This is a genomic window from Anaerotruncus sp. (assembly GCF_057433415.1).
Genome location: NZ_DBMDHH010000009.1, coordinates 1 through 55,231 on the forward strand (window position 1 = coordinate 1; position 55,231 = coordinate 55,231).

General features: G+C 64.0%; 59 protein-coding genes (1 of these 59 cut by a window edge). 49 read left to right on the forward strand and 10 right to left on the reverse strand.

The features are described from left to right. The first annotated feature begins 480 nt into the window (after positions 1 to 480). The 4 genes from serC (at position 481) to ACZO3G_RS04045 (ending at position 4,421) form a co-directional block, all read left to right on the forward strand. Positions 481 to 1,566 carry a 3-phosphoserine/phosphohydroxythreonine transaminase gene (gene serC, locus ACZO3G_RS04030; protein ID WP_276874196.1) on the forward strand — a complete coding sequence of 362 codons (1,086 nt, stop codon included), beginning with the start codon at positions 481 to 483 and terminating at the stop codon, positions 1,564 to 1,566. Next, positions 1,566 to 2,732: a phosphoglycerate dehydrogenase gene (locus ACZO3G_RS04035; RefSeq protein ID WP_121587075.1), complete on the forward strand. Its 1,167-nt coding sequence runs from the start codon at positions 1,566 to 1,568 to the stop codon at positions 2,730 to 2,732. Before serC ends, ACZO3G_RS04035 begins: the two co-directional genes overlap by 1 nt. Positions 2,733 to 3,009: 277 nt before the next feature. Continuing rightward, positions 3,010 to 3,483, forward strand: a complete 474-nt coding sequence (locus ACZO3G_RS04040) for an NfeD family protein (protein WP_172439109.1) — start codon at positions 3,010 to 3,012, stop codon at positions 3,481 to 3,483. A 14-nt stretch (positions 3,484 to 3,497) separates the two neighbouring features. Beyond that, positions 3,498 to 4,421, forward strand: coding sequence for an SPFH domain-containing protein (locus tag ACZO3G_RS04045; RefSeq protein WP_101548188.1), 924 nt, complete (start codon positions 3,498 to 3,500; stop codon positions 4,419 to 4,421). A gap of 67 nt (positions 4,422 to 4,488) precedes the next feature. Here ACZO3G_RS04045 and ACZO3G_RS04050 read toward each other — a convergent pair whose 3' ends face one another. After that, a complete protein-coding gene (locus ACZO3G_RS04050) occupies positions 4,489 to 5,091 on the reverse strand; it encodes a DUF1638 domain-containing protein (protein ID WP_101548191.1) in 603 nt (200 codons plus the stop codon). 143 nt (positions 5,092 to 5,234) lie between these two features. Here ACZO3G_RS04050 and hflX point away from each other — a divergent pair, with 143 nt between their 5' ends. After that, positions 5,235 to 6,485, forward strand: coding sequence for a GTPase HflX (gene hflX / locus ACZO3G_RS04055; protein WP_172439110.1), 1,251 nt, complete (start codon positions 5,235 to 5,237; stop codon positions 6,483 to 6,485). Between the two features lie 736 nt (positions 6,486 to 7,221). Here the strand turns inward: hflX and ACZO3G_RS04060 are convergent. After that, entirely contained in the window at positions 7,222 to 7,725 is a 504-nt protein-coding gene (locus ACZO3G_RS04060; RefSeq protein WP_101548195.1) for a flavin reductase family protein, read from the reverse strand. A 205-nt stretch (positions 7,726 to 7,930) separates the two neighbouring features. Here ACZO3G_RS04060 and ACZO3G_RS04065 point away from each other — a divergent pair, with 205 nt between their 5' ends. From ACZO3G_RS04065 to ACZO3G_RS04100, 8 genes are all read left to right on the forward strand, one after another. After that, entirely contained in the window at positions 7,931 to 9,151 is a 1,221-nt protein-coding gene (locus ACZO3G_RS04065) for an argininosuccinate synthase (RefSeq protein ID WP_101548197.1), read from the forward strand. 90 nt (positions 9,152 to 9,241) lie between these two features. Further along, on the forward strand, positions 9,242 to 10,624 hold the full coding sequence (argH, locus tag ACZO3G_RS04070; RefSeq protein ID WP_276872932.1) for an argininosuccinate lyase: 1,383 nt from the start codon (positions 9,242 to 9,244) through the stop codon (positions 10,622 to 10,624). A gap of 144 nt (positions 10,625 to 10,768) precedes the next feature. Beyond that, on the forward strand, positions 10,769 to 11,809 hold the full coding sequence (gene argC / locus ACZO3G_RS04075) for an N-acetyl-gamma-glutamyl-phosphate reductase (protein ID WP_276872934.1): 1,041 nt from the start codon (positions 10,769 to 10,771) through the stop codon (positions 11,807 to 11,809). 20 nt (positions 11,810 to 11,829) lie between these two features. Further along, positions 11,830 to 13,050: a bifunctional glutamate N-acetyltransferase/amino-acid acetyltransferase ArgJ gene (gene argJ / locus ACZO3G_RS04080; protein ID WP_276872936.1), complete on the forward strand. Its 1,221-nt coding sequence runs from the start codon at positions 11,830 to 11,832 to the stop codon at positions 13,048 to 13,050. A 303-nt stretch (positions 13,051 to 13,353) separates the two neighbouring features. Next, a complete protein-coding gene (gene argB / locus ACZO3G_RS04085; protein WP_101548206.1) occupies positions 13,354 to 14,214 on the forward strand; it encodes an acetylglutamate kinase in 861 nt (286 codons plus the stop codon). Between the two features lie 311 nt (positions 14,215 to 14,525). Next, positions 14,526 to 15,710, forward strand: a complete 1,185-nt coding sequence (locus ACZO3G_RS04090; RefSeq protein WP_276872939.1) for an acetylornithine/succinylornithine family transaminase — start codon at positions 14,526 to 14,528, stop codon at positions 15,708 to 15,710. Then, positions 15,685 to 16,596 carry an ornithine carbamoyltransferase gene (argF, locus tag ACZO3G_RS04095; RefSeq protein ID WP_276872941.1) on the forward strand — a complete coding sequence of 304 codons (912 nt, stop codon included), beginning with the start codon at positions 15,685 to 15,687 and terminating at the stop codon, positions 16,594 to 16,596. Before ACZO3G_RS04090 ends, argF begins: the two co-directional genes overlap by 26 nt. Before the next feature lie 137 nt (positions 16,597 to 16,733). Continuing rightward, the gene (locus tag ACZO3G_RS04100) at positions 16,734 to 17,774 is read left to right on the forward strand and encodes an ABC transporter substrate-binding protein (RefSeq protein WP_276872942.1); all 1,041 of its coding nucleotides are present in this window, start codon (positions 16,734 to 16,736) and stop codon (positions 17,772 to 17,774) included. Between the two features lie 58 nt (positions 17,775 to 17,832). On the opposite strand, the gene ACZO3G_RS04105 is transcribed toward ACZO3G_RS04100, so the two are convergent. Next, positions 17,833 to 18,312, reverse strand: a complete 480-nt coding sequence (locus tag ACZO3G_RS04105) for an SAM-dependent methyltransferase (protein ID WP_276872943.1) — start codon at positions 18,310 to 18,312, stop codon at positions 17,833 to 17,835. Between the two features lie 176 nt (positions 18,313 to 18,488). Here ACZO3G_RS04105 and ilvB point away from each other — a divergent pair, with 176 nt between their 5' ends. After that, on the forward strand, positions 18,489 to 20,111 hold the full coding sequence (gene ilvB / locus ACZO3G_RS04110; RefSeq protein ID WP_276872945.1) for a biosynthetic-type acetolactate synthase large subunit: 1,623 nt from the start codon (positions 18,489 to 18,491) through the stop codon (positions 20,109 to 20,111). Positions 20,112 to 20,126: 15 nt separating this feature from the next. Then, positions 20,127 to 20,618 carry an acetolactate synthase small subunit gene (ilvN, locus tag ACZO3G_RS04115; RefSeq protein ID WP_101548215.1) on the forward strand — a complete coding sequence of 164 codons (492 nt, stop codon included), beginning with the start codon at positions 20,127 to 20,129 and terminating at the stop codon, positions 20,616 to 20,618. A gap of 1,089 nt (positions 20,619 to 21,707) precedes the next feature. On the opposite strand, the gene trmB is transcribed toward ilvN, so the two are convergent. Together trmB and dusB are read right to left on the reverse strand one after the other, a co-directional pair. Next, entirely contained in the window at positions 21,708 to 22,409 is a 702-nt protein-coding gene (trmB, locus tag ACZO3G_RS04120) for a tRNA (guanosine(46)-N7)-methyltransferase TrmB (RefSeq protein WP_101548219.1), read from the reverse strand. Beyond that, positions 22,406 to 23,392, reverse strand: coding sequence for a tRNA dihydrouridine synthase DusB (gene dusB / locus ACZO3G_RS04125; RefSeq protein ID WP_276872804.1), 987 nt, complete (start codon positions 23,390 to 23,392; stop codon positions 22,406 to 22,408). Before dusB ends, trmB begins: the two co-directional genes overlap by 4 nt. Before the next feature lie 120 nt (positions 23,393 to 23,512). Between dusB and ACZO3G_RS04130 the strand changes: the two genes are divergently transcribed. The 6 genes from ACZO3G_RS04130 (at position 23,513) to ACZO3G_RS04155 (ending at position 30,474) form a co-directional block, all read left to right on the forward strand. After that, entirely contained in the window at positions 23,513 to 23,974 is a 462-nt protein-coding gene (locus tag ACZO3G_RS04130; RefSeq protein WP_101548224.1) for a GNAT family N-acetyltransferase, read from the forward strand. 234 nt (positions 23,975 to 24,208) lie between these two features. Then, the gene (gene polA / locus ACZO3G_RS04135) at positions 24,209 to 26,809 is read left to right on the forward strand and encodes a DNA polymerase I (protein WP_276872805.1); all 2,601 of its coding nucleotides are present in this window, start codon (positions 24,209 to 24,211) and stop codon (positions 26,807 to 26,809) included. A 67-nt stretch (positions 26,810 to 26,876) separates the two neighbouring features. Next, complete coding sequence (gene rimI, locus ACZO3G_RS04140; RefSeq protein WP_101548231.1) at positions 26,877 to 27,326, forward strand: ribosomal protein S18-alanine N-acetyltransferase; 450 nt, start codon at positions 26,877 to 26,879, stop codon at positions 27,324 to 27,326. Beyond that, positions 27,323 to 28,348 carry a tRNA (adenosine(37)-N6)-threonylcarbamoyltransferase complex transferase subunit TsaD gene (gene tsaD / locus ACZO3G_RS04145; protein WP_276872807.1) on the forward strand — a complete coding sequence of 342 codons (1,026 nt, stop codon included), beginning with the start codon at positions 27,323 to 27,325 and terminating at the stop codon, positions 28,346 to 28,348. Before rimI ends, tsaD begins: the two co-directional genes overlap by 4 nt. Before the next feature lie 218 nt (positions 28,349 to 28,566). Continuing rightward, entirely contained in the window at positions 28,567 to 30,336 is a 1,770-nt protein-coding gene (locus ACZO3G_RS04150) for a phosphoenolpyruvate carboxykinase (GTP) (RefSeq protein ID WP_121587223.1), read from the forward strand. Positions 30,337 to 30,348: 12 nt separating this feature from the next. Beyond that, positions 30,349 to 30,474: a hypothetical protein gene (locus ACZO3G_RS04155; protein WP_256152454.1), complete on the forward strand. Its 126-nt coding sequence runs from the start codon at positions 30,349 to 30,351 to the stop codon at positions 30,472 to 30,474. Positions 30,475 to 30,601: 127 nt separating this feature from the next. Here ACZO3G_RS04155 and ACZO3G_RS04160 read toward each other — a convergent pair whose 3' ends face one another. Then, positions 30,602 to 31,195 carry a hypothetical protein gene (locus tag ACZO3G_RS04160; protein ID WP_276872809.1) on the reverse strand — a complete coding sequence of 198 codons (594 nt, stop codon included), beginning with the start codon at positions 31,193 to 31,195 and terminating at the stop codon, positions 30,602 to 30,604. 111 nt (positions 31,196 to 31,306) lie between these two features. Beyond that, positions 31,307 to 33,283, reverse strand: coding sequence for a LacI family DNA-binding transcriptional regulator (locus ACZO3G_RS04165; RefSeq protein WP_276872811.1), 1,977 nt, complete (start codon positions 33,281 to 33,283; stop codon positions 31,307 to 31,309). 507 nt (positions 33,284 to 33,790) lie between these two features. Between ACZO3G_RS04165 and ACZO3G_RS04170 the strand changes: the two genes are divergently transcribed. Genes ACZO3G_RS04170 through ACZO3G_RS04180 form a run of 3 tightly spaced genes read left to right on the forward strand, consistent with a single transcriptional unit; the run spans position 33,791 to position 37,002 of the window. Beyond that, complete coding sequence (locus ACZO3G_RS04170; RefSeq protein ID WP_172439112.1) at positions 33,791 to 35,074, forward strand: purine-cytosine permease family protein; 1,284 nt, start codon at positions 33,791 to 33,793, stop codon at positions 35,072 to 35,074. 12 nt (positions 35,075 to 35,086) lie between these two features. Continuing rightward, positions 35,087 to 36,370 (forward strand): cytosine deaminase, encoded by a 1,284-nt coding sequence (codA, locus tag ACZO3G_RS04175; protein ID WP_276872814.1) that lies wholly within the window; start codon positions 35,087 to 35,089, stop codon positions 36,368 to 36,370. A gap of 47 nt (positions 36,371 to 36,417) precedes the next feature. Beyond that, on the forward strand, positions 36,418 to 37,002 hold the full coding sequence (locus tag ACZO3G_RS04180; RefSeq protein WP_101548246.1) for a CD3072 family TudS-related putative desulfidase: 585 nt from the start codon (positions 36,418 to 36,420) through the stop codon (positions 37,000 to 37,002). A gap of 69 nt (positions 37,003 to 37,071) precedes the next feature. Here the strand turns inward: ACZO3G_RS04180 and ACZO3G_RS04185 are convergent, their stop codons facing one another. From ACZO3G_RS04185 to fabD, 3 genes are read right to left on the reverse strand one after another with little or no spacing between them, the layout of a single operon-like run. Continuing rightward, positions 37,072 to 37,584 (reverse strand): shikimate kinase, encoded by a 513-nt coding sequence (locus tag ACZO3G_RS04185; protein WP_276871511.1) that lies wholly within the window; start codon positions 37,582 to 37,584, stop codon positions 37,072 to 37,074. Continuing rightward, positions 37,581 to 38,423 carry a shikimate dehydrogenase gene (gene aroE, locus ACZO3G_RS04190; RefSeq protein ID WP_276871510.1) on the reverse strand — a complete coding sequence of 281 codons (843 nt, stop codon included), beginning with the start codon at positions 38,421 to 38,423 and terminating at the stop codon, positions 37,581 to 37,583. Before aroE ends, ACZO3G_RS04185 begins: the two co-directional genes overlap by 4 nt. 33 nt (positions 38,424 to 38,456) lie before the next feature. Continuing rightward, a complete protein-coding gene (fabD, locus tag ACZO3G_RS04195) occupies positions 38,457 to 39,374 on the reverse strand; it encodes an ACP S-malonyltransferase (RefSeq protein ID WP_101548252.1) in 918 nt (305 codons plus the stop codon). A 200-nt stretch (positions 39,375 to 39,574) separates the two neighbouring features. Between fabD and ACZO3G_RS04200 the strand changes: the two genes are divergently transcribed. From ACZO3G_RS04200 to rpsH, 25 genes are all read left to right on the forward strand, one after another. Beyond that, entirely contained in the window at positions 39,575 to 40,573 is a 999-nt protein-coding gene (locus ACZO3G_RS04200) for a 3-oxoacyl-ACP synthase III family protein (protein WP_276871509.1), read from the forward strand. Between the two features lie 125 nt (positions 40,574 to 40,698). After that, on the forward strand, positions 40,699 to 41,652 hold the full coding sequence (locus tag ACZO3G_RS04205; RefSeq protein ID WP_256152463.1) for a nitronate monooxygenase: 954 nt from the start codon (positions 40,699 to 40,701) through the stop codon (positions 41,650 to 41,652). Beyond that, a complete protein-coding gene (fabG, locus tag ACZO3G_RS04210) occupies positions 41,645 to 42,382 on the forward strand; it encodes a 3-oxoacyl-[acyl-carrier-protein] reductase (RefSeq protein WP_101548256.1) in 738 nt (245 codons plus the stop codon). The genes ACZO3G_RS04205 and fabG overlap by 8 nt, the downstream gene beginning before the upstream one ends. A 27-nt stretch (positions 42,383 to 42,409) precedes the next feature. Continuing rightward, positions 42,410 to 43,645, forward strand: coding sequence for a beta-ketoacyl-ACP synthase II (gene fabF, locus ACZO3G_RS04215; protein ID WP_276871507.1), 1,236 nt, complete (start codon positions 42,410 to 42,412; stop codon positions 43,643 to 43,645). 4 nt (positions 43,646 to 43,649) lie between these two features. Continuing rightward, a complete protein-coding gene (gene fabZ, locus ACZO3G_RS04220; protein ID WP_101548265.1) occupies positions 43,650 to 44,081 on the forward strand; it encodes a 3-hydroxyacyl-ACP dehydratase FabZ in 432 nt (143 codons plus the stop codon). A 228-nt stretch (positions 44,082 to 44,309) separates the two neighbouring features. Beyond that, a complete protein-coding gene (locus ACZO3G_RS04225) occupies positions 44,310 to 44,540 on the forward strand; it encodes an acyl carrier protein (RefSeq protein WP_101548267.1) in 231 nt (76 codons plus the stop codon). Between the two features lie 71 nt (positions 44,541 to 44,611). Then, the gene (locus tag ACZO3G_RS04230) at positions 44,612 to 45,337 is read left to right on the forward strand and encodes a Bax inhibitor-1/YccA family protein (protein WP_276871506.1); all 726 of its coding nucleotides are present in this window, start codon (positions 44,612 to 44,614) and stop codon (positions 45,335 to 45,337) included. A gap of 207 nt (positions 45,338 to 45,544) precedes the next feature. Then, the gene (gene proS / locus ACZO3G_RS04235) at positions 45,545 to 46,981 is read left to right on the forward strand and encodes a proline--tRNA ligase (RefSeq protein ID WP_276871505.1); all 1,437 of its coding nucleotides are present in this window, start codon (positions 45,545 to 45,547) and stop codon (positions 46,979 to 46,981) included. A 56-nt stretch (positions 46,982 to 47,037) separates the two neighbouring features. After that, positions 47,038 to 47,703, forward strand: coding sequence for a hypothetical protein (locus ACZO3G_RS04240; RefSeq protein ID WP_101548273.1), 666 nt, complete (start codon positions 47,038 to 47,040; stop codon positions 47,701 to 47,703). Positions 47,704 to 48,202: 499 nt separating this feature from the next. After that, positions 48,203 to 48,514, forward strand: coding sequence for a 30S ribosomal protein S10 (gene rpsJ, locus ACZO3G_RS04245; protein ID WP_006873286.1), 312 nt, complete (start codon positions 48,203 to 48,205; stop codon positions 48,512 to 48,514). Between the two features lie 83 nt (positions 48,515 to 48,597). Further along, complete coding sequence (rplC, locus tag ACZO3G_RS04250) at positions 48,598 to 49,230, forward strand: 50S ribosomal protein L3 (protein WP_101548275.1); 633 nt, start codon at positions 48,598 to 48,600, stop codon at positions 49,228 to 49,230. Between the two features lie 19 nt (positions 49,231 to 49,249). After that, positions 49,250 to 49,873: a 50S ribosomal protein L4 gene (gene rplD / locus ACZO3G_RS04255; RefSeq protein WP_101548277.1), complete on the forward strand. Its 624-nt coding sequence runs from the start codon at positions 49,250 to 49,252 to the stop codon at positions 49,871 to 49,873. Beyond that, positions 49,873 to 50,169 (forward strand): 50S ribosomal protein L23, encoded by a 297-nt coding sequence (gene rplW / locus ACZO3G_RS04260; protein WP_101548279.1) that lies wholly within the window; start codon positions 49,873 to 49,875, stop codon positions 50,167 to 50,169. Before rplD ends, rplW begins: the two co-directional genes overlap by 1 nt. Before the next feature lie 64 nt (positions 50,170 to 50,233). Further along, complete coding sequence (rplB, locus tag ACZO3G_RS04265; protein WP_101548284.1) at positions 50,234 to 51,067, forward strand: 50S ribosomal protein L2; 834 nt, start codon at positions 50,234 to 50,236, stop codon at positions 51,065 to 51,067. A 25-nt stretch (positions 51,068 to 51,092) separates the two neighbouring features. After that, positions 51,093 to 51,368 (forward strand): 30S ribosomal protein S19, encoded by a 276-nt coding sequence (gene rpsS, locus ACZO3G_RS04270; protein WP_101548286.1) that lies wholly within the window; start codon positions 51,093 to 51,095, stop codon positions 51,366 to 51,368. 27 nt (positions 51,369 to 51,395) lie between these two features. Further along, positions 51,396 to 51,731 (forward strand): 50S ribosomal protein L22, encoded by a 336-nt coding sequence (gene rplV, locus ACZO3G_RS04275; protein WP_101548289.1) that lies wholly within the window; start codon positions 51,396 to 51,398, stop codon positions 51,729 to 51,731. Between the two features lie 21 nt (positions 51,732 to 51,752). Beyond that, complete coding sequence (gene rpsC, locus ACZO3G_RS04280; protein ID WP_101548293.1) at positions 51,753 to 52,460, forward strand: 30S ribosomal protein S3; 708 nt, start codon at positions 51,753 to 51,755, stop codon at positions 52,458 to 52,460. Then, complete coding sequence (rplP, locus tag ACZO3G_RS04285) at positions 52,460 to 52,891, forward strand: 50S ribosomal protein L16 (RefSeq protein WP_101548295.1); 432 nt, start codon at positions 52,460 to 52,462, stop codon at positions 52,889 to 52,891. Before rpsC ends, rplP begins: the two co-directional genes overlap by 1 nt. Then, positions 52,891 to 53,091 (forward strand): 50S ribosomal protein L29, encoded by a 201-nt coding sequence (rpmC, locus tag ACZO3G_RS04290; RefSeq protein ID WP_101548296.1) that lies wholly within the window; start codon positions 52,891 to 52,893, stop codon positions 53,089 to 53,091. The genes rplP and rpmC overlap by 1 nt, the downstream gene beginning before the upstream one ends. A 22-nt stretch (positions 53,092 to 53,113) precedes the next feature. Then, a complete protein-coding gene (gene rpsQ / locus ACZO3G_RS04295) occupies positions 53,114 to 53,371 on the forward strand; it encodes a 30S ribosomal protein S17 (protein WP_101548297.1) in 258 nt (85 codons plus the stop codon). A 48-nt stretch (positions 53,372 to 53,419) separates the two neighbouring features. Beyond that, complete coding sequence (gene rplN, locus ACZO3G_RS04300; RefSeq protein ID WP_101548298.1) at positions 53,420 to 53,788, forward strand: 50S ribosomal protein L14; 369 nt, start codon at positions 53,420 to 53,422, stop codon at positions 53,786 to 53,788. A 15-nt stretch (positions 53,789 to 53,803) separates the two neighbouring features. Beyond that, positions 53,804 to 54,127, forward strand: a complete 324-nt coding sequence (gene rplX / locus ACZO3G_RS04305) for a 50S ribosomal protein L24 (protein WP_101548299.1) — start codon at positions 53,804 to 53,806, stop codon at positions 54,125 to 54,127. A gap of 16 nt (positions 54,128 to 54,143) precedes the next feature. After that, positions 54,144 to 54,683, forward strand: a complete 540-nt coding sequence (gene rplE / locus ACZO3G_RS04310; protein ID WP_101548301.1) for a 50S ribosomal protein L5 — start codon at positions 54,144 to 54,146, stop codon at positions 54,681 to 54,683. A gap of 12 nt (positions 54,684 to 54,695) precedes the next feature. Then, positions 54,696 to 54,881: a type Z 30S ribosomal protein S14 gene (locus tag ACZO3G_RS04315; RefSeq protein WP_101548303.1), complete on the forward strand. Its 186-nt coding sequence runs from the start codon at positions 54,696 to 54,698 to the stop codon at positions 54,879 to 54,881. A 33-nt stretch (positions 54,882 to 54,914) separates the two neighbouring features. Next, a protein-coding gene (rpsH, locus tag ACZO3G_RS04320; protein ID WP_101548305.1) for a 30S ribosomal protein S8 crosses the window boundary here: on the forward strand, positions 54,915 to 55,231 show its 5' portion. The gene runs 82 nt beyond the window's last position; the window shows 317 of its 399 coding nt (coding positions 1–317); the start codon lies at positions 54,915 to 54,917; its stop codon lies beyond the right edge, outside the window.

The following is a 55,231-nucleotide window of genomic DNA, read 5'->3' on the forward strand; positions in this document are numbered from 1 at the left end:
TCCCGGGGGTTTCTCAAGGGGACTGGCGGAAGTCCCCTTGAGCGCCCTTCTTCCGCCGACTTCTTGGGCGCGCAAGAAGTCGGCCCGCCCGCCGGGGCGGGTCCCGGCAATCTCCGCTGCCGAAGGCGGCACATCTGGAGCGCCCCGGAGGGGCGCGTAAAAAGGCACTCTGCCCGCAGGGCGGAAAATTGAAAACCGCCGTGCGATGAGCGGCAAATCCAAAACATGGCCCCGGGGCGGGACCCGGCAATCCCCGCCGCCGAAGGCGGCACAACCAGAGCACCCCGCCCGCAGGGCGGCAGATCCATTGGGAAGAACCACCGAAATCTGCATGTCCGGAAGGCTCATCCTGCAAAAAAACGGCGAATTTGCCTCCCAAAGGGAGAATAAGATTGACTGGGGCGGCGGTTTGAAATATAATGGTATCAATATTTTCATTACGCTGCCCAAGTAAATTGGGTGGAAGGGGAGGTTTTACAATTGGCAAGGGCATACAATTTTTCGGCGGGCCCGTCGATGCTGCCCGAGAGCGTGCTGGCGAAAGCGGCCTCGGAGATGCTCGACTACCAGGGCACCGGCGAATCGGTCATGGAGATGAGCCACCGCTCGAAGGAGTACCAGGCGATCATCGACGGCTGCGAGGCGCTGCTGCGCGAGGTCATGGGGATCCCGGACAACTATAAGGTGCTCTTTTTGCAGGGCGGCGCGTCCAGCCAGTTCGCGATGGTCCCGATGAACCTGATGACGGGTTCCGGCAAGGCCGACTTCGTGATCACCGGCCAATGGGCCACCAAGGCGTACAAGGAGGCGTCCCGGTACGGAGACTGCAAGGCGGTCGCCTCCTCCAAGGACAAGACGTTCTCCTACATCCCCAAGCTCGATCCGGCCGAGTTCCGGCCCGACGCGGATTATTTCCACATCTGCCTCAACAACACGATCTACGGCACCGTCTGGCATGAGCTGCCCGACACCGGCAGCGTCCCGCTCGTTGCGGACGTCTCCTCCTGCATCCTCTCCGAGCCGATCGACGTGAGCCGCTTCGGCCTGCTCTACGCGGGCGCGCAGAAAAACATGGGCCCCGCGGGGCTGACCGTCGTCATCGTGCGGGAGGACCTCGTCGGGAAGGCGATGGAGAGCACGCCGACCATGTTCAACTACCAGACCCATGTGGACAACGGCTCGATGTTCAACACCCCGCCGACCTATGCGATCTACATCTGCAAGCTCGTGCTCGAGTGGCTCAAAAACGAGATCGGCGGCCTTGCCGGGATGAAGAAGATCAACGAGAAGAAGGCGGGCCTCCTCTACGATTTCCTCGACCGGTCGAAGCTCTTCAAGGGCACCGTCGCCAAAGAGGACCGCTCCCTCATGAACATTCCCTTTGTCACCGGCAGCGACGAGCTCGACGCGAAGTTCGTGTCCGAGGCGAAGGCCGCCGGGTTCCTCAACCTCAAGGGCCACCGTTCGGTGGGCGGCATGCGCGCCTCGATCTACAACGCAATGCCGGTCGAAGGCGTGGAAAAACTGGTTGCGCTGATGGCGAAGTTTGAGGAGGCGAACGGCTGATGTACAACATTAAAACGCTCAATAAGATCAGCCCCAACGGGCTGGACGTCTTTGACCGCAACAAATACCGCATCGGCGACGACGTGGAGGACCCCAACGGCATCCTCGTGCGCTCGGCCGCGATGCATGAGATGGAGCTGCCCGAATCCCTGCTCGCGGTCGCGCGGGCAGGCGCGGGAGTCAACAACATCCCCATCGACCGGTGCAGCGAACAGGGCATCGTCGTCTTCAACACCCCGGGCGCGAACGCGAACGCGGTCAAGGAGCTGGTCGTCTGCGCGCTGCTCATGTCCGCGCGCAAGATCTACCCCTCGATGGTGTGGACGCAGTCCCTCAAGGGCCAGGGCGACGAGGTCGGCAAGCTCGTCGAAAAGGGCAAGAGCCAGTTCGTCGGCCCCGAGCTCGCCGGCAAGAGCCTCGGCGTGATCGGCCTGGGCGCGATCGGCACCCGCATCGCCAACTTCGCCCGCCACCTCGACATGGAGGTGTGGGGCTACGACCCCTACCTGTCGGTCGAAAACGCGTGGAACGTCTCCCGCAGCATTAAGCACGCCAACAGCCTCAAGGAGATCTATGAGAACTGCGACTTCATCACCCTGCACATCCCCTCCACGCCCGAGACCAAGGGGATGATCAACTCCGAGTCGATCCAGATGATGAAGCACGGCGTCAGGCTCTTAAACTTCGCGCGCGGTGATCTGGTGGTCAATGAGGACCTGCTCGCGGGACTGGAGGAGAAGCAGGTCCGCTGCTACTTCACCGACTTCCCCAGCGAGGACCTGCTCGGCCATCCGGGCGTGCTGGTGATCCCCCACCTCGGCGCGTCCACGCCCGAGAGCGAGGACAACTGCGCGCGCATGGCCGCCGAAGAGCTCGTCGACTACCTCGAGAACGGCAACATCCGCAACTCGGTCAACCTGCCGTCCGTCTCGATGCCGCGCAGCGGGGACAGCCGCATCACCCTCATCCACCGGAACATCCCCGCGATGCTCACCCAGTTCGCCCCCGTCCTCTCGGACAGCGGACTCAACATCGAAAACCTCACCAACAAATCCAAGAAGGACTACGCCTACACGATGGTCGACGTCAAGGGCTGCATCAGCGATGAGATCATCGCCAAGCTCCGCGACATCGAAGGCGTCATCCGCGTCAACATCTACCGGTAACCGCGATTTCAAAACGCCCCCTGCGCCGCAGGGGGCGTTTCTTTTCCCCGGTGCGCAAAAACAAAAGGCGAGGATGAGGGAGATTGAGAGAGAATGGAGGCGTGCGGATAAGATCGGGGGATCAGCCAGGGCGGACGGATGCCGGGGGATGCGGGGGGAACGGAAAAGAGATTCTTTAGCGGTTGTGGAATCCGTGCGGAATGTGGTACAATATGTTCAAGCGGAATCCGGATTACAAAAGCCGCTCAGATAAAAGATGAAAGTGAGGGTTGCCGGCATGAATATGCTTTCCTGGTGGCAGCAGTACGCGCCGATCGTCTGGCTGCTGCTGGCCATTGCGTTCGCGGTGTCCGAGGGCCTGACCGTCCAGCTCGTATCGATCTGGTTCGCGGTGGGCGCGGCGGTTACCGCGGCGGAAGCGGCGCTGCTCGACGTGTCGTGGGTGGTCCAGCTTTGGACGTTCGTGATCGTCTCTGCCGTCCTGCTGATCGGCACCCGGCCGATCGCCAAAAACCTGCTCCATGTCAAAAAGGAGAGCACCAACGCCGACCGGTTCATCGGGCAGGTGGGGGTCGTCACCGATCCGATCGACAACGACCTCTCCGCGGGACGCGCGCGGGTCGGCGGGCTCGATTGGTCGGCGCGCTCCAGCGACGGGGCCGACATCCCCGCCGGAGAAAAGATCAGGGTGCTCGCCATCGACGGCGTCAAGCTGATCGTCGAGCCTTACAGCAAACAAACCGAATCATAAGGAGGACACGCAACATGTTGGGAATCATTCTGGGCATCCTGGTATTGATCGTCCTGATCGTCGTGATCACAAACATCAAGATTGTCCCGCAGGCGTCGGTCTACGTCGTCGAGCGCCTGGGCGCCTACTACGCGACCTGGGAGACCGGCCTGCACTTCAAGATGCCGTTCTTCGACCGGATCGCCAAGCGCGTCTCCCTCAAGGAGCAGGTCGCGGACTTCGCGCCCCAGCCGGTCATCACCCGCGACAACGTCACCATGCAGATCGACACGGTCGTCTTTTACCAGGTGACCGACGCCAAGCTCTACACCTACGGCGTCGAGCGCCCGCTCTCCGCCATCGAGAACCTGACCGCTACCACCCTGCGTAACATCATCGGCGAGATGGAGCTCGACAGCACCCTCTCCTCGCGCGACGTCATCAACACCAAGATCACCGCGATCCTCGACGAGGCGACGGACAAATGGGGCATCAAGGTCAATCGCGTCGAGCTCAAGAACATCCTGCCGCCGCGCGAGATCCAGGACGCGATGGAGAAGCAGATGAAGGCGGAGCGCGAGCGCCGCGAATCGATTCTGCGCGCCGAGGGCGAAAAGCGCAGCCAGATCCTCGTGGCCGAGGGTGAAAAGGAGTCCGCCATCCTGCGCGCCGAGGCGGAAAAACAGTCCGCCATCCTGCGCGCCGAAGGCGTCAAGGAGCAGAAGATCCGCGAGGCGCAGGGCGAGGCGGAGGCCATCGCGCTGGTGCAGAAGGCGAACGCCGACGCGCTGCGCGTCCTGACCGAGGCCAACGCGAGCGACAAGGTCGTCCAGCTCAAGAGTCTCGAGGCGTTCGCCAAGGCCGCCGACGGCAAGGCCACCAAGATCATCATCCCCAGCGAAATCCAGTCGCTGGCCGGCATGGCCTCCTCCCTCAAGGAGCTCGTCTCCGACAGGTGAGAAATTCCCGTGAAGGCAACAAAAGGGACGGGCGCGAGCCCGTCCCTTTGCGGCTGATGTATAAAAATCACTCGGCGCGGAAAAGCTCCTGCGTGTAGGTGGGGACCACCCGGCCGCCCGCCGGGACTGTGACGAAATCGTCCCCCTCCCAGCCGCCCGCGAGCAGCCGCGCGAGCAGCGCGGGGTCGATCTCCTCCGCGAAGTAATCCCAGCCGTTTTTCCGGGCCGCGGCGCGCGCCTCGATGCTCTCGTCGGGAAGCCCGAGGGTGGTGTCCGCGAGATAGCAGAGAGCGGAGCAGTCGGCGCGCGGGGTGAAGAAGAGCTCCTCCGCGCAGAGCGGGGCCCGCCAGCAGAGCTCGCCGCCGTGCAGGCCGAAGAGGCCGCGGTAGCGGGGCGCGCCGCCGAGCAGCAGGGAAACGCAGTTATGTACGCGCGGCAGAACGAGCGGGACGGTTCCCGCCGCGAGGCCCTCCCCGTCCAGCAGCTCCGCGCCGTCCGCGAGCAGCAGCGCGTCAAAGCCCTCCGCGCGTGCGATCCGCTCACGCAGGAATGCGGGCCGGTCGGCGCGGGCCGCGGGCAGATAGACCGGCTCCAGCCGATGGGGAGAGGCGGAGAGCATGCGTTCGATGACGGGGCGCAGGGGGATGCTGGCGATCAGGTTGAGCTTCATCGGTTGTTCACATCCAATTCATGATTTCTAGTTTGAGTTTAGCCCATAAACGCCCCGGGTTCAATGCAAAGAATCTGGAAAAAAGATTGCCGCCCCCGCAGGGGCGCGGAAAGCCCCGGACAAAGGGGGAAGGGAGCAGGCGGATGATCGAAAACAATGTGGAAAAAAAGCAGCGCGCGGTGCTCGTCGCGGTGGACACGGGGGAGTATGACGCGCGGGTGTCCCTCGACGAGCTTGAGGAGCTTGCCGTAACCGCCGGCGCGGAGACCGCCGCCAAGGTGCTCCAGAAGCGGAGTGGCTTCGACCCGGCCACGGTGATCGGTAGCGGGCGGCTTTCGGAGATCGCGGAATTCTGCAGGGGGGACGGCGCGGACCTCGTCGTCTTCGACTGCGAGCTCTCCCCGGCGCAGATGCGCAACATCGAGGACGCGTGCGGCGTGCCGGTCATCGACCGCACCACCCTCATCCTCGACATCTTCGCCCAGCGGGCCGTCACCGCCGAGGGAAAATTGCAGGTCGAGCTGGCGCAGCTGCGCTACCGGCTGCCCCGGCTCACGGGGCTGGGGGGCGCGCTCTCCCGGCTGGGCGGCGGCATCGGCACGCGCGGCCCGGGCGAAAGCCAGCTCGAAACCGACCGCCGGCACATCCGGCGGCGGATCGCCGCGCTGCAGGACCAGCTCGCCGAGCTGGAAAAGCGGCGGGGACTCCTGCGCGCCCGCCGCAAAAAGGAGGGGATCACGACCGTTGCGATCGTCGGCTACACCAACGTCGGCAAATCGACCCTCCTGAACGCCCTGACCAACGCGGGAGTGCTCGTCGAGGACAAGCTCTTCGCAACCCTCGACCCGACCTCGCGCGCGCTCTCCCTGCCGGACGGACGGGAGGTCCTGCTGATTGACACGGTCGGGCTGGTGCGGCGGCTGCCCCACCAGCTTGTCGAGGCGTTCAAATCCACCCTCGAGGAGGCGGCGAACGCCGACCTGCTCTGGTGCGTGTGCGACGCCTCCTCCGACGAGACGGACGAGCAGGTGGCCGTCACCCGCCGTCTGATGGAGGAGCTCGGCGTGGGCGACAAGCCGATGCTCGTGCTGCTCAACAAATGCGACCTCATCTCCGAGGCGCCGCTCCTCTTTGGGGAGCGCACCGTCCTGCTCTCGGCGAAAACCGGCTTTGGCTTCGACGACCTGCTCCAGAAGACCGCCGCCGCCCTTGCGCCCACCCATCGGCGGCTGCGCCTGCTCATCCCCTACGACCGCTCGGGACTGGTCAATGAGATCATGGCGGGCGGCAAGGTCTTTTCGCAGGAGTACACGCCCGAAGGAACCAGTCTCGACGCGCTCGTCGACGTGAGGATTCTGCACAAGGTGGCGGAGTTTGCCCTGCACGGGGAGTGATTATTTGCCGCCCGGGGAGCGGCGGAGTTCCTCCTGGGGTTTTCCGCCCGAGGGGCGGAGGGTTTTTTCGCGTCTCGTGGAGGCGCTCTGAATGAGCCGCCTTTGGCGGCGGAGTTGCCGGGTCCCGCCCCGGGGTGGGCTTAGATTATCCGCTCAGTGAGCGGCAGAGTTGCCGGGTCCCGCCCCGGCGGGCGGCCCCATTTCTTGTACGGACAAGAAATGGGGGAAAGAAGCCGCAGGGGGCTATGCCCCCTTGACCCCCGCGCCGCCTCCGGTTGGCCTTCGGCCAAAGTCGGCGGCGCCCGGTTCACGGATGAGCGGACGGGTGTACAGCACCCCGCCCGCCGCCGCGCCACGGGCGCAATGCCTCTGCCCGAGAGTCTCCGGAACCGTACCGGGAGTGCTTCCGGGGAGGCACGGCCGCCTTTGCGTGGCGCGCAGCGCCCACGGGGAGGCGGAAAACTGCGCGGCTTCGCCGCGCACGCGCGCAAGGCGCGCGAACGCCCGGAACGGGCGTTGTTTTCCGCCGGGCGGTTTCGCCGAGCCTTCCGGGAGCCGTTGTTGGGAGAACGGAATCTGCCATATCAAAAGCGGCCGTCCAGTCGGACGGCCGCTTTTTTATGAGGGTTGACGGGAAGACGGCGAGTGCACCGCCGCTTTGCCGCACGGGCGGAGCTGGCGGCGGCGCACCACGCCCGGCCTGCATCAAAAGTTTCGGGGGTCCAGGGGGAACTCTTCAAAGTTCCCCCTGGTAGGCTCCGAGGATTTCGGAGACGTACATGATATGGTAATCCTTTTCGGGATACCAGCGGGTATCGGGCTCGTGATCGAGGAAACAGGCGGGGTCCATCGGCTGGCGGTAGAGCTTGCGGCAGGTGAGCGCGAGCTCCGACTGCGCGAGCACCGGCGCGCCGTCGAGTGCGACGGCCTCGAAGCCGCAGACGGCGAGCTTCTCCTCCGCACGGCCCGAGTGGGACCCGCAGTAGTTCATCTGCTGGCGGTACTGCTCGGGCAAAAAGCAGACGGAAAACCGTTCGCTCCGGTCGAGCAGCTCGCGGGTGAACCGCTGGGGCCTCAAAAAGACCCAGGTGACCGGGCGGTTCCACATAATGCCCACGCCGCCCCAGCTCGCGACCATGGTGTTGACCTTTTCGCCCGACTGGGTGGTAATCATCGCCCATTTGTGGTGGATCGCTTCAAACGGGTTGACGGCCAGCTCGTAGGGGGATATTTTCTGCATATTCTATCATTCCTTCCGTATGTATTCTTCCATGTAATCCCTATTATAGCACGCCCTTTCCGCGAAAAGAACCTCTTTTTGTGCAACTTTACCCAATTAAATTTTTATGATGCTGAATATTTATACGTAAAAATGCTTGCATTTGCATAAATATAATGTATAATAGGGGTATCGAATGAATGATTAACCAACGGAGGAATGAAATATGGAACAGAAATTCAATAAAGTCGTTTTGGCGTATTCCGGCGGTCTGGACACCTCGGTCATCATCCCCTGGCTCAAGGAGCATTACGGCTGTGAGGTGATTGCGGTCGCGGCCAACGTCGGGCAGGGCATGGGCGAGCTCGAGGGGCTTGAGGAGAAGGCGATCAAGACGGGCGCCTCCAAATGCTACATCGAGGACCTCACCGAGGAATTCGTCAACGATTTTATCGTCCCGACCGTCAAGGCGGGCGCGGTCTACGAGGGCAAATACCTGCTGGGCACCTCCTTTGCGCGGCCGGTCATCGCGAAACGGCTGGTTGAGATCGCCAAGAAGGAGGGCGCCGACGCAATCGTCCACGGCTGCACCGGCAAGGGCAACGACCAGGTGCGGTTCGAGCTGACGATCAAGGCGTTCGCCCCCAACATGCCGATCATCGCCCCGTGGCGGTTCTGGGAGCTCAACTCGCGGGAAAAGGAGATCGCCTACGCGGAGGAGCACAATGTCCCGCTCAAGATCAACCGGGAGACCAACTACTCCAAGGACAAGAACCTCTGGCACCTGTCGCACGAGGGTCTCGACCTCGAGGACCCCGCGAACGAGCCGGACTACGATAAGATCCTCGAGATGGGCGTTTCGCCCGAGAAGGCCCCCGACAAGCCCACCTATGTGACGCTGAGCTTTGAAAAGGGCGTGCCCGTCGCGGTCGACGGCCAGAAGATGAAGCCGGTCGACATCATCTATAAGCTCAATGAGCTGGGCGGCAAAAACGGCATCGGCATCATCGACATGGTCGAAAACCGGCTGGTCGGCATGAAGAGCCGGGGCGTCTACGAGACCCCGGGCGGCACCATCCTCTATGCGGCCCACCAGTCGCTCGAGGAGATCACCCTCGACAAGGAGACCCAGCACTACAAGATGCAGATGGGCATCAAGTACAGCGAGCTCGTCTACAACGGCCAGTGGTACACCCCGCTGATGGAGGCGCTCAACGCCTTTGTCGACAAGACGCAGGAGACAGTGACCGGCGACGTGAAGCTCAAGCTCTACAAGGGCAACATCATGAACGCCGGCATGACCTCCCCGCACTCCCTCTATTCGGAGGAGATCGCCACCTTCGGCGAGGACCACGTCTACGACCAGGCGGATTCCGCAGGCTTCATCAACCTCTTCGGCCTGCCGATCAAGGTCAAGGCGCTGCTCGACGAAAAGAAGATCAAATAAAGAAACTGCACAGAGTTTTTAGCCGTAACGCGGGGACGTCTGCCTTCCGCGTTACAGGCATTTCACAACGCGTAAAGGAGAAGCCGGTATATGAAGATGTGGGCGGGACGGTTTTCCAAAGAGGTCGACGACCGGGTAAACGACTTCAATTCCTCCATCCGGTTCGACTGCCGGATGTATGAGCAGGATATCAAGGGCTCGCTGGCGCACGCCGCGATGCTCGCGGCGCAGGGGATCATCCCGCAGGAGGACGCGGACGCGATCGCGCAGGGGCTCGAGGGCATCCTCGCGGATCTAAAAAGCGGCGCGCTCGTCTTCGACCCCGGCGCGGAGGACATCCACATGTTTGTCGAGGCGGAGCTCACGAAGCGGATCGGCGGCGCGGGCAAGCGCCTGCACACCGCGCGCAGCCGCAACGACCAGGTCGCGCTCGACCTGCGGCTGACGTTGCGGGAGGAGGCAAAGGAGATCAAAGCCCTGCTGCTCGCGCTCATTTTGGAGCTGCGCGATCGGGCGGCGGAGCACCTCGACACGGTCATGCCCGGCTACACCCATTTGCAGCGGGCGCAGCCGGTGACCCTCGCCCACCACCTGGCGGCCTACGCCAACATGTTCCTGCGCGACGTGGGGCGGGTGTCCGACGCGGCGGCGCGGATGGAATATTGCCCGCTCGGTTCGGGCGCGCTCGCCGGGACGACCTACCCGATCGACCGGCAGCGGACGGCGGCGGCGCTCGGCTTTACGGCCCCGACGGCCAACTCGCTCGACGGGGTGTCCGACCGGGACTTCTGCATCGAGCTGGCGAACGCAATCGCGGTCATCATGATGCACCTGTCGCGCTTTTCGGAGGAGATCGTGGCGTGGTGCTCGTGGGAATTCAAGTTCATCGAGCTTGACGACGCCTTCGCGACCGGGTCGTCGATCATGCCGCAGAAGAAAAACCCCGACGTGGCCGAGCTGGTGCGCGGCAAGACGGGACGGGTCTACGGCGATCTGATGACGCTGCTCACGATGATGAAGGGGCTTCCGCTCGCCTATAACAAGGATATGCAGGAGGACAAGGAGGCCGTCTTCGACGCGGTGGACACGGTGAAGCTCTGTCTCAAGACCTTCACGCCGATGCTCCACACGATGACGGTGTTAAAGGAAAACATGCGCGCGGCGGCGGCGAAGGGGTTCATCAACGCGACCGACTGCGCCGACTACCTGACCAAGAAGGGGGTCCCCTTCCGCGACGCGTACAAGATCACCGGCGGGCTGGTGGCGGAGTGCATCCGCCGGGGGCTGACGCTGGAGACCCTGCCGCTGGAGGACTACCGGGCGGCGAGCGGGGTCTTCGCGGAGGACGTGTACGGCGCGATCAACCTGGAAACCTGCGTGAAGGGCCGGCTCAGCGAGGGCGGGCCGTCGCCCGACGCGGTGAAAAAACAGCTTGCGCTGATCGCAAAGTTTTTGGAAGAGAACCAAAACTAAAGTTTTGGTCAAGCTTTTTCAAAAGCTTGCGGGTTGTCAGGGCGGGGCCCTGACACGCGGCGCGCACGCCGCAAGACGCTTTGCCCCCGGACCCCACGGCCTTTGAAAAGGCCGGCGAAATGTTTGATGATTTGAGGTGTTCCCATGGAGAAGATCAAAGCGGGCGTCATCGGCGCCACCGGCTACGCGGGACTTGAGATCGTGCGGCTGCTCCTCTCCCACCCTTTTGTCGAGGTCGCGGCCGTCTCCTCCGTCTCCTTTGAGGGGCGGGCGATCAGCGAAATCTATCCGCAGCTCACCGGCATCTTCGGCGAGACCCTCGCCAATGACGCCGCCGTCGTCGACCGCTGCGACGTCGTCTTTGGCTCGCTGCCCGCCGGGCTCTCCGAGCCCATCGCGCGCCGGTGCTTCGACGCGGGCAAGCTCTACATCGATATGGGCGCGGATTTCCGCCTCAAAAACGAGGCGGATTACAAGCAGTGGTACGGCAAGGACTACGCCGATCCCGCGCTGCATGAGGCCGCCGTCTACTGCATCCCCGAGCTGCACCGGGCGAGGCTCGCGGGCGCGAAGCTCATCGGCAACCCCGGATGCTATCCCACCTCCATCGCCCTCGGCCTCGCTCCCGCCGTGAAGGCCGGCGCCATCGACCCCGCCACCCTCGTCATCGACTCCAAGTCGGGCGCGACCGGCGCGGGCCGCGGCCTCGCCCTCAACACCCACTACACCGAGTGCAACGAGGCGTTCGCGCCCTACAAGGTCGCCTCCCACCGCCACACCCCCGAGATCGAGCAGACCCTTTCCGAGCTCGCCGGGCGGGAGGTGAGGGTCACCTTCGTGCCGCATTTGCTGGCCGTCAACCGGGGCATCGTCTCGACGATGTACGCGAATTTCATGCCCGGCTTCGACCTCGCGGCCGTGCGGGTGCTCTATGAGGGATTCTACCGAGGCGAGGAATTTGTCAAGGTGCTGCCCGACGGGGCGGTTGCAAACCTCAAGAACGTCAAATACTCCAACTACTGTCACATCTCCCTGCACGCAGACGCCCATACCGGCCGCCTGATCGTCGTCTCGACGATCGACAACATGGTCAAGGGCGCGGCGGGGCAGGCGATCCAAAATATGAACATCGCGCTCGGGCTCGAGGAGGATGCGGGGCTCCGCATTATCCCGCCCGCGTTTTGAGCATGAAGGAGTGAACCAGCATGTCCTATACATTCGTCGAGGGCGGCGTCTGCGCCGCCAAAGGCTTTTCGGCGGGCGCCGTCCACGCCGGCATCCGCAAAAACCGCACCAAAAACGACCTCGCGCTCATCGTGAGCAAGAAATCCTGCGCCGCCGCCGCAATCTATACGCAGAATAAGGTCAAGGGCGCGCCCATCCTCGTGACGCAGGCGCATTTGAAGGACGGCCGCGCGAGGGCGTTTCTCTGCAACTCCGGCAACGCCAACACCTGCAACGCCGACGGCGTCGACATCGCGAACGCCATGTGCGGCAGCGCGGCCGCCGCACTGAAAATCTCCCCCGCCGACGTGATCGTCGCGTCGACCGGGGTCATCGGCCAGCCGCTGCCGCTTTCCCCGATCACCGCCGCCATGCCCGCGCTGGCCGCTTCCCTTTCGGAGACGGGGAGCGCGGACGCCGCCGAGGCGATCATGACCACCGACACCAGGCGCAAGGAGGTCGCGGTGCGGTTCCCGCTCGGCGGCAAAACCTGCACGATCGGCGGCATCGCCAAGGGCTCGGGGATGATCCATCCCAATATGGCCACCATGCTCTGCTTTGTCACGACCGACGCGGCCATCGCCCCGGCCCTGCTCCAAAAGGCGCTCAAATGCGTCGCCGACGAGACCTTCAACATGGTTTCGGTTGACGGGGACACCTCCACCAACGACATGCTCTCCATCCTCGCAAACGGCGAGGCGGGCAACGCGGAGATCGTCTCGATGGACGCCGACTATTACCACTTCGCGCAGGGGCTCATGATGGTCTGCCGCCAGATTGCAAAGGAGCTGGCCGCCGACGGCGAGGGCGCGTCCAAGCTGCTCGAGTGCACCGTCACCGGAGCGCCCGACAAGGAGACCGCCAAAAAGGTCGCCAAATCGGTCGTCTGCTCGAGCCTCTTCAAGGCCGCGATGTTCGGCGAGGACGCCAACTGGGGCCGTATCCTCTGCGCGATCGGTTACACCGACGCGGAGTTCGAGATCGACCGGGTGGCGGTGACGCTCGCCTCCGACGCGGGGAGCATCCACGTCTGCGAAAACGGCGCGGGCGTTCCCTTCAGCGAGGAGGAAGCCAAGAAGGTCCTCGGAGAAAAGGAGATCCGCATCGAGGTCGACATGGGGCAGGGCGGGGAATCCGCCACCGCATGGGGCTGCGATTTGACCTATGACTATGTGAAGATCAACGGCGATTACCGCACCTGACCGGCGGCTAACGGCGCGGGGCGGTGCCCCTTCGGCCGCGCGCTTCGGTTGCGTACACATGTACGCGGCCCTCGCGCGCTTCCTTGCCGCCTTGCCCCGCATCCGTTTGCCGCGGTCAGGCGGCGCGGTGGGGGATTCTTCGGCGCGGGGCGGTGCCCCTTCGGCCGCGCGCTTCGGTTGCGTACACACGTACGCGGCCCTCGCGCGCTTCCTTGCCGCCTTGCCCCACATCCGTTTTCCGCGGTCAGGCGGCGCGGCGGGAGATCCTTCGGCACGGCAACCAATTGGGAGGAGAGGGATAGCATGCAGATTACGAATTCCGATAAGGCGCAGGTGCTCGCGGAGGCGCTGCCCTATATCCAGGACTACGCGGGCAAGGTGGTCGTCGTCAAGTACGGCGGCAACGCGATGGTAGACGGCGCGCTCAAGGCCGCCGTCATGAGCGACATCGTGCTGCTCTCGCTCGTCGGCATCAAGATCGTATTGGTGCACGGCGGCGGGCCCGAGATCACCGAAACGCTCAAGGCCATCGGCAAGGAGAGCCGGTTCATCGGCGGCCTGCGCTACACCGACGAGGAGACCCTCAAGGTGGCGCAGATGGTGCTCGCGGGCAAGACCAACAAGGACCTCGTCAACCTGCTCGAGCAGCAGGGGGGCCGGGCGATCGGTCTCTGCGGCATCGACGGCCGGATGATCTCGGCCAAAAAGATCGAGGGGGAGGCCGACCTCGGCTATGTCGGGGAGGTCACGGGCGTCGACGCGACCGTGCTGCGCGACGCGCTCGACCGGGGCTACATCCCCGTGATCGCCACCCTCGGCTGCGGGGAGGACGGCACCGTCTACAACATCAACGCCGATTCGGCGGCCTGCCGCATCGCGGCCGAGCTGCACGCCGAAAACCTCATCTCCATGACCGACGTGCGCGGACTGCTCCGCAACAGGGACGACGAAAACACGCTGATCCCCGAGGTCAAGGTCAGCGAGGTGCCCCTGCTCGTGCGGCAGGGGGTCATCGCGGGCGGCATGATCCCCAAGGTGGAGTGCTGCGTCGAGGCGGTGCGCCGCGGCGTCAAGCGCGCCTTCATTATCGACGGGCGCATCCCCCACTCGATCCTCATCGAGCTCATGACCAACGAAGGCATCGGCACGATGTTCTTAGGATAGCGGCTGGGGGAACCAGGGGGACTTTGAAAAGTCCCCCTGGACCCCGAAACTTTTGGTTCAGGCGGGACGCGCCGCGACGCCGCGCGCGCGTCCCGTGAGGATAAAGTTTTCGCCCGCTTTTTCACACACAGCCCGTGAGACTAAAATTTTCGCCCGCCTTTTATAAAAGGCGGCGGGTTGTCAGGGCGGAGCCCTGACGCGCGGCGCGCACGCCGCAAGACGCCTTGTCCTTCAGGCGCATTTTGGAAAAGGGTGTGGGGAAACCTTTTACAAGACAAAAGGTTTCCCCACGAACGGAAAGGGTGATCGGCATGACCCTCATGGAGGAAGATAAACAGTATATCGCGAACACCTACGGGCGGTTCCCGTTCGAAGCGGCCAGCGGCAAAAACGCGACCTGCATGGGCGGGGACGGAAAAACATACATCGACTTTTCCAGCGGCATCGGGGTGAACTCCCTCGGCTTCTGCGACGAGGGGTGGGCCGCGGCGGTCGCGAAGCAGGCGGCCACCCTCCAGCACATCTCCAATCTCTACTATACCGCGCCGATGGTAAAGGTGGCCAAAACCCTCTGCGAGCGGACGTTTGCCGACAAGGTGTTTTTCTGCAATTCGGGCGCGGAGGCCAACGAGGGCATGATCAAGACCGCCCGAAAATACAGCTTCGATAAATACGGCAGGGGCCGCCACAAAATCGTGGCGCTCGAAAATTCCTTCCACGGGCGTACGGTGACGACCCTCTCCGCCACGGGGCAGGAGGTCTTCCACCGGTATTTCGACCCGTTCACCGACGGCTTTTCGTTTGTGAGGGCGGGGGATATCGCCGCGCTCGAGCGCGCCGCCGACGGGGAAACCTGCGGCATCCTGCTCGAGCTCATCCAGGGGGAGGGCGGCGTGGTGCCGCTCGACCGGGAATTCGTCGACGCGGCGGCGCGCATCTGTAAGGAGCGCGACATCCTGCTGATGGCCGACGAGGTGCAGACGGGAATCGGCCGCACCGGAAAGCTGCTCTGCTGCGAGCACTACGGGATCACGCCCGACCTCGTCTCGCTCGCCAAGGGGCTCGGCGGCGGACTGCCGCTCGGCGCGGTGCTCTTCGGCGAAAAATGCGCCCACACGCTCGGCCCGGGCGACCACGCCACCACCTTCGGCGGCAACCCGGTGGCCTGCGCGGGCGCTTTGGAGGTGCTCGGACGCATTGACGAAAAACTTCTCGCGGAGGTCGCGGAAAAGGGCGCGTACATCACAAGGGCGGTCGAAGGGATGCCGCACGTCGTGAGCGTCGAGGGAAAGGGGCTCATGCTCGGCGTGACGCTCGAGGGGGTCAACAGCCGCGAGGCGGCGGCCGCCTGCCTCGAAAACGGGCTCATCATCCTGACCGCCAAGGCGAAGCTGCGGATGCTTCCGCCGCTCACCGTCACCTATCCGGAAATCGATGAAGGCTTAAAAAGACTGAAAGAGGTGCTCGAACATGAATCATCTGCTGAAACTGCTTGACCTTTCCAACGAGGAGATCATCGAACTGCTGAACCTCGGCGACCAGCTCAAATACGAGCTCAAACACGGCATCCGCCACCAGCACCTGAAGGGGAAAACGATGGGGATGATCTTCCAGAAATCCTCCACCCGGACCCGCGTCTCCTTTGAAGTCGGCATGGCGCAGCTCGGCGGTTCGGCGCTCTTCCTGTCGGCGCGCGATTTGCAGATCGGCCGCGGCGAGCCGGTGCAGGACACCGCCCGGGTGCTCTCGCGGTACCTCGACGGCATCATGATCCGCACCTTCGCCCAGCAGGAGGTCGAGGACCTCGCCAAATACGGCTCGATCCCCATCATCAACGGCCTGACCGACTTCTGCCACCCCTGCCAGGTGCTTGCCGACCTCATGACCATCCGCGAATACAAGGGCGGGCTTGAGGGGCTCAAAATGTGCTACATCGGCGACGGCAACAACATGGCCAACTCCCTCATCGTCGGCGGCCTCAAGACGGGGATGTCCGTCGCGGCCGCGACCCCCGCCGACTACCGGCCCGACCCGGCGGTGCTCGACTTCGCCAAGCCCTACGGGGACAAATTCCTGCTCACCTCCGACATCCGCGCCGCCGCCGAAAAGGCCGACGTCGTCTTTACCGACGTGTGGGCGTCGATGGGCATGGAGGAGGAGGCAGAGAAGCGCCGCGCCGCCTTCAAGGGCTACCAGGTGAACGAGGAGCTTCTCGGGCTCTGCGCGCCCGACGCGATGGTACAGCACTGCCTGCCCGCCCACCGCGGCGAGGAGATCACCGACGAGACGTTTGAAAAGCACGCCAACGAAATTTTCGACGAGGCGGAAAACCGCCTGCACGCCCAGAAGGCCGTCATGGTCAAGCTGATGGCGGGCAAATAGGATGAAAAAACAGGAGGCCCCATGAGGGGCCTCCTGTTTTTTTGGAGCGCGCAGCAAACGGGCGCGTGATTGACACTGCTTCCACGATGGGCTAAAATAGACACAAACCCGGGCGGCAACGCCGAAAGGACGGACCGATGAACGTGAAAAAGCTGCTGGCACTTCTGCTGGCGATCATGCTGACAGCCTCCCTCGCCGCCTGCGGGCAGAAGGAGCGGGGCGGGGAAAGCTCCTCCCCCGCGCCCGAGAAGGAGCCCGATCCCAACTGGCCGGTCGCGATCGGCGACATCCGCATCCCCGAAAAGCCGCGCGCGGCCGTCTCCCTCTCGCCCGCGCTGACCGAGGTGATCTTCGAGCTCGGCGCGGAAAACCAGCTCGCCGGGGTCAGCGACTTTTGCGACTACCCCGCCGGCGCGGACGGGCTGCCCCGCTGCGGCACCGCCGCGCTGCCCGATTTCGAGGCGCTTTCGGACATCCGGCCCGACGTGGTCTTTTCCTCCGCCGCCCTCTCCGAGGCGGACACGGTGAAGCTCCAGCAGATGGGCGCCGAGGTGGTCGTGCTGCCCCGCGCGCATTCGATGGACGAGCTGCGCGCGATCTACCTGAATACGGCGATCGTGCTGGGCGGGCTGGAGGACGGCGACCAGAACGGCTACGACACCTTCCGGGCGCTTGAAAACCGTTGGGACGCGCTGACCGCCGCCGCCTCACGGGTGACCGAACGGCTGGGCGGCGTCTACCTGCGCGCAGCGCCGCTCATGATGGCGACAGGGGACGCCTTCGAGGGGGAGCTGCTCGCCGCGATCGGCGTCGAGAACGACGCGGCGGAATTCACCGGCTGGGAATACCCCGCCGACCAGGCGGTCAACCTCTATCCCGATATCATCTTCTACGACGAGGGGATCGATCCCGAATACTTTAAGGGCACCCAGGTCTACAACACGACCGACGCCTATAAGCAGGGGCGCATCTACCCGGTGAACGGCACGGCCCTCGAGCGGCAGAGCGGCAGGATGTTTGCCGAGCTGGAAAAAATGTTCGCCGAGGCGTACCCCGAGCTGGCCTCCCTGCTTGACGCGCCGCCCGAGGAGGAACCGGCGGCGGAATCCTCCTCGGGGGAGGAGAGCGGCGGGGATGACGGGATGCTCGACATCAGCGATATGACGCAGGTCGGATAGAGTGAAAAACGGGACCGGGGCGGAGCCCCGGTCCCGTTTTTCTTTGCGGGCGGCCGTGTCAGAAGTTGAACTCGTCCTCCCAGGGGAAATCGCCGCCGGATTCCACATCCCCCGGCCAGTGGGCGCACCACGCCGGCAGCGGCGGGTCCTCCACCCGGTCGAGGCTGGGGGTGTAGGGCTTGAGGTCGAGGAGGGGGCTGCCGTCCTCCGCGTCGATGTAGCTTAGTCCGATCACGCCCGCCTTGGGGTCGAGACGGGTCACGGCCGCGCAGGAGAGGGCGAGGGGGTTGGGGCGCATGGGCGAGCGGGTGGCAAAGACCCCCAGGCGCTCCGGCCCTTTGACATAGGGGGACCGTTCGACCAGGTTTTCGCGGGAGCGGGCGTCGTCGCAGCCGGAAAACCACCAGAGGATATTGAGATAGCCGAAGCCCTCCAGCCCGGCCATCGCCGGGCGGTAGGCCGGGTCGAGCTCCAGGCGGAAGCCGCCGCCGTCCGAACGGATGCGGCCAATTGGTTTTACTGAGTAGCTGATGTCCATAAAAAACCTCCTGTTTGATTTTTTACGGTACCGTTGCTACCAGTATAACAGCAAGCCTTGATACTACAAGCCCCAATTTTGAAAACCCGCAAATCCGTCCCCACGCATTGACGGAGGAGGGCGCGAGCGCGTATAATAGCCAAAAGGGACAACTCCGACAGGAAGGGTGGATGCAGATGATCAGCGGCGCGCAGGCGATGGTGAAATGTCTTGAGGCGGAGGGGATTTCCGTGGTATTCGGGTATCCCGGCGCGGCGATCTGCCCGTTTTACGACTGCCTCGGGCAGTCGTCCATCCGGCACATCCTCACCCGCAATGAACAGAACGCCGGCCACGCCGCGAGCGGCTACGCCCGCGTCACCGGGAAGCCCGCCGTCTGCGTCGCCACCTCCGGCCCCGGCGCGACCAACCTCTTCACCGCGATCGCCACGGCCTATGCCGACAGCATCCCGCTCGTCGCGATCACCGGGCAGGTGGAGACGGGGCTTCTGGGCCGCGACGTCTTCCAGGAGGTCGACACCACGGGCGCGGCGGAGCCGTTCACCAAATACAGCTACCTCGTGGGGGACGCTTCCGACATCCCGCGCGTCTTCAAGGAGGCGTTTTACATCGCGTCGACCGGGCGGCGCGGGCCGGTGCTGATCGACATGCCCGTCGACGTCCAGCGGCAGTTGATCAATTTCCGCTACCCGCAGGAGGCCTCGATCCGGGGCTATAAGCCCCGCTTCCGGGGTCATGCCGTGCAGGTGAAGCGGGTCGCGGAGGCGATCCGCGCCGCCAAGCGCCCGCTGCTCTGCGTGGGCGGCGGCGCGATCGCGGCGGGCGCCCAAAAGCAGGTGCGCGCCCTCTGCGAGGCGGTCTCGCTGCCCGCGGTGAGCACCCTCATGGGCATCGGCGCGCTGCCCGCCGGGCATCCGCTCTATTTCGGGATGCTCGGACAGAGCGGCGGCTGCGCCGCAAACGAGGCGGTCGCCGAAAGCGACCTGCTCATCATCCTCGGCGCGCGCGCCGACAACCGCGCGATGGCCAAGCCCGACCAGATCGAGGCGGCGACCGCCGTCGTGCACATCGACATCGACGCGGCGGAGATCGGCAAAAACCTCGGCACCACCATCCCCCTCGTGGGGGACGCGGCCGCCGTGCTCGAACAGCTTCTCGAGCAGTCCCCGTGCGGCGAGTGGGGCAAGTGGCTCGAATGGCTGCGCGCCCGCCGCGCGCGGGAGGCGGCGCCCGCAGCGGCGCCGCCCAGGGCGGGCTGCGTCGATCCGGAGGCGTTCGTGCGTCTGCTCTCCGCCAAAATGGAGCCCGACGCGATCTATGTCTCCGACGTGGGGCAGAACCAGATCTGGTCGGCGAAAAACTGCGCGGTCAGGGACGGGCTCTTCCTCACGACGGGCGGCATGGGCACGATGGGCTACGCGCTGCCCGCCGCCCTCGGCGCGAAGCTGGCCTGCCCCGGGCGGCAGGTCGTCGCCGTCTGCGGCGACGGGGCGTTCCAGATGGCCATGATGGAGCTTGCCACCGCCAACCAGCACGGGGTGCCGGTCAAGCTCGTCGTGATGCGCAACGATATGCTCGGCATGGTGCGCGAAATCCAGCAGAGGGAATACCGGGGCCGGGAAACCGCGGTCGCCCTTGCGGGCGGTCCGGAGATCGGCGGGATCGCCGGGGCGTACGGCGTCCCCTTCGACCGGATCGATTCCATGGAGGAGGCCGGGGCCGCTGTGGAACGGTTCCTTGCGGCGGACGGTTCGTATATCCTCGAATGTGTCGTAGACCCGCGGGAGGAAACCCGCTGACAGGAGGAAAAGCGTATGAAACAGATCATGTCGGTGCTGGTGGAAAATAAGGCGGGCGTGCTCTCCCGCACGGCGGGGCTTTTCGCGCGCCGGGGCTTCAACATCGAAAGCCTCGCGGTAGGCGAGACCGAGGACCCCACCGTCTCCCGCATGACGATCGTCGTCGAGGGGGACGAGCGCACCATCGAACAGGTCGAAAAGCAGCTTAATAAACAGATTGACGTCATCAAGGTCAAGCTCCTTGAGACCGACGCGGCCACCCGCCGCGAGCTCATTCTTATCAAGACGAACGCCACCCAGCAGAACCGCGGGGAAGTCATCGACATCGCCACGATCATGAACGCCAAGATCGTCGACCTCTCCCGCGCCACCCTCACGGTTGAGATGTGCGACCGCCCCGAGCGGGTCGACCTGCTGATCGATATGCTCACCCCCTACGGCATCGCCGAGATCGCCCGCACGGGGATGATCGCCCTTCAGAAGGGCGCCGACGCCATTCGGAAGTGATTTGCCGCTCAGGGGCTTGTCGGCTGCCTGCCGGCAGGGGCCTTCTTAGGTTTGCCGCTCGGAGAGCGGTGGAGCTTGCCGGGTCCTGCCCCGGCGTGGTTTTGGATTTGCCGCGCTGCGACGGCCCGCAGGCCTAGTGCCGGAGGCGTGTCCCGCCGACGGCCGCCCGGCGAGGCTATCACGGGAATTGCCGCCCGTGGGCGGCAAGAAATACGAGCGCGTTCCGCCGCGCGGCACGGGTTCCTTTTCGGACGGACGAAAAGGAACGAAAAGTCCGCCTAAGGGGGCTCCGCCGCCCCCTTAGGTATCCCCTGGAGTACCTTGCCATAACCTGCAGGTTACCGCCGCTCCCCACGGGTACACCAGCTGAAGGCTCAATTCAGGTTGCGGGCGCACCCAACGACCGAAGCCGGATAGCTCGCCATAATCCACAGCGGAAAACAACGCCCGTTCCGGGCGTTCGCGCGCTCCGCGCGCGTGCGCGGCGAAGCCGCGCAGTTTTCCGCCTCCGCGTGGGCGCTGCGCGCCACGCAAAAGCGGCCGTGCCTCCCCGAACGCACTTCCGGTACGGTACCGGAGACTCTCGGGCAGAGGCATTGCGCCTGCGGCGCGGCGGCTGGCGGGATGCTGTACACCTGTCCGCTCATCCGTGACAGGGTGCCGCCGACTTTGGCCGAAGGCCAACCGGAGGCGGCGTTGGGGTCGCAGGGATTTGGCCGCAGGCCATCCTTGCAGAGAATCCGGCCCGCAGGGCCGGGTCTGCGAAGCGGACTCAAGCCGGGGGCGCGGGGCGGAGCGCCCGCGAGCGGCCGTCGCGCGTAGCGCGCTCCGGGCGCAGCCCGGGCAGGCCGCCCAAGCCCCCTGCGGCTTCTTTCCCCCATTTCTTGTCCGTATAAGAAATGGGGCCGCCCGCCGGGGCGGGACCCGGCAAACTATACCGCTCACTGAGCGGTGAACCTAAGGTCCGCCGTCGGTCGACTACCGACAAACTCCGCCGATCACTGAGCGGATAATCTAAACCCGCCGTCGGCCGACCACCGACAAGCTCCGCCGCTCCCCGAGCGGCAAATGAAAATCCGCCGGTAACGATCACTCGTCATCGGCGGGTTTGCGCTCCGCGGAAGAAAGATCCGGAACCAGAGCACAATCGGGATTCCTCCGCGCTCGGATGGAATAGATCGGCTGGCCGAGATTGGAAAAATACCGCTCGTATTCGGTCATGATGTTGCCCTCCGCGTATTCACTGCGGTGCAGGTCGGTGGTGGAAAAATACCGCTCCATGCAGGCGTCGAATTCAAAGGTGGAAAAGTGGTAGAGCATATAGTTGTCCGTCTTGAACCACACCTCGCCCCCGTCGGCGAGCAGGGCGTTGTAGACGGCGAGACGGCCCCGGTAGGTGAGGCGGCGCTTAAACTGCCGGTGCTTGTGCCAGGGATCACAGAAGTTGATATAGATGCGCCCGACCTCGCCGGGCAGGAAGATTTCCGGCAAATGGTCGGCGTCGCCGAGAATGAAGCGCAGGTTGGGCAGCCGGGCCTCCATAGCGCGCTCGGTGGCGATGACGGCGACGTTTGCCTCCTTCTCCATCGCGACGAAGTTGATTTCGGGATGCAGGGAGGCAAGCGCGCAGATAAACGCGCCCTTGCCGCAGCCGAGTTCCAGGTACAGCGGCGCGCCGGGGTTGGGAAACTCCTCGCGGATGCGGCCCTTCTTTTCCTCCGGGCTTTGGATGACGACCGGCGCGCAGGCCGCGAGCCGGGGGGCGAGATTCGGTTTTTTTCTCGGTCTCATGGCATTTCCTCCCTGATGTCCGGATTGGCGGCGAGTACGTCGGAAGCCAGCCGCACCGCGTCCTCGTAGGTGCAGAGCTCGCCCGAACGCTTGCGGAAGGCGGCCGCGCCGCGCATCCCCTTCATATACCAGGCGGCGTGCTTGCGCGCCTCGCGCATCCCCTGGCGCTCCCCCTTGTTTTCGCAGATGAGCCTCAGATGGCGGAGCATGACCTCCATGCGCTCCGCGAGCGGCGGCGCGGGCAAAACGCTGCCGTCGTCAAAATAGCGGTCGACCTGCCGGAAAAGCCAGGGACTCCCGAGCGCTCCGCGGCCGATCATGACAAGGTCACATTTTGTATAATCATACATGTGCAATACGGATTGTATATCAACGCAGTCCCCATTTCCGATCACGGGGATCGAAACGGCGGCCTTTACCGCGGCGATGACGTCCAGATCGACGGGCGGGGAATAGAACTGCTGGCGGGTGCGGCCGTGCACGGTGAGCGCGGCCGCGCCGCTCTCCTCCATGATGCGCGCAAATTCCACCGCGTTGACATGCTCGTCGTCCCAGCCCTTGCGGAACTTGACGGTGACCGGCAGGGGAACCGCCTTGACGACCGCCTCGGCGATCCTGCCCGCGAGGGCGGGATTTTTCATGAGCGCGCTGCCGCCCCCGTTGCCCGCGATCTTGGGCGCGGGACAGCCCATGTTGATGTCGATCACGTCGGGACGGTAATCGAGCGCCTTTTTTGCCGCCTCCGCCAGGATGTCTGGCTCGTCCCCGAAGAGCTGCACCGCGACCGGCCGTTCGGCATCCTGTACGCCGAGCAGCTTGGCGGTCTTCTTATCGGAGTAGTGCATCCCCTTGGCGCTCGCCATCTCGCCGACCATATAGGCCGCGCCGAACTCCTTGCAGACCTGGCGGAAGGCGCTGTCCGCCACGCCCGCCATCGGAGCGAGCGCCGCCGTCCGTTTGATTTCGATGTCCCCGATCTTCATGGGAGCCTCCCCGTGCAAAACTTTTTCAAATTCCACATGATATCTTAACAGAAATTTGACTGTCAGGCAATGTTTTATGCTATAATATCCAGTATGTAAGCGGGAAGGGAAGAGACGCATATGGAGATTCGGACCGCCGTGGAGGCGGATATTCCGCGAATCGTGGAGATTTACAAGCAGCTCTTCGCGCTTTCGGCGCGGATGCAGCCGGAACGCTTTCGCGATACCCCGCAGGACGAGACGTTTTTGCGGGAGGTTGTCGCAGCCGGGGATCAGGAGCTTTTTGTGGCGGACGACGCGGGGGAGGTCTGCGGGTTCGCGCTGGCGCAGGACCTTGCGACGCCGCCCTACGACTGTGTCATCCCCTACCGCTACGCCTATCTGATGGACCTCTGCGTCGACGAGCGGCACCGAAACGGCGGCGTCGGCGCGCTGCTGATGGAGAGCGTCAAATCGTGGGCGCGCGGCCGCGGGCTCCGGTATGTCGAGCTCTGCGCGCTGGCCCAGAACGAGGGCGCCGTCCGCTTTTACCGCAGGAACGGGTTCGCCGAGGCGCGGCGGATTATGCAGTTCGACCTCTAGCGCGGCTGGGCGGAAAACCGGGCGGCGGAGCCGCCCGCGCGCGCTTCGCGCGCGGACGCGCCTGCGGCGCGTCGTTTTCCGCCGCCCTGTTTTGCGGGGCGCACTGTCCGGCGGCGGGGAGACTGTCCCGCCTCACGTCTCGCGCCCGCGGTGATGGGACGAGGCCGGCCTGATCAAAGTTTTCGGGGTCCGGGGGACTTTTTCAAAAGCCCCCCGGAGAAAGGATTGTTGCTTATGAAGCTGCTTGCGATCGACGGCAACAGCATTTTAAACCGCGCCTACTATGGCATCAAGGCGCTGACGACCAAGAACGGAGAGTTCACCAACGGCATCTACGGGTTCCTGAGCATCCTGCTCAAGGTGCTCGACGAGGTGCAGCCGGAGGCGGTGGCGTGCGCGTTCGATCTGCATGGACCGACCTTCCGGCATGAGATGTACGACGGCTACAAGGCCCAGCGCAAGGGGATGCCCGACGAGCTGGCCTCCCAGATGGAGCCGCTCAAGGAGCTGCTGGGCGCGCTCGGCTTCACGATCGTCACCTGCCAGGGCTACGAGGCGGACGATATCCTCGGCACGCTCGCGAAGGCGTGCTCCGACGGCGGGAACGACTGCGTCATCGCGACCGGCGACCGGGACAGCCTCCAGCTTGTGGGGGGGCATGTGTCGGTGCGGCTGGCGACGACCAAGATGGGCCAGCCCGCCTCCACCCTCTACGACCGCGCGGCGGTGATGGAGAAATACGGCGTCGAGCCGCCCCAGCTCATCGACGTGAAGGCGCTGATGGGAGACGCCTCGGACAACATCCCGGGCGTGGCGGGCATCGGCGAAAAGACGGCGCTGGCGCTCGTCTCCCAGTTCCACGACCTCGACGCGGTCTACGAGCACCTCGACGACCCGTCCATCAAGCCGGGCGTGCGCAAAAAGCTCGCGGAGGGCCGCGAGATGGCCTACACCAGCCGCAAGCTGGGGGAGATCTGCTGCGACGCGCCGATCGACGCGGAGCCGAGGCATTACCTCCGGGGGGCGGTCGATCAGAAAAAGGCGGCCGCTCTCTTCGCGCGGCTGGAGATGTTCAAAATGATGGAACGCTGGGGCGTCGACCCGCAGGCCGCCGCCGGGGAGGGCGGCGACGCGCCGCCTGCGGCGGCGCGCGAGCCGTCCAGGCCGCTTACCGTCTCGGCGGGCCCTGCGGACTTTGCCGGGCGCGTGGCCGCGGCGGGCGGGGCGGATGTGATCGCCGGCCTGGACGGCAGCGGCGACATTGTCGCCGTCGCCGCCGTTCTTCCGGACGCGCTGCTGCTCGCGGGCAAGGACGCGGCGGCGGAGCTGCTCCGTTCGGACGCGCCGCTGCGGGTGTGGAGCAGCAAGCCGTTCCACCGAATTGCGTATAAAGAAAACAAGTATATACAGAATGTAAAGTTCGATGCCGAGCTGGCAGCCTATCTGCTCAGTCCGACGAGCGCCGTCTACGACCCGCTGCAACTGGCGGCCCAGTACGGCATCGCGCCGCGCGAGCTGGCGGGCGAGGTGCCGGAGGATTTTGCCGCGCTGGCGGGGCAGGCGGCTGTGCTGGACGAGCTGTGCGGCCGGCTGGCGGCGGAGATCGCGGAGAAGGGGCAGGAGAAGCTGCTCTTCGAGATCGAGATGCCGCTCGCGCGGGTGCTGGCGGGCATGGAGTGTGAAGGCTTCTCCCTTGACGCCGACGCCCTGCGGGAGTACGGCGGTGAGCTCGACGACCGGCTGGAGGAGCTGCACGCGGGCATCGTGGAGTACGCGGGGTACGACTTCAACCTCAATTCGCCCAAGCAGCTGGGGGACGTCCTCTTCGTGAAGCTCGGCCTGCCCGCCAAAAAGAAGACCAAGACGGGCTATTCCACCAACGTGGACGTGCTCGAGGCGCTGCGGCCCCACCACCCGATCATCAACCTGATCCTCGAATACCGCAAGCTCTCCAAGCTCAAGTCCACCTATGTGGACGGGCTCCTCAAGGTGGTCGGGCCCGACGGGCGGGTGCGCTCCACCTTTCAGCAGACCGAGACGCGCACCGGCCGGATCAGCTCGACCGAGCCGAACCTCCAGAACATCCCGGTGCGCACCGAGGAGGGCAGCAAGCTGCGCCGGTTCTTCCGCGCGCGGGAGGGCTGGAAGCTGGTCGACGCCGACTATTCGCAGATCGAGCTGCGGGTGCTGGCTGACCTCGCGGACGACGAAAACATGATCGCCGCCTTCCAGAGCGGCGAGGACATCCACACGACCACCGCCGCGCAGGTGTTCGGCCTGCCGGAGGAGATGGTCACGCCGGTCATGCGCTCGCGCGCCAAGGCGGTCAACTTCGGGATCGTCTACGGCATCGGGGCGTTTTCCCTCTCGCAGGATATCGGCGTCTCGATCGCCGAGGCGGACAGCTACATCAAGAATTACCTGGAGCACTACGCGGGCGTCCGGAAGTATATGGAGGACACCATCAAATTCGCGCGGGAAAACGGCTATGTGAGAACTCTCTTCGGCCGCCGCCGCTATCTGCCCGAGCTGGCCGCGTCCAACAAGGTGACGCAGGCATTCGGGGAGCGGGTCGCGCGCAACACCCCCATCCAGGGGACGGCCGCCGACATCATCAAGATCGCCATGGTGCGGGTGTTTGAACGCCTGCGCCGGGAGGGGCTGCGCGCCCGTCTCATTTTGCAGGTGCACGACGAGCTGCTCGTCGAGGCTCCCGCGGAGGAGGTCCCGGCCGCGACCGCGATCCTCAAGGAGGAAATGGAACATGCCATTACGCTCAAGGTCCCCCTCGTGGCCGACGCCAACGTCGGGGACAACTGGCTCGAAGCCAAATAGACCGCGCCGCCTCCGGCTGATTTCCCGCCTCTCGGGAACGCCCCAGTACCTCGTCCGCTTTGGGCGGATGACCGGGGCGGACGTGGCGGGGGTGGCCGAAATCGAGGCGGAGTGTTTCTCCCAGCCGTGGAGCGGGCGCACCCTCGCGGGGGAACTGGAAAACCCCTGCGCGGTCTTCTTCGTCGCCCGCAGCGGAAGCCGGGTGGTCGGCTACGCCGGGATGCACCGGGTGCTGGACGAGGGATACATCGCGAACGTGGCGGTCACGGCGGAATTCCGCCGCCGGGGGATCGCCACCGCGCTCATGCGGCGGATGTTCCTCTACGCCCGCCGGGAAAAGCTCGGCTTTCTGACCCTCGAGGTGCGGGAGGGGAACCGCGCGGCCATCGCCTTCTATGAGAAGCTCGGCTTCGGCGCGGTGGGCCGCCGCCGCAATTTTTACGCCAACCCGGCGGAGGACGCCATCCTGATGACGGCGTTTTTGACGCGGGGGGCGCGGGAGGAAACAGCGACATGAAGATTTTAGCGATCGAAAGCTCCTGCGACGAGACGGCCGCCGCCGTGGTGGAGGACGGGCGCAGGGTCCTTTCTTCGGTCATCAACTCGCAGGTGGCGGAGCACCGCGTCTACGGCGGCGTGGTGCCGGAGATCGCCTCCCGCCGCCACTGCGAGAACATCGTGCCGGTGGTGCAGGGCGCGCTCGACGAGGCGGGCGTCCCGCTCGAGGGGATCGACGCCGTCGCGGTGACCGCCGCGCCGGGGCTCATCGGCGCGCTGCTCGTGGGGGTCAACTACGCCAAGGGGCTCGCCCTCGCGGCGGGAAAGCCCCTCGTGCCCGTCCACCACATCCGCGGGCACATCGCCGCCAACTACCTGGCCCATCCCGAGCTGGAGCCGCCCTTCCTCTGCCTCGTGGTGTCGGGCGGGCACACCCACATCGTCGAGGTGCGCTCCTACACCGAATTCCGCGTCGTCGGCCGCACGCGGGACGACGCGGCGGGGGAGGCGTTCGACAAGTCCGCCCGCGCGATGGGGTTCCCCTACCCGGGCGGCGTCTACATCGACGAGGCTGCCGGACGCGGCGACCCGGGCAGATATAAGCTCCCCAAGCCCCGCGTCGAGGGCGCGCCCTACGACTTCAGCTTTTCGGGGCTCAAGACGGCGGTCATCAACCTGCTGCACAACGCCGGGCAGAAGGGGGAGGAGGTCGACGCCGATTCGCTGGCCGCGAGCTTCCAGAGGACGGTCTGCGAGGTGCTGACCAGCCACCTCGAGGCCGCGGCGAAGGAGCTCGGATACCGCGTCGTCGCGGCGGCCGGCGGGGTTTCCGCCAACAGCGGCCTGCGCGCCGCGCTCGGGGAGATGTGCCGGAAAAACGGCTTTACGCTTTACGTGCCGCCCCTCTCCCTCTGCGGGGACAACGCCGCGATGATCGGCGCGCAGGGCTACTATGAATTCCTTGCAAATCCGCCCGCGGCGCTCTCCCTCAACGCCGCCCCGTCCATGGATATCGCGGCGGCATTTTCGGCGCGGGACTGACAAAATGCAGGAGGGAACTTTGCCCTCCTGCAAAACTTTGACGAAAAATTAACACAAATTCCAGAAAACCCATTGCAATTTCAAAAGGTTCGGTCTATAATGATAAACGTGGGAGATTTCGATTTTCTAGGGAAACTCCACAGAAAACCGACCAAATTCCCCCGCATTCCGGCATGGTTTTTATAAATTATTCCAAATACACCGAGAGGAGAACAATCATGACAAACAACAAGAATGTCCTCAACTGGATTGAGGAGATGAAGGCGCTTGTAAAACCCGACAAGGTTGTTTGGATCGACGGCAGCGAGGCCCAGCTCAAAGAGCTGCGCGACCAGGCTCTCGCGACCGGCGAGATGGAAGCTCTCAACCCCGAGAAGCTCCCGGGCTGCCTGCTCCATCGCACCGCCATCAACGACGTCGCGCGCGTCGAGGGCAGGACCTTTATCTGCTCCCGCAGGAAGGAGGACGCCGGCCCGACCAACAACTGGGAGGACCCGCAGGTCATGTACGCCAAGCTGCGCACCCTCTTCGACGGTGCGATGCAGGGCCGCACCATGTATATCCTCCCCTACTGCATGGGCCCGATCGGCTCCCCCTTCTCCAAGGTGGGCGTTGAGCTGACCGACTCGATCTACGTCGTGCTCAACATGGACATCATGACCCGCATGGGCCAGCAGGCGTTCGACCAGCTCGGCGACACCTCCAACGACTTTGTCCGCGGCCTGCACTCCAAGGCCAAGATGGAGGAGGAGAACCGCTACATCGTCCAGTTCCCCGAGGACAACACCATCTGGTCGGTCAACTCGGGCTACGGCGGCAACGTCCTGCTCGGCAAGAAGTGCTTCGCCCTGCGCATCGCCTCCTACCAGGCGAAGAACGAGGGCTGGATGGCCGAGCACATGCTCATCCTCGGCCTGGAGAACCCCAAGGGCGAGATCAAATACGTCTGCGCGGCGTTCCCCTCCGCGTGCGGCAAGACCAACCTGGCCATGCTCATCCCGCCGAAGAAATTCCAGGATGCCGGCTACAAGGTCTGGACGGTCGGCGACGACATCGCCTGGCTGCGCGTCGGCCCGGACGGGCGCCTCTGGGCGATCAACCCGGAGAACGGCTTCTTCGGCGTCGCCCCCGGCACCAACATGAAGTCCAACCCCAACGCGCTGATCTCCACCCAGAAGAACACGATCTTCACCAACGTGGTCCACAACCTCGACGACAACACCGTCTGGTGGGAGGGCCTCGACAAGAACCCGCCCAAGAACGCGCTCAACTGGAAGGGCGAAAAGTGGGACTGCACCGACGGCTCCAAGGGCGCGCATCCCAACTCCCGGTTCACCGCTCCGGCGGTCAACTGCCCCTGCATCTCCTCCGAGTTCAATAACCCCAACGGCGTGCCCATCTCCGCGATCATCTTCGGCGGCCGCCGCGCCAAGACCGCTCCGCTGGTCTACCAGGCGAGGGATTGGAAGCACGGCGTCTTCGTCGGCTCCACCATGGCCTCCGAGACGACTGCCGCCGCCGCCGGCGCCGTGGGCGTCGTCCGCCGCGACCCGATGGCGATGCTGCCCTTCTGCGGCTACAACATGGGCGACTACTGGGCGCACTGGCTCGAAATGGGCGAGAAGCTCGGCGACAAGGCCCCCAAGATCTTCAACGTCAACTGGTTCCGCACCGACGACGAAGGCCACTTCATCTGGCCGGGCTTCGGCGACAACATGCGCGTGCTGAACTGGATCATCGACCGCTGCGAGGGCAGGGCCGAGGCGGTGGAGACCCCGATCGGCTACGAGCCGAAGCCGGAGGATATCGACGTGGAGGGTCTCGGCGACGTCACCACCGACACCGTCAAGGACCTGCTGACCGTCGACAAGGCCCTCTGGAAAGAGGAGGTCAAGGGCATCAAGGAGTTCTATGCGAAGTTTGGCGACAAGCTGCCGAAGGAACTCGAAAGCCAGCTCTCGACCCTCGAAGCCAACCTCGACAAGTAAGGTGCCGTTATGATGAAAGAACTGCGGCTCTTCAACCCCTGGCGCGGGATCGCGGCCACGGCCCTCGTGGGCGCGGCCGCGGCGATCGCCGTGACGTTCGGCGTCATGGCGGCGCTCATCCTCCGCGACAAAAGATAGCTCTTTCAACGATGTCAAAAGGCCCCGGACGCAAAGCGTCCGGGGCCTTTTTGCGTCCCTCCGCGGGGGATGACGCAAAGAGCGCCGGGCGCATTCGCGCCCGGCGCTCTTCAGATGCTTGTGGAAGTCAGGCGCCCACGGGGATGCGGGTGAACTGGGAGCCCGGATGCAGGGAGGTATAGGTCTCCACGAACTGGTTGACCGCCGCGAGGATGGCCTTCTGGGCCTCCTGGCTCGCCTTGACCGACTTATCGTAGCTGGCCTTGGAGGGGGAGCGGGTCATCGCGGTGAAGCTGTCGTAGTAGGCGGCGGTCTTTTCCGCGGCCGCGGCGAAGAGCTTGTGGGCCTCCTGGTACTCGGCGGGGGCGGCGGCCGAAGCCAGCTCGGAGAGCAGGTCCCGGCTCGCGGCGATCTCGTCGCCGATTTTGCCGAAGGTGCGCTTGTCGCGGTAGTCGTAGCCCTTGAGCGCGCCGCCGAGGGCGGCGCTCAGCTCGGTGGCCATGTTCACATAGCCGAGCTCGTATTCTGCGGCGGTCAGCGCGACGGTAGGCGCCGCGGCGGTCGGGACCTGCTCCTCAGGGATGACCGGGGTCTCGTCCTCCACTTCCGCGGCGGCGGGCGCCGCCTCCTCGATGGGCTTGAGCAGGCGCTCGGCGAAGACCGGGCAGGAGAGGGAAAGCAGCATTGCAAACGCGATTACCGCGCTAATCCATTTTTTCACAGTCAGCACTCCTTTTGTCACAATTTTCCACACTTATTGTACCATTTGTGACCAGAATGTCAATGAACTGTGAAGAAATTTATAGGGAACCGGCGGAAATTTGAAGACCGCTCAGCGGGCGAGCAGCTCGGAGATTTCGCGGGGGAGACGGCGCTTGACCAGCTCCAGCCAGGATTTCTCGAGGTTTTTGGCGGTGACGACCGCCGGCACGGTGACGATGTGGGGCAGGGGCTGCTTGCCGAGCAGGCTGCACGCGCAGGCCAGCGCGGCGGCGCGCCCGGTCTCATAGGAGCGGGGGCAGCTGACCGCGGTGATGTTTTTTTCGGCCGCGAGCAGCTTGGCCACGCCGTAGTCGAGCCCCGCGGCGACGACCGCGATATCCGGGCGCGAAAGCTCGCGCAGCGCGGCGGCCGCGTCGGCGGCGAGCCGTTCGTCGCTCGCGTAGAGGCCGTCGATTTCGGGGTGGGCCTCCAGCAGGCCGCGGATGAGGGGGGCGTTCCCGCAGGGGCTGTAGAAGTCCCGCCGCGCCACCGTCTCGAGCTGGGGGAACTCCTCGGCGATGATGCCGGTGGCGGAGAGGTCGCGCTGCCGGGTACAGAAGGACTGCGCGCTGCCGTAGAGGAAGCCGATGCAGCTCCCGCCCCGGCGGAGCACCTCGGCGGCGAGGAGCTTGCCCGCGGCGCGGCCGTTTTCCGACTCGTTGGCCGCGACGCAGGTGTCGTAGGAGAAGGGCGGCATCGAGGCGGGCACGTCCCCCGCGAAGACCAGCCGGATGCCGCTCCGGCAGAGCTTGCGGTAGCGGTCGAGCTCCCGCCCCTCCAGCACGGGCAGGCAGACGATCGCGTCGGGGTGCATGGCGGCGAGGCTGTCCAGCTGGATCTTCTGGAGCTGCGCGTCCTGCTGGGCGTTGACGGTGCCGAGCACCCCGATGCCGAGCGCGGCGAAGCCGTCCCGCATCCCCTGCGCGAGCAGGCGGGAGGAGAGGGAGCGCTCGTCGTTAATCGAGATGCAGACCGAATAGCCGCGGTGCTGCACCTCCTCGATCTCCGCGTCGGTGAGCTCCAGCAGCTCGGCCCGCCCGGCCTGCGCGCCCGACGGGCCGCGCGCCAGCGTGCGGGTCGATTCCCCGAGGATGAAGTCGGCGGAGATCAGCCGGTGCCGCCGCTCGTTCCCGCCGAGGATGAGCTCGCGGATGCCGGCCACCAGCTCGCGCACCTTCATATCCACCCGCGTGATGTTGGGGAAAAAGACCTTTGCGATGTACATGTCGCCGATCGTGATGAGGGAGAGGTCCTGCGGGAACTGCAGGTCGTTGAGGCGGATGTAGTCCATGATGTGCATGGTGGCGCCCGTCTCGGCGGTGATGACCGCGGTGATTCCCGGATGCGCCTGGAAGCAGGCGCCCAGCTGGCGGACGAGCTCGTCCCGGCTGTAGGTGTCGTCGATCGTCCAGAAGTGGCCGTCGTCGAAGGCGAGCCCGTACTGGCGGCAGGTCTCATGCGCGGCGGAGAGGACCGACTGGTTGATGAAGGAGCTGCTCTGGCAGGCGAGGAAGGCGATGTCGGCGTGCCCCCGGTTGAGCAGGTGGCGGAGGGCGAGCCCCACGGCGTGGGGATAGTCGAAGTTGATGTAGTAGCAGTTTTCCCGCTCGGTGGGGATGTGGTTGATGAAGATCGTCTGCACCGGCGGCGGGGCGCCGCCGTCGTCCCGGATCTCGACCGAGTAGTGCACGATGGCGGTGTCGAGGTGGTAGAGGCGGACATACTCGAGGAAATCCTTCCACGCCAGGCGCTGCTCGGTGACGATCGCGACGATCCGCACCCGCTTGTCGAGCAGCTCGGCGGCCAGGCAGTCGGCGAGATCGGAGGCGTAGCTGCCCCGGATGCTGCTTAAAAAGATGCCGGCCACGCGCATCCCGCAGAGCTTCTGCCGGTGGGAGACCCGCAGCGGGGTGTAGCCGAGCTCCCCGACGGCGTGCATCACCCGGTCGGCAAGCTCGGGGCGCACATAGCGGGTCTTGTTGATCACGTGGGAAACGGTGGTGGCGGACACGCCGCTCCGCCGCGCCACGTCCTGGATCGTTATCATCTGCATCCCCCCTTTCCATGATAAACCGGCGGCGGGGCCCCGTCAATTTGAAAGGGAGCCGCGGTGAAAAATCGGAGCTTTCCAGTAAAGGGCAGGGGGGCGCTTTGTTCACAATGACCATCCGGCGGGTAAGAAATGGAACAAATGAAGTTAAATGCGCAAATAAAGATGTTTCGTTGTGATTCTACGAACCGGTCTCCGGTCTAAAACGCCGGATTTCGGCCGCCGGGCGGGAAAGCGGCCGAATAAAAAGTGCAATTTCCGATTCCGAATTGTGGTTTTTTCATATCCGTCAGGGCCAGATTGGGGGTATGGAAAATTAAATGCGCAAATAAAATGGGGATTTGAACGAAAAACCCATAAAAATCATGGAATATATTGGGAGTATTATACAAGCGTGATTTGACAGGCAAAATTCCTGCTGATACGATGGGTTCAAATGCGGGGGATCGGCAAAAAAAGAGACAGATTTGGCGATTCACCACAGAACGAATAAGGAGGGTTCCTATGAAACTGGAACGGGAAGGCATCCAAATCATCCCCGAATCGGAACAGAAAACCGGACTTTGGGACATGGCGTTCGTCTGGTTCTGCGCCAACGTGGCGGTTCCGCGCCTGCTGATGGGCGGCTCAATGGCCGGGCTCGGCTTCGCGCGCGCGGCCGCCATGCTGCTGTGGGGCAACGTGCTCGTCATCCTTCCGCTGCTCGCGCTCGGCGTCATCGGCTACAAGGTGCGCATCCCGACCATGGCGGCCGCCCGCATGACCTTCGGCATCAAGGGCTCCTACGTCCCCGCCATCGCCAACGCGGTTCAGCTGATCGGCTGGGGCGCGTCTGTCACCGTCGTCTGTGGCAGCTCGATCGACGCGGTGGTCTCCGCCATGACCGGCTACAGCAACATCACGCTCTGGATCATCCTGACCGGCATCGTGCAGCTGCTCATCACCGCCTACGGCTTCCGTTCGATCACCTGGCTTCAGCGGGTGTCGGTGCCGCTGCTGGCGCTGCTGTCGATCTACGCGGCCTACCTCATGATCAAAAACTACGGTTGGAGCAACCTCACCGCCTTCCGCCCCGAGAGCCCGATGCCCATCATGCTCGGCATCGACGTGCTCGCGGCCAACGCGTTCGCATGGGGGCCGATGGTGTGCGACTACACCCGCTACGCGAAAAACAAGTCCTCCTCCAGCGTGGGCACGCTGATCGGGTCCCTCGCGGGCGCGGCGGGCTTCATGTTCGTCGGCATGATCTCCTCGATCGTGACCGGCGACCCCAACCCCTCCTCGATGCTCGTGTCGCTCGGCCTGGGCGTCCCCGCCCTGCTCATCATCATCCTTTCGAGCGTCACCACCAACGTCATGAACCTCTATTCCTCCGCGATCTCCTTCGTCAATGTCTTCCCCAAGATCGAGCCGTGGAAGATCATCGTGGGCGGCGGCGTCGCGATCACCGGCGTGGCGGTCATCCCCAACCTGATCGGCCACTTCATCCAGTTCCTCACGATCGTCGGCTCGATCTTCGTGCCGCTGATCGCCATCCTGCTCGTCGACTACTTCCTGCTCAAAAAGCAGCAGGTCGACGCGGAACAGCTGCTGGTGGACAACGCCTCCTCCAGCTACTGGTATAAAAACGGCTTCAACGTCCGCGCGATCGTGATCTGGCTTGTCGGCGTGGCGATCTTCAACATCCTGCCCCACGTCGCCCCGACCATCGGCGCCACGGTCCCGACCTTCCTGCTGATCGCCGTCGTCTACTTTGCGGTCGAAAAGCTTTCGCCGCGCAAGGCGTAAGGAGGAGAGAAGATGCGGGAAGAACTGTTCGTCAAAAACGCCCGTCTGCGCGGCAGGGACGCGCTGCATGACATCCACATCCGCGAGGGGAAATTTTACCGCGTCGCGCCCGCCGGCGTGCTGGCCGCGCCCGAGGACGCGCGGGTGATCGATGCGGGCGGAAGGCTCGTGATTCCGCCCCTCTGCGACCCCCACCAGCATCTCGACGCCACGCTGAGCGTGGGAAATCCCCGCTACAACATGAGCGGCACCCTGCTGGAGGGCATTCAGATCTGGGGGGAGCGCAAGCAGACGCTCACCAAGGAGATCATCAAGGAAAACGCGGTCAAGGCGATCAAATGGGAGGTTGCCAACGGCGTGCTGCGCATGCGCACCCACGCCGACGCGACCGACCGCAGCCTGCTCACCGTGGAGGCGCTCGCCGAGGTGCGCGAGGAGATGAAGGACCTCGTGGACCTGCAGATCGTCGCCTTCCCACAGGACTGCGTCTTCACCTTCGAGGGCGGGACCGACCTGATGGAAAGCGCGATGCGGATGGGCTGCGACGTGGTCGGCGGCCTGCCCTACATCGAGTTCTCGCGGGAGGACGGGGTCGCGGACGTCAAGTTCGCCTTCGACCTCGCGGAGAAGTACGGGGCGCTCGTGGACATCCACTGCGACGAGAACACCGACGACCAGTCGCGGTTCGTCGAGGTGGTGGCGCGCGAGGCGATCGTGCGCGGCATGGAAGGCCGCGCGACCGCCAGCCACACGACCGCCATGCACAACTACAACAACGATTACGCCTTCAAGCTGATGGGGGTTTTGCAGCGGGCGAGCCTCAACATCATCACCAACCCCTATCCCAACTCGGTGCTCCAGAACCGGACCGACGGCTATCCCCGCAGGAGGGGCTGCACGCGGGTGGACGAGCTGCTCGCGGCGGGGGTCAACGTCTGCATCGGGCACGACGACCTGATGGACCCCTGGTACCCGATGGGCAAGGGCTCGATGCTCGGCGCGGCCAACCTGCTGATGCACACCGCGCAGCTCAGCGGCTACGACCAGATCGGCCAGCTGCTGGATATGATCACCGTCAATTCCGCCCGCACGATGTGCCTGGAGGATTACGGCATTGAGGAGGGCAACTCCGCCGATTTCGTGGTGCTCGACGCGGACACCCCCTTCGACGCGGTCCGCCTCACCTGCGAATGCCTCTATGTGGTCCGCCGCGGAAAGATCGTCTGCGAGACGGAGCCCGCGCGCCGCGAGCTCCGGTTCGGCGGGCGGACCGAAACCATCGATTTCAAGCTCTGACCGCCGGATACGGCGGAGAACCATAACATCTGGAAAGAAGGGTCCGTATGTCACTGCAAAGGGAGGATTCCCGGAGTAAAAAGATCATCTTCGTATCGAGCTGCCTGCTCAACACCAACAACAAGGTGCGCGACCTCGCGCGGTACGGCGGGTTCAGCCTCGACGTGGTCAAGATCCTGCACAAATACGACCTCGGCATGCAGCAGATGGACTGCCCCGAGACGCTCTACCTCGGCATCCAGCGCTGGCAGCACACCAAGAACCTCTACGACAACGTCGGCTTCCGCCGCTTCTGCCGCCAGATCGCGGTGCGCAACGTCGACTACATGGAGAGCTACGTGCAGATGGGCTACCAGACGGTGGCGGTGCTCTCCTGCAACGGCTCCCCGACCTGCGGCGTCACGCTGACCAGCCACAATGACGACTGGGGCGGCCCGCCCAAGGACCTCGACTACGGCGACGCGCTCGTCGAGGGTACCGGCGTCTTCATCGAGGAATTACAGAAGGAGATCATGGAGCGGGGCATCCTGATGCCGCCCTTCTACGGCCTCAACCTCGACGAACCCGCGAAGCCCTTTGAAAAAATCCTTTCCGAGTTCGAGCAGTTCATCGCCGACCTCATGGAAGCCTGAACCGGCGAACCGATCCTCAACGAAAGAAGCGCCCGGCGCGTATGCGCCGGGCGCTTCTTTTTTGTAGAATCAGAGGGCCGGCCCCCGCTCCGCGCGGATGCGCGCGACCGCCTCCGCGACCGCTTCAGGCCCGGCGGACGCGTCCGCGACGGCGTTCGCGGCGGCGAGATAGGCGGGGCGGCGGGCGTCGAAGAGGGCCCGAAGCTCCTCCGGGGAGCTGCGCCGCACGATCGGCCGGTCGCTGCCGCGGATGCGCTCCAGGCAGGCGTCGAACGGCGCGTCGAGAAAGACGACGAGGTCGCGCGGGGAGAGGACCTCCCGGTTGCGCGGGTAGGTCAGCGCGCCGCCTCCCGTCGAGACGACGCAGTCCGCGCGGCCCGCGAGGGCCCTGACCGCCTCGTGCTCGAGGTCGCGGAAACGCGCCTCGCCGTATTCGGCGAAGATGGCGGGGATCGCCATGCCCGCCTCCGCCTCGATTTCGGCGTCGAGGTCGGCATACTCCATCCCGAGCCGCCGGGCGAGCAGGGTGCCCACGGTCGTCTTGCCGCAGCCCATGAAGCCGCAGAGGATGATGTTGTTCATGGCGTTTGCTCCTTCAGCAGCAGGTACGCGGCCATCTCCTCGACGATCCTTCCCACGGCGCGGTCGGAAAACCGGGTGCCGTGCCAGATCTCGTGGGCGATCGCCGCCTGCCAGACAAGCATCTCCATGCCGCCGACCGCCTTGACGCCGCGTTCGCGCGCATGGCGCAGGAGCAGCGTCTCGGAGGGGTTGTAGACACAGTCGAAGACGGTGTCCACCCCGTCGAGGAGGGCGGGCGGCACCGGGCAGGCGTCCGTGTTCGGGTACATGCCCACGGGGGTGCCGTTGATGAGCAGCGAAAAGCGGCCGTCGAGGGCGTCGATGCCGCGCACCGAAAGCTCCGCCCCAAGCTTTTCCTGCGCCTCGCGCGCAAGCTCGGACGCCCTTTCGCGCCCGCTCTCCCGCACGGCGACCGTCACCCGCGCGCCCTGCCGCGCGCACTCGAGGGCGAACATCCGCCCCACCCCGCCCGCGCCGAGCACGCAGATGTCGCCCGCGATGGCGACGCCGTGCGCGCCCAGGGCGCGCAGAAAGCCGCCACAGTCGGTGTTGTCACCGACCAGGCGGCCGTCCGCGTTATGCACGGCGTTGACCGCGCCGAAGAGGCGCGCGGCATCGCCGAGGGAGTCGAGCAGGGGGATGACGGCGCGCTTGTGGGGGATCGTCACGTTGAAGGCGGCGAGCTCCCGCAGGGTATCCGCCCGGGACGCGAGCTCCTCGGGAGGAATATCGAGAAGCGCGTAGTCCGCGTCGAGGCCCTCCAGCGCGAAGAGGCGCCGGTGGATCTCGGGGGAGAGCGAATGTCCGAGCGGGTGTCCGATCAAAGCATACCGTTTCATAGGGCCCGGGCTCCTTATATCAATTGTCGGGAATTACAGGGTTTCGCGCAGCTTTTCGACCGCGCTGGGCTTCTCGATGTTGCAGGCGCTGACCTGCTTGAAGCCGCGCTTGATGAGGGAGGTGAGCACCTTGTTGGGGCCGAGCTCGATGAACATGTCGACGCCGTCGGCCACCATGTCGGAGACCTCCTCGTGGAAGTGCACGGGGGAGACGAGGTGCTGGATGAGGTACTGGCGCAGGTCGGCGTCCGGATGGATCTGCCGGCCGGTGATGTTGGAATAGAAGGGGATCGCCAGCGGGTGGAAGGCGACGTCCGCGATCGCCTCGGAGAACTCTTGCGCGGCGGAGGCCATCAGCTTGGAGTGGAAGGCGCTGGACACCGCCAGCTTCTTGGCCTTGTAGCCCATCTCGGCAAGCGCGTTGGCGGCGGCCTCGGCGGCGGCGTTTTCACCCGCGATGACCGTCTGGGTGGCGTTGTTGTAGTTGACGGGCAGGACGTAGCCGGGGGTCTCCTTGCAGACGCGGGCGATCGTCCGCTCGTCGCTGCCGAGGATCGCGTACATGCTGCCGGGGTTCTTGTCGGCGGCGCGCTGCATCGCGATTCCGCGCGCGGCGATCATCCGGAAGCCGTCCTCGAGCGAGAAGGCGCCCGCCGCGGTCAGCGCGGCGTATTCGCCCAGCGAGTGGCCCGCCACGGCGGAGGGCTCGCACATCTGGGAGACGACCGAATAGGCGGCCATCGAAACGGCAAAAATAGCGGGTTGGGAAATCTTCGTCTGCGCGAGGGTTTCGGCGTCGCCTTCGAAGGTGACCTTCGCCAGGTCGAACCCGAGCACGTCGCTGCCGCACTCATAGACGTTGCGGACCGACTCAAAGCTGTCGTACAGCTCCTTGCCCATGCCCGGGTACTGGGAGCCCTGGCCGCTGAATACAAAAGCTAACTTCGACATCAATAACCCCTCATTCCTATAAAAGTTGACCGTGTCCGGGCAAAAAAAGAAAATATTCACAAATTAATAGTTGACAAATTGGCCCGGTTGACGGTATGATAACAATCGAAATATAACAACTGTTACATTTTTGCCCATTATAGCACAAAGAAATTCATGATGCAATAGGCAAAATGTAAAAACGATAATGAGGAGACGCCATGACAGGAATCAGATTTTGCGGTACGGGCAGCTATCTGCCGCCCCTGACGGTCGACAACGGCGAGTATGCCAAGATCGTGGACACCTCGGACGAATGGATCCGTCCGCGCACGGGCATCGTCACCCGCCACATCGCCAACGGCGAGACCACCTGGCGGATGGGCGCGCGGGCGGCCAGGGCCGCGATCGACGACGCGGGCATCGACCCCGCGGAGATCGGGCTGGTGCTGGTCACGACGGTCACCGCCGATTTCGCGACCCCCTCGATGAGCTGCTGCATCCAGCAGGAGATCGGCGCGAAAAACGCGATGTGCATCGACGTCAACTGCGCCTGCGCGGCGTTCGTCTACGCGGTGGACATGGCGCGGCGCTATCTCGCCACCGGCGACGGCGTCGACACGGTGCTCGTCGTGAGCACGGAGATGCTCTCCCGCCTCACCAACTACGCCGACCGCAGCACCTGCGTGCTCTTCGGCGACGGCGCGGGCGCCTGCGTGATCAGGGCGGAGGAAAACGCCCTGTACGGCGCGATGGTCGGCGCGGACGGCTCCGGCTACGGGCTGATGTTCTGCAAGAACCCGCCGCCCGCCTCCCCCTGGACCACCAACCCGCCCGAGCCGGATGAGGTCTACACCCGTCCCGAGCTGCCCGGGCAGATGGTCATGGGCGGGCGCGAGATCTACAAGTTCGCGACCAAAATGATGCCGCAGGCGATCAACACCGCCTGCGCGCGGGCGGGGATCACCTCCGGAGAGCTCGACTGGATCGTGCCGCACCAGGCCAACGTGCGCATCGTCCAGACGGCGATGAAAAACCTCGGCCTGCCGATGGAAAAGGCGTTCATGACGATCGACCACACGGGCAACACCTCGTCCGCCTCTGCGGCCATCGCGCTCGACGAGCTGAATCGGAGCGGCAGGCTCCGCCGCGGCGACAAGGTCGGCATCGCGGGCTTCGGCGCGGGGCTCACCTACGGCGGGGCGGTCTTCACCTGGTAAAAAATCTGCAAAATCCTGCTGGACGCGCGCGTGAGGCGCGATTATCATAGAGATGAAGCGGCTACGCCATGGGCGGCGCCGGAGGGGCGCGGCCCCACAGTCTTACGTGGAGGAGAAAACCAATGCTGAAAACAAGAATTACCGAACTGCTCGGCATCCGCTATCCCGTCTTCCAGGGTGGCATGGCGTGGGTGGCCGACGCAAAGCTGGCGGCGGCGGTGTCCAACGCCGGCGGCCTCGGGCTCATCGGCGCGGCGGCCGCGCCCGGCGAGGTGGTCGAGGCGATGATCCGGGAAGCGAAGTCCCTCACCGACAGGCCCTTCGGCGTGAACGTCATGCTCATGAGCCCCTTCGCGGACGATGTGGCGCGCATCTGCGCCGAACAGAAGGTCGCGGTCGTCACAACGGGCGCGGGAAACCCCGGCAAGTACATGGAGGCGTGGAAGGCCGCGGGCATCAAGGTGATCCCGGTGGTCGCCTCGGCGGGGATGGCCAGGCGGATGGAGCGCGCGGGCGCCGACGCGGTGGTCGCGGAGGGCACCGAATCGGGCGGGCACATCGGCGAGCTGACCACCATGTGCCTCGTGCCGCAGGTCGTGGACGCGGTGAGCGTGCCGGTCGTCGCGGCGGGCGGCATCGCGGACGGGCGCGGCGTGGCCGCGGCCATCGCGCTCGGCGCGCAGGGGGTGCAGTGCGGCACCATCTTCGTCTGCGCCGACGAGAGCCCGGCCTGCGCCAAGTATAAGGAGCTCGTCGCCGGGGCCAAGGACACCGACACGATCGTCACCGGACGGGAGGGCGGCGCGCCCATCCGGTCGCTCAAGACCAAGTTTACGCGGAAGCTCGCCAAGCTCGAGCATGAGGAGGTCAGCCGGGAGGAATTCGAACGGATGGCGGCCGGCAGCCTGCGCAAGGCGGTGCAGGACGGCAACCTCGAGGAGGGCACCTTTATGGCGGGGCAGATTTCGGGGCTCGTGAAGGGCGCCGCGCCCGCCAGGGAGATCGTGGAAAACCTGATGGCGCAGGGGGAGCATCTCCTCCGCAACTTGCTTACGGAAAGGGGTATCACCATTGAATAAGACGGCGGTAATCACCGGCGGCGGCACCGGCATCGGCCGGGCGATCTCGCTGAAACTGGCGGAGGACGGCTTCAATATCGCGGTCAACTGCCTCGAAAGCCTGCTGCCGCAGGCGCAGGCGGTCGCGGAGGAATGCCGCGCAAGGGGCGTCGAGGCGGAGTGCTTCGTCGCGGACGTGTCCAAATTTGACGCGTGCGCGGAGATGGTGAAGGCCGTGCAGGAGCGGTTCGGCTCGGTCGACGTGCTCGTCAACAACGCGGGCATCACCCGCGACGGCCTGATCGCCCGCATGAGCGAGGACCAGTACGACAGCGTCGTGAACGTCAACCAGAAGGGCGTTTTCAATATGATCCGGCACGTCACGCCGGTGATGATGAAGCAGCGTTCGGGCCGCATCGTCAGCATGGCGTCGGTGTCGGGACTCTACGGCAACGCGGGGCAGCTCAACTATTCCGCCTCCAAGGCGGCGATCGTGGGCATGACCAAGACGGCGGCCAGGGAGCTCGGCGGGCGCGGCATCACCGTGAACGCGGTGGCCCCCGGCTTTATCCAGACCGACATGACCGCCAAGCTCTCCGACAAGGCAAAGGAGGCGATCCTCGGCGGCGTGGCGCTCAAGAGGATGGGCCAGCCGGAGGACGTGGCGAACGCGGTGGCGTTTCTGGCAAGCGACGCGGCCGGTTACATCACCGGGCAGGTGCTCGTCGTCGACGGCGGCATGGGCCAGTGACATTTTGAAAAACAGGAGTATTTGCATATGAAACGAGTCGTAATCACCTCGACGGGGGTCGTTTCCCCCGTCGGCATGAACACAGCCGATTTCTGGCGGAACGTGGTGCAGGGCCGCCACGCCTTCAGGCCGATCACCTCCTTCGACACCTCCCGCATCAAGGTCAAATGCGCGGCCGAGATCGACGGCTGGGACCCCGTCGCGCAGGGGCTCAACAAGAAGGAGGCCCGCCGCATGGACCGCTACACCCAGTTTGCGATGGCCGCCGCGAAGCAGGTCGTCGAGGGCGCGGGGGACCTGAGCGGTATCGACCCCTTCCGCGCCGGCGTCATCGTGGGCAGCGGCATCGGCGGGTTCCAGACCACGCTGGCCGAGCACCAGAAGTTCCTCGAAAAGGGCCCCGACCGCGTGAGCGTCTTCATGGTGCCGATGATGATCTCCAACATGGCCGCGGGCCAGATTGCGATCGAATACGGCTTCAAGGGGGACAACTTCGCGGTGGTCACCGCCTGCGCGACCGGCTCCCATTCGATCGGCGAGGCGTTCCGCAAGATCAAGTACGGTTATCTCGACCTGGCGATCGCGGGCGGCGCGGAGGCGCCGATCACCGAGGTCGCGGTCGCGGGATTTTCCAACATGAACACCCTGACCGAGTCGGAGGACTGCGACCGGCTGTCGATCCCCTTCGACAAGGAGCGCAGCGGCTTCGTGATGGGCGAGGGCGCGGGGCTCGTGCTGCTTGAGGAGCTCGAGCACGCCCGCCGCCGCGGCGCGAACATCATCGCCGAGGTTGTGGGCTACGGCGCGACCGACGACGCCCACCACATCACCGGGCCCTCCCCCGACGGCGAGGGCGCGGCGCACGCGATGATGAACGCGATGGCGGACGGCGGCGTTTCCCCCGAGCAGGTCGGCTATATCAACGCCCACGGCACCTCCACCCAGCTCAACGAGAAGTGCGAGACGCTCGCGATCAAGGCGGCGTTCGGCGAACACGCCTACAAGCTGGGGGTCAGCTCGACCAAGTCGGTGACCGGGCACATGCTCGGCGCGGCGGGCGGCGTCGAGACGATCGCCACGGCGCTCGCCCTGCGGGACGGCGTCATGCCGCCGACGATCGGCTACAGGGTCCCCGACGAGGACTGCGACCTCGACTATGTGACCGAGGGCGCGCGCAGGACGGACATCCGGTACGCGCTGTCCAATTCGCTGGGCTTCGGCGGGCACAACGCGAGCCTGCTCTTCAAAAAATACGAGGGGTGATCGAATGGCGCTCTATAATAAGGAACAGATCATGGAGATCATCCCCCACCGCGATCCCTTCCTGCTCATCGACGAGGTCGAGGAGCTGGAGGTCGGCAAGCGGGTGGTGGCCACAAAGTTTATCAGCCCCGATTCCTTCTGGTTTCAGGGGCACTTCCCCGGACATCCCGTCACGCCGGGCGTGCTGATCATCGAGATGCTTGCGCAGGCGGGCGCGGTGTGCGCGCTGTCGATGCCGGAGAACCAGGGCAAGATCGCCTTCTTCGCGGGCATCGACAAGGCGAAGTTCCGCCGGCAGGTGCTGCCGGGCGACACGCTCCGCCTCGAGGTGGAGATGCTGCGGGTGCGCGGGAACTTCGGCATGGGCAAGGGGACCGCGACGGTCGGCGGCGAGCGCGCCGCGAGCGCCGAGATCACCTTCGCGCTCATGAAATAGACGCCTGTGCGCGGGCGGGAAACAGCCGCCGCGGGGGCTTTTCCAAAGTTTGTGTGGCCTGGCCAAATGCAAATTGGAAAACCCGACAAAATATGTGCAAATACCTATTGCCAAACCGTGGCAAAACGGGTATGATAGTTGTCGTTAGCAAGGCGGGTCCGCCCACGGCGGCCCCTTCCGTCAGATCATACGAGGTACCGATAGAACGAATTATAGGAGGAAACAATCATGGTATTTGAAAAAGTCAGAGAGCTTCTCGTGGACCAGCTGGACGTCGAGGAAGACGTCGTCACAATGGAGGCCAACATCCAGAGCGACCTGGGCGCCGACTCGCTGGACATCGTCGACCTGGTCATGTCCCTCGAGGAGGAGTTCGACTGCGAGATCCCCGACGAGGAGATCGAGAACATCAAGACCGTCGGCGACATCGTCAAATATATCGAAGACCACGCCAACTGACGCGTTTCGGAATCCCCGCCGGGACGGCGGGGATTTTATTTTTTCACTTCATTAGGAAAGGATGAACCCGGATGAACGAGAACAGCTACGGCGGCTTCCAGGACGGCGCCGACCTCGACGCGGTCCGCCAGCAGGTGCAGACCCCCCTCTACCGGCATGTGGCCAAAACCTACGGCTGGATGTTTTTGGGGCTCCTGCTCACCTTCGTCACCTCCTTTTTGCTCTACGCGACCCGGATGGTGCTGCTCTTCTTTATCACCCCCTGGCTGCCCTTCGCGCTGCTGATCGGCAAGCTCGCGCTCGTCTTCTACCTCACCTCCCGCATCCGGAAGTATTCGGTGACCACCGCGCGGGTGATCTTTCTCTGCTATTCGGTGCTCACCGGCATCGCGCTCTCGCCGCTCCTGCTCCTCTACGACGCGGGCAGCGCGATCTTCGTCTTCGGCGTCGTGTCCGTCTTCTTTGGCGTGATGGCCGCGGCGGGCCTCATCACCAAGCGCGACGTCTCCGGCTTCGCGCCGCTCATCCTTTTCGGCCTGCTCGCGCTGCTGCTTATGGGGGCCGTCAACCTCTTCCTCGGGCTCGAGGGCTTCGAGACGGCGATCTGCTTTATCGGCGTCGCGATCTTCCTCGGCGTCACCACCTACGACTCCAAGAAGGTCAAGGACTACTACCACGCCTTCGAGGGCGACGCGGAGATGCTGGAAAAGGTTTCGATCTATTCGGCGCTCAACCTCTATCTCGACTTCATCAACCTCTTCCTCTATCTGCTGCGCCTGCTCGGCAAGCGCAAGTGACCGGAGCGCGGAAGGCCGCCGTCCTGCGGACGGCGGCCTGTTTTGCGGTTCCCGGGGAAGCCGGGGCGGGAAACCGGCGGGCGGGGAAGGCCGGGCCTTGCAATTCGCGCGAAAATTCGTTATGATACAAGGGTAATGCCGCGGCGGCCCCGGGCCGCCGATCATATTTTGGGGCGCCCCGCGGGACGCCGAAGGAGAACATGCTTTATGGCGGACAAGAAAAAGATGGTGGAAGCGATCACCTCGATGGAGGAGGACTTCGCGAAATGGTACACCGACATCGTTAAAAAGGCCGACCTGGCGGACTATTCGTCGGTGCGCGGCTGCACGGTCGTGCGCCCCTACGGCTGCGCGATCTGGGAGAACATCCAGCACGACCTCGACGGCCGCTTCAAGGCGACGGGGCATGAAAACGTCATGATGCCGATGTTCATCCCCGAGGGCCTGCTCCAGAAGGAGAAGGACCATGTCGAGGGCTTCGCGCCCGAGGTGGCGTGGGTGACCCACGGCGGCGAGGAGAAGCTCACCGAGCGCCTCTGCGTGCGCCCGACCTCCGAGACCCTCTTCTGCGAGCACTACGCGAACATCATCCACTCCTACCGCGACCTGCCCAAGCTCTACAACCAGTGGTGCTCGGTCGTGCGGTGGGAGAAGACCACCCGCCCCTTCCTGCGCACCTGCGAGTTCTGGTGGCAGGAGGGCCACACGATGCACGAGACGGCCGAGGAGGCGATGGCGGAGACCGAGCGGATGCTGAACGTCTACGCCGACTTCTGCGAGGAGAGCCTCGCAATCCCCGTCACCAAGGGCCGCAAGACCAAAAAGGAGCAGTTCGCGGGCGCGGAGGCCACCTATACGATCGAGGCGATGATGCACGACGGCAAGGCGCTCCAGTCGGGCACCTCCCACTATTTCGGCGACGGGTTCGCCCGCGCGTTCGACATCACCTTCCAGGGCCGCGACAACAAGCCCCAGTACCCGCACCAGACCTCATGGGGGATGTCGACCCGCATCATCGGCGCGATCATCATGACCCACGGCGACAACGACGGGCTGGTGCTGCCGCCCGCCATCGCGCCGGTGCAGGTGATCGTCGTGCCGGTCGCCCAGCACAAGGAGGGCGTGCTCGAAAAGGCGGGGGAGATCACCGAAAAGCTGAAATCCTTCTGCCGCGCGAAGATGGACGACAGCGACAACTCGGCGGGCTGGAAGTTCGCGGAGTACGAGATGAAGGGCGTGCCGCTCCGGCTGGAGATCGGCCCGCGCGACATCGAGCAGAACCAGTGCGTGCTCGTGCGGCGCGACAACCGCGAGAAGACGGTCGTCTCCCTCGACGAACTGGAGGCGAAGGTGCCCGAGCTGCTGCGCGCGGTGCACGACGGCCTCTACCAGAAGGCGCTTGCCAACCGCGAGGCGCGCACCTGGACCGCGCGGACCTTCGACGAGCTCAAGGCGCTGGCGGCGGAAAAGAGCGGCTTCTTCAAGACGATGTGGTGCGGCGACGAGGCGTGCGAGCTGCGCGTCAAGGAGGAGGCGGGGCTCACCTCCCGCTGCATGCCCTTCGAGCAGGAGCGGATCGGCGACGTCTGCCCGATCTGCGGCAGGCCCGCCACGACCTCGATCATCTGGGGCCGGGCGTACTGATCCAAATCTGAATTTCCCGGCGCGCGCCGGAATAAACAGCAAACGGGGGTAAGAACATGGAAATGACCTATCAGAACACGCTGCTCAAGGTGACGGCGATTTTGATGATCGTCTTCGCGGTGCTCGGGCTGGTGTCCGCGGGCATGATCTCGATGGACGTCCAGAAGGAGCTGGGCGGCAGCTCGAGCGGCTTTACGAGCATGATCATGGAGATCGCGATGGAGGACCCCTCCTTCGCGGCGCAGGCGGGCATCGACGACCCGGAGCAGTTCTATGAGCTCATGCAGGACGAGGAGTTCCAGTCGGTGATGGGCGGCGTCTTCGCCGTGATCAGCGCGGTCATGATCCTCTTCGCGGCGATCGCCGCCGTCCCGCGCGCCATCGCGGGCATCATGGGGCTGAGCCGCAGCTCCCGTCCGGAGAAGAGCGGCTTCTTCATGGCGTGGGGAATCGTGCTGCTCATCCTCGGCGTGATCGGCATGCTCTTCTCGGGCGGCGTCTTCTCGCTGAACGGGCTGGTGAGCCTCGTGGGCGGCGTCGTTCTGCCGATCCTCTACCTCGTCGGGTCGAGCCAGCAGAAGAAGGCCTACCTCGCGAGCCTTTCGGCCGCGCAGGGAGCCGGCATCAATTACGCCGCGATGCCCGCGGGCAGCAGCCCCAAGGCCCCGCCCGCCGCGCCGGAGGCGCCGCAGCAGCCGGAAAACAAGGGCCCGGAGTTTTAAAGAATCCCTCAAAAGAGGGGCGGCGGAGCCGCCCCTCTTTTTTCGCCCCGGGCCGCCCGCATAAGCCGCCGGGGAACGGGAAAACTTTCCTGAAAAGGGACTTTTGACGGCGGCCGGGAAGCGAAAATTTTTTGGAGCTTTTTACGAATTTTTATCAGAAAATACTTGCATTGTGACGGGGGTTGTGGTATTATAATCGAGCGTGACTGCACAGATATGCGATGATGCGGGAGGTGGCCGCCCTTTGAGGCGGGGAATTTCCGCGGAGTATGTCCGATTTCAAACCGGGCGACTTTAATACTGATGAAAGCGTGCGCAATGCGCCTCCAGAGGCATTTTGCGCGGCGCGGCGGCTTTTGGCCGCGGGCGGTATGAAGTCCGGCTAAACTGGAAGGTTTACCGGATTTTTTGTATGCCCGCCCGCGAAACACCCGGAGGGGTGTACAGAGCGATTCGGTATGTGAAGTGTCGTCAGAAAACATTAAGGAGGCGATCTTCAGTGGCAGTCAAGGAGAAAATCAGAATCAGGCTCAAAGGTTACGATCACCAGCTCGTCGATGCATCGGCGGAGAAGATTGTGGAAACGGCAAAGCGCACCGGCGCCCGCGTTTCCGGTCCGATCCCCCTGCCGACCGAGAAGGAAATCGTCACCATCCTGCGCGCCGTCCACAAGTATAAGGACAGCCGCGAGCAGTTCGAGATGAGGACCCACAAACGGCTCATCGACATCCTGCGTCCCTCGAACAAGACGGTCGAGGCGCTCACGGGACTCGAACTCCCCGCCGGCGTGGAGATTGAAATCAAGCTCTAAGCCGCGCGAAACCCCGACGACGGATCCGCCGTCAGGTCAAGTCGGCGAGAGCCGACCAATAACCTTCAGGAGGTAAGAAAGGTATGCAAAAGTGCATCGTAGGCAAAAAGATCGGCATGACCCAGCTTTTTGACGAGAACGGAAAAGTGATCCCCGTGACCGTCGTTGAGGCCGGCCCCTGCGTTGTCGTCCAGAAGAAGACAATCGAAAACGACGGCTATGAAGCCGTGCAGATCGGTTATGGCGACATCTCGGACAAGGCGATCAACAAACCGCTCAAGGGACACTTCGCGAAGGCTGACGTCGCGCAGAAGCGCACCCTCAAGGAGTTCCGTCTGGAGGACTGCTCGTCCTTAAACGTCGGCGACATCATCAAGGCCGACGCCTTCGCCGCGGGAGACGCGGTGGATGTCGCGGGCACCTCGAAGGGCAAGGGCTACGCCGGCACCGTCAAACGGTTCGGCAACCACACCCTCAAAGCGACCCACGGCTCCGGCCCCGTCGGACGCCACGCCGGCTCCAACGGCGCCTGCTCGTCCCCGTCCCGCGTCTTTAAGGGCAAGGGCCTCCCGGGCCACATGGGTGACGAACACGTCACCGTCCAGAACCTTGCGGTCGTCAAGGTGGACGCGGAAAACAATCTCATCGCGATCAGAGGTGCGATCCCCGGCGCCAAGGGCGGCGTGGTCTGCATCACCGATAGCGTCAAGGCGTAAGGGAAGGAGGACACACACAATGCCAAAGGTTCAAGTTTATGATATGGCCGGCAAAGCCGTTTCTGAGATCGAGCTTTCCGACGCCGTCTTCGGCATCACCCCCAATCAGGCGGTCGTGCACGCGTGCGTCGTGAATTATCTGGCCAACCAGCGCCAGGGCACCCAGTCGACCCTGACCCGCACCGAGGTTACCGGCGGCGGCAAGAAGCCCTGGAGGCAGAAGGGCACCGGCCACGCGCGCCAGGGTTCCATCCGCGCTCCCCAGTGGCGCAAGGGCGGCATCGCGCTCGGCCCCAAGCCGCGCGATTACAGCTACTCCCTCAACAAGAAGACCCGCCGCCTGGCGATCAAATCGGTCTTCTCCGACAAGGTCCTCACGAACGACCTGATCGTGGTCGACCAGATCACCGTGGACGGCTACAAGACCCGCCCGGTGGTCGACATGCTCAAGGCGCTCGGCGCGGAAAAGAAGGCGCTCATCGTCATGGGCGACAAGAACGACCAGTTCATCAAATCCGCTTCCAACATCCCGGGCGTCAAGACCGCGCTGGTCAACACGCTCAACGTCTACGACATCGTCAACTGCGACAAGTTCATCGTCGCGAAAGACGCCGTCGCCAAACTCGAGGAGGTGTACGCATAATGAAAGCTCCGCAGGACATTATCCTCCGTCCGGTCATCACCGAGGCTTCGATGGCGAACGTGCAGCTTCGGAAGTACACCTTCCGGGTCGCCAAGGACGCCAACAAGATTGAAATCGCCAAGGCCGTCGAGGCGCTGTTCCCCGGCGCCAAGGTGTCGTCGGTCAACACGATCAGCTGCCGCGGCCGCCTGAAACGGATGGGCCGCAACCAGGGCTACACCCCTTCCTTCAAGAAGGCGATCGTGACGTTGACCGAGGGTTCGAAGACGATCGAGTTCTTCGACACCATGCTCTAATGGCGCCCTGCGCCGCGTATGGGGTTCTCTGCCCCGCTAACTAAAATGAGGAGAGTGAAACCGAATGGCTATTAAGAGCTATAAGCCCACTACGCCCAGTCGCCGGCAGATGACTGTCACCGACTACAGCGAGTTGAGCAAGGTCGCTCCGGAAAAGAGCCTGCTTGAGCCTGTCAAGAAGCACTCCGGACGCAACAGCAACGGCAGGATCACCGTCCGCCACCGCGGCGGCGGCAACCGCCGGAAATACCGCATCATCGATTTCAAGCGCGACAAGGCCGATATCCCGGCCAAGGTCCTGACGCTCGAGTATGACCCCAACCGCACCGCCCACATCGCGCTCGTCCAGTACGAGGACGGCGAGAAGCGCTACATCATCGCGCCCAACGGCCTCAAGGTCGGCGACACGGTGGTCTCCGGCGCCAAGGCGGACATCAAGCCGGGCAACTCGCTGCCGATGATGAACATCCCGACCGGTACCTTCATCCACAACATCGAGCTTTACCCGGGCAAGGGCGCGCAGCTGGCGCGTTCGGCCGGCGTCATGGCCCAGCTGATGGCGAAGGAAAACGGCATGGCGCTCGTCCGCCTGCCCTCCGGAGAGCTTCGCAACATCCCCGAGATCTGCGTGGCCACGATCGGCCAGGTCGGCAACATCGATTTCGAGAACGTCAACTACGGCAAGGCCGGCCGCCGCCGCCACATGGGCTGGCGCCCGACCGTCCGCGGCTCCGTCATGAACCCCTGCGACCACCCGCACGGCGGCGGCGAGGGCAAGAGCCCGGTCGGACGTCCGGGCCCGGTCACCCCTTGGGGCAAGCCCGCGCTGGGTTACAAGACCCGCGCCAAACACAACCGCTCCGACAAGTTTATTGTCAAGCGCCGCAACGCGAAGTAAGACGGGCTGAAAGGAGGAAATATTCATGGGTAGAAGCATTAAAAAGGGACCGTACGTTCAGCCCGTTCTGCTGGAGAGGGTCCGCAAGATGAACGAGAGCGGCGAGAAAAAGCAGGTCCTCAAGACCTGGAGCCGCGCTTCGACGATATTCCCCGATTTTGTCGGGCACACCTTCGCGGTCCACGACGGCCGCAAGCACGTGCCGGTTTATGTGACCGAGGACATGGTTGGGCACAAGCTCGGCGAGTTTGCCCCCACCAGGACCTACCGCGGACACGCCGGCGCCAGGAAGAGCAACTAAAACGAGGCCGAAAGGAGGAACTCAACCATGGAAGCAAGAGCTTCGCTGAGACATGCCCGCATCGCGCCTCGCAAGGTGCAGATCGTGCTTGATCTTATCCGCAACAAGCCCGCCGACCAGGCGATGGCGATTCTCCGGCAGACCCCCAAGGCCGCTTGCGAGCCGTTGGAGAAGCTGCTGAAGTCGGCCGTGGCAAATGCCGAGAACAATTTCAACATGGACAGGAACAACCTGTACGTGTCCGAGTGCTACGTCACCCCCGGCCCGACGATGAAACGGATCCGCCCCCGCGCGCAGGGCAGGGCGTTCCGCGTACTCAAGAGGACGTCCCACGTCTTCATCACCGTCAAAGAACAAGAATAACGCTGAAAGAGGAGGTAAACTATGGGCCAAAAAGTGAATCCGCACGGCCTTCGTGTCGGAGTTATTAAGGATTGGGATTCCCGCTGGTTTGCTAAGGACGATGCTTTCGGCGATATCCTTGTCGAGGATTATAAGCTCCGCAAGTTCTTAAAGAAAACCCTTTACGATGCAGGAATCCCCCGCATTGAAATTGAGCGCGACGCCACCAAGGTGCGCATCCACATCCACTGCTCCCGCCCGGGCATCGTCATCGGCAGGGGCGGCGCCGAGATCGAGAAAATCCGCCGCCAGTGCGACGAGATGATCAACAAGGGCAAGGCCGCGGCCGACAAGCGCCAGGTCTTCATCAACGTCGTCGAGGTCAAGTCCCCCGACAAGAACGCCCAGCTCGTGGCCGAGTCGATCGCCGCCCAGCTGGAAGCCCGCGTCTCCTTCCGCCGCGCCATGAAGCAGTCGATCGGACGCGCGATGAAGTTCGGCGCCCGCGGCATCAAGATCCAGGTGTCCGGCCGTCTGGGCGGCGCCGAGATCGCGAGGACCGAGCACTACCATGAGGGCACCATCCCCCTGCAGACCATCCGCGCCGACATCGACTACGGCTTTGCCGAGGCGAACACCACCTACGGAAGAATCGGCGTCAAGGTATGGATCTACGCCGGAGAGGTTCTCGGGGATGCCAAGAGGCCCCGCAGGGATGACCGTCCCCAGAGGGAAGGAGGCAAACAGTAATGCTGCTGCCAAAACGTGTGAAATACCGCCGTGTTCAGCGCGGCCGCCTCAAGGGCAAGGCCCTGCGCGGCAACACCGTCACTTACGGAGATTTCGGCCTGCAGGCGCTTGAGCCGGCGTGGGTCACCTCCAACCAGATTGAGGCCGCCCGTATCGCCATGACCCGCTACATCAAGCGCGGCGGCCAGGTCTGGATCAAGATTTTCCCGGATAAGCCGATCACCGAAAAACCGGCCGAGACCCGCATGGGTTCCGGTAAAGGAAGCCCCGAGTACTGGGTCGCAGTCGTCAAGCCCGGCCGCGTGATGTTTGAAATCGGCGGCGTGCCCGAGGACCTGGCCCGTGAGGCAATGCGTCTTGCCGCGCACAAGCTGCCCATCAAGTGCAAGTTCGTTGCCAAAGAGACTGAGGAAAAGGGGAGTGAAGAGTAATGAAGGCAACTGAGATCAGGGAACTGTCTGACAAGGAGCTTCAGGAGAAGCTCAACGACCTCAAAGCCGAGCTTTTCAACCTTCGTTTCCAGCACGCGATCAACCAGCTCGATAACCCGATGCGCCTGAACATCGTCAAGAAGGACATCGCGCGGGTGAAGACCCAGATCCGGGCCAACGAGCTTAAGAGCGCGCAGTAAGCGGAAGGGAGGACGAAGGTAAATGAGCGAAAGAAATCTCCGCAAGACCCGTGTCGGCACGGTTGTCAGCGATAAGATGGATAAGACGGTCGTCGTCGCCATCCAGGACAACGTCAAACATCCCCTTTACAAGAAGATCATCAAGCGCACCGTGAAGTTCAAGGCGCACGACGAAGAGAACGCGTGCGGCGTTGGCGACAAGGTCAAGATCATGGAGACCCGCCCCCTGTCCAAGGATAAACGGTGGAGGGTCACCGAAATCATCGAGAAGGCGAAATAACATCCGGACGGTCTTTTCCGACAGTCCGATTGAAAGGAGGAACGCTCTGTGATACAGATGCAGACCTATCTCAAAGTAGCCGACAACACCGGTGCGAAGGAACTCATGTGCATCCGCGTGCTCGGCGGCTCCCGCAGGAGATACGCCAACATTGGCGATGTGGTCGTGGCTTCCGTCAAGAAGGCCGCGCCCGGCGGTCAGGTGAAAAAGGGCGACGTGGTCAAGGCGGTAATCGTTCGTTCCGCTAAGGGGATCCGCCGCGACGACGGGACCTATATCCGCTTCGACGAGAACGCTGCGGTCATCATCAGAGAAGATAAAAACCCCAGAGGTACCCGTATCTTTGGACCGGTTGCGAGGGAACTCCGCGAAAAGGAGTACCTCAAGATTTTAAGCCTCGCTCCCGAGGTGCTGTAATGGAGGTGCTCAAAAGTGAATAAGCTTCACGTCAAAAAGGGCGATACAGTCATCGTTCTGTCCGGCAAGGACAAGGGCAAGCAGGGCAAGGTTCTTGAGGTCTCCCCCAAGGAGGGCAAGGTCATCGTCGACCACGTCAACATGATGACCAAGCACGTCAAGCCCCGCAAAATGGGCGATCCCGGCGGCATCGTGAAGGCGGAGGGCGCCATGTACGCCTCCAAGGTCATGCTCGTCTGCCCCAAATGCGGCAAGCCCACCCGGATTGCCCACAAGGTCCTCAACGACGGCAAGAAGGAACGTATCTGCAAAAACCCGAAATGTGGCGAAACTTTTTAAGTAAGGAGGAGAAATCATGGCACGACTCAAGGACCAGTACGTGGGCGAGATCGCTCCCGCGCTGATGAAGAAATTCAGCTATAAATCTGTCATGCAGATCCCCAAGCTTGATAAGGTCGTCATCAATGTCGGCTGCGGCGAGGCGCGGGACAATCCCAAGATCATCGACGCAATCGTTTCTGACCTTTCCAAGATCACGGGCCAGCGCCCGGTCATCTGCAAGGCGAAAAAATCCGTGGCGAACTTCAAGCTGCGTGAAGGCATGAACATCGGCGCAAAGGTCACCCTGCGCGGCGACCGGATGTATGAGTTCGTCGACAGGCTGTTCTCCGTGGCCCTGCCCCGCGTGCGCGACTTCCGTGGGATCAACCCCAACGGCTTCGACGGGCGCGGCAACTACAACATGGGCCTCAAGGAGCAGCTGATCTTCCCCGAGATCGACTACGACAAGATCGACAAGGTCCGGGGCATGGACATCTGCTTTGTCACCACTGCGAAAACCGACGAGGAGTCCCGCGAGCTCTTGACGCTCATGGGCGCCCCATTTGCGAAGTAAGGAGGGAAAACTGTGGCAAAAACATCGATGAAGATCAAGCAGAGCCGCCCGGCGAAGTTCTCCACCAGGGAATACACCCGGTGCAAGATCTGCGGCAGGCCGCACGCTTACCTTCGCAAATTCGGAGTCTGCCGTATTTGTTTCAGGGAACTGGCGTACAAAGGGCAGATCCCCGGCGTCAGGAAGGCAAGCTGGTAAAACAAAGCTGAGCGAATAAAGGAGGTTGACGGCATGCATATCACCGATACGATCGCTGACATGCTGACCCGTATCAGAAATGCGAACAGTGCAAAACATGATACGGTCGATATTCCTGCTTCCAACATGAAGAAAGCAATTGCTCAGATTTTGTTGGATGAAGGATATATAAAGAGCTTCACCGTCGTCGAGGACGGCAAACAGGGCACCATCCGCGTTGTCCTGAAATACGGGCAGGGCAAGACCCCGGTCATCCAGGGCCTTCGCAGGGTTTCCAAACCCGGCCTGCGCATCTACACCAGCTGTGAGGATATGCCCCGCGTGATGAAGGGACTCGGCGTTGCCATCCT

Coding starts and splice junctions, on each gene's coding strand:
- ACZO3G_RS04035 (WP_121587075.1), top strand. CDS start 1,566: ATGTACAACATTAAAACGCTCAATAAGATCAGCCCCAACGGGCTGGAC.
- ACZO3G_RS04040 (WP_172439109.1), top strand. CDS start 3,010: ATGAATATGCTTTCCTGGTGGCAGCAGTACGCGCCGATCGTCTGGCTG.
- ACZO3G_RS04045 (WP_101548188.1), top strand. CDS start 3,498: ATGTTGGGAATCATTCTGGGCATCCTGGTATTGATCGTCCTGATCGTC.
- ACZO3G_RS04050 (WP_101548191.1), bottom strand. CDS start 5,091: ATGAAGCTCAACCTGATCGCCAGCATCCCCCTGCGCCCCGTCATCGAA.
- hflX (WP_172439110.1), top strand. CDS start 5,235: ATGATCGAAAACAATGTGGAAAAAAAGCAGCGCGCGGTGCTCGTCGCG.
- ACZO3G_RS04060 (WP_101548195.1), bottom strand. CDS start 7,725: ATGCAGAAAATATCCCCCTACGAGCTGGCCGTCAACCCGTTTGAAGCG.
- ACZO3G_RS04065 (WP_101548197.1), top strand. CDS start 7,931: ATGGAACAGAAATTCAATAAAGTCGTTTTGGCGTATTCCGGCGGTCTG.
- argH (WP_276872932.1), top strand. CDS start 9,242: ATGAAGATGTGGGCGGGACGGTTTTCCAAAGAGGTCGACGACCGGGTA.
- argC (WP_276872934.1), top strand. CDS start 10,769: ATGGAGAAGATCAAAGCGGGCGTCATCGGCGCCACCGGCTACGCGGGA.
- argJ (WP_276872936.1), top strand. CDS start 11,830: ATGTCCTATACATTCGTCGAGGGCGGCGTCTGCGCCGCCAAAGGCTTT.
- argB (WP_101548206.1), top strand. CDS start 13,354: ATGCAGATTACGAATTCCGATAAGGCGCAGGTGCTCGCGGAGGCGCTG.
- ACZO3G_RS04090 (WP_276872939.1), top strand. CDS start 14,526: ATGACCCTCATGGAGGAAGATAAACAGTATATCGCGAACACCTACGGG.
- argF (WP_276872941.1), top strand. CDS start 15,685: ATGAATCATCTGCTGAAACTGCTTGACCTTTCCAACGAGGAGATCATC.
- ACZO3G_RS04100 (WP_276872942.1), top strand. CDS start 16,734: ATGAACGTGAAAAAGCTGCTGGCACTTCTGCTGGCGATCATGCTGACA.
- ACZO3G_RS04105 (WP_276872943.1), bottom strand. CDS start 18,312: ATGGACATCAGCTACTCAGTAAAACCAATTGGCCGCATCCGTTCGGAC.
- ilvB (WP_276872945.1), top strand. CDS start 18,489: ATGATCAGCGGCGCGCAGGCGATGGTGAAATGTCTTGAGGCGGAGGGG.
- ilvN (WP_101548215.1), top strand. CDS start 20,127: ATGAAACAGATCATGTCGGTGCTGGTGGAAAATAAGGCGGGCGTGCTC.
- trmB (WP_101548219.1), bottom strand. CDS start 22,409: ATGAGACCGAGAAAAAAACCGAATCTCGCCCCCCGGCTCGCGGCCTGC.
- dusB (WP_276872804.1), bottom strand. CDS start 23,392: ATGAAGATCGGGGACATCGAAATCAAACGGACGGCGGCGCTCGCTCCG.
- ACZO3G_RS04130 (WP_101548224.1), top strand. CDS start 23,513: ATGGAGATTCGGACCGCCGTGGAGGCGGATATTCCGCGAATCGTGGAG.
- polA (WP_276872805.1), top strand. CDS start 24,209: ATGAAGCTGCTTGCGATCGACGGCAACAGCATTTTAAACCGCGCCTAC.
- rimI (WP_101548231.1), top strand. CDS start 26,877: ATGACCGGGGCGGACGTGGCGGGGGTGGCCGAAATCGAGGCGGAGTGT.
- tsaD (WP_276872807.1), top strand. CDS start 27,323: ATGAAGATTTTAGCGATCGAAAGCTCCTGCGACGAGACGGCCGCCGCC.
- ACZO3G_RS04150 (WP_121587223.1), top strand. CDS start 28,567: ATGACAAACAACAAGAATGTCCTCAACTGGATTGAGGAGATGAAGGCG.
- ACZO3G_RS04155 (WP_256152454.1), top strand. CDS start 30,349: ATGAAAGAACTGCGGCTCTTCAACCCCTGGCGCGGGATCGCGGCCACG.
- ACZO3G_RS04165 (WP_276872811.1), bottom strand. CDS start 33,283: ATGATAACGATCCAGGACGTGGCGCGGCGGAGCGGCGTGTCCGCCACC.
- ACZO3G_RS04170 (WP_172439112.1), top strand. CDS start 33,791: ATGAAACTGGAACGGGAAGGCATCCAAATCATCCCCGAATCGGAACAG.
- codA (WP_276872814.1), top strand. CDS start 35,087: ATGCGGGAAGAACTGTTCGTCAAAAACGCCCGTCTGCGCGGCAGGGAC.
- ACZO3G_RS04180 (WP_101548246.1), top strand. CDS start 36,418: ATGTCACTGCAAAGGGAGGATTCCCGGAGTAAAAAGATCATCTTCGTA.
- ACZO3G_RS04185 (WP_276871511.1), bottom strand. CDS start 37,584: ATGAACAACATCATCCTCTGCGGCTTCATGGGCTGCGGCAAGACGACC.
- aroE (WP_276871510.1), bottom strand. CDS start 38,423: ATGAAACGGTATGCTTTGATCGGACACCCGCTCGGACATTCGCTCTCC.
- fabD (WP_101548252.1), bottom strand. CDS start 39,374: ATGTCGAAGTTAGCTTTTGTATTCAGCGGCCAGGGCTCCCAGTACCCG.
- ACZO3G_RS04200 (WP_276871509.1), top strand. CDS start 39,575: ATGACAGGAATCAGATTTTGCGGTACGGGCAGCTATCTGCCGCCCCTG.
- fabF (WP_276871507.1), top strand. CDS start 42,410: ATGAAACGAGTCGTAATCACCTCGACGGGGGTCGTTTCCCCCGTCGGC.
- fabZ (WP_101548265.1), top strand. CDS start 43,650: ATGGCGCTCTATAATAAGGAACAGATCATGGAGATCATCCCCCACCGC.
- ACZO3G_RS04225 (WP_101548267.1), top strand. CDS start 44,310: ATGGTATTTGAAAAAGTCAGAGAGCTTCTCGTGGACCAGCTGGACGTC.
- ACZO3G_RS04230 (WP_276871506.1), top strand. CDS start 44,612: ATGAACGAGAACAGCTACGGCGGCTTCCAGGACGGCGCCGACCTCGAC.
- proS (WP_276871505.1), top strand. CDS start 45,545: ATGGCGGACAAGAAAAAGATGGTGGAAGCGATCACCTCGATGGAGGAG.
- ACZO3G_RS04240 (WP_101548273.1), top strand. CDS start 47,038: ATGGAAATGACCTATCAGAACACGCTGCTCAAGGTGACGGCGATTTTG.
- rplC (WP_101548275.1), top strand. CDS start 48,598: ATGCAAAAGTGCATCGTAGGCAAAAAGATCGGCATGACCCAGCTTTTT.
- rplD (WP_101548277.1), top strand. CDS start 49,250: ATGCCAAAGGTTCAAGTTTATGATATGGCCGGCAAAGCCGTTTCTGAG.
- rplW (WP_101548279.1), top strand. CDS start 49,873: ATGAAAGCTCCGCAGGACATTATCCTCCGTCCGGTCATCACCGAGGCT.
- rplB (WP_101548284.1), top strand. CDS start 50,234: ATGGCTATTAAGAGCTATAAGCCCACTACGCCCAGTCGCCGGCAGATG.
- rpsS (WP_101548286.1), top strand. CDS start 51,093: ATGGGTAGAAGCATTAAAAAGGGACCGTACGTTCAGCCCGTTCTGCTG.
- rplV (WP_101548289.1), top strand. CDS start 51,396: ATGGAAGCAAGAGCTTCGCTGAGACATGCCCGCATCGCGCCTCGCAAG.
- rpsC (WP_101548293.1), top strand. CDS start 51,753: ATGGGCCAAAAAGTGAATCCGCACGGCCTTCGTGTCGGAGTTATTAAG.
- rplP (WP_101548295.1), top strand. CDS start 52,460: ATGCTGCTGCCAAAACGTGTGAAATACCGCCGTGTTCAGCGCGGCCGC.
- rpmC (WP_101548296.1), top strand. CDS start 52,891: ATGAAGGCAACTGAGATCAGGGAACTGTCTGACAAGGAGCTTCAGGAG.
- rpsQ (WP_101548297.1), top strand. CDS start 53,114: ATGAGCGAAAGAAATCTCCGCAAGACCCGTGTCGGCACGGTTGTCAGC.
- rplE (WP_101548301.1), top strand. CDS start 54,144: ATGGCACGACTCAAGGACCAGTACGTGGGCGAGATCGCTCCCGCGCTG.